General features: G+C 55.7%; 60 protein-coding genes (1 of these 60 running past the window's edge). 5 read left to right on the top strand and 55 right to left on the bottom strand.

The genetic code is table 11. From position 1 onward, the window contains the following. The 24 genes from KXG62_RS02885 to KXG62_RS03000 form a co-directional block, all read right to left on the bottom strand. Window positions 1-1153 (bottom strand): S1 domain-containing protein (locus KXG62_RS02885; RefSeq protein WP_218090419.1); only part of this gene is annotated, 1153 nt, incomplete at its 3' end. Window positions 1154-1370: 217 nt separating this feature from the next. Then, the gene (locus tag KXG62_RS02890) at window positions 1371-1979 is read right to left on the bottom strand and encodes a ribonuclease HII (RefSeq protein ID WP_218090420.1); all 609 of its coding nucleotides are present in this window, start codon (window positions 1977-1979) and stop codon (window positions 1371-1373) included. A gap of 269 nt (window positions 1980-2248) precedes the next feature. Next, window positions 2249-2632, bottom strand: a complete 384-nt coding sequence (locus KXG62_RS02895; protein WP_218090421.1) for a RidA family protein — start codon at window positions 2630-2632, stop codon at window positions 2249-2251. 101 nt (window positions 2633-2733) lie between these two features. Beyond that, the gene (ylqF, locus tag KXG62_RS02900; protein WP_218090422.1) at window positions 2734-3597 is read right to left on the bottom strand and encodes a ribosome biogenesis GTPase YlqF; all 864 of its coding nucleotides are present in this window, start codon (window positions 3595-3597) and stop codon (window positions 2734-2736) included. Between the two features lie 37 nt (window positions 3598-3634). Beyond that, the gene (lepB, locus tag KXG62_RS02905) at window positions 3635-4216 is read right to left on the bottom strand and encodes a signal peptidase I (RefSeq protein WP_218090423.1); all 582 of its coding nucleotides are present in this window, start codon (window positions 4214-4216) and stop codon (window positions 3635-3637) included. A gap of 74 nt (window positions 4217-4290) precedes the next feature. Further along, on the bottom strand, window positions 4291-4632 hold the full coding sequence (gene rplS, locus KXG62_RS02910) for a 50S ribosomal protein L19 (protein WP_218090424.1): 342 nt from the start codon (window positions 4630-4632) through the stop codon (window positions 4291-4293). 225 nt (window positions 4633-4857) lie between these two features. Continuing rightward, window positions 4858-5592, bottom strand: a complete 735-nt coding sequence (gene trmD / locus KXG62_RS02915) for a tRNA (guanosine(37)-N1)-methyltransferase TrmD (protein ID WP_218090425.1) — start codon at window positions 5590-5592, stop codon at window positions 4858-4860. Further along, window positions 5589-6113, bottom strand: coding sequence for a ribosome maturation factor RimM (rimM, locus tag KXG62_RS02920; RefSeq protein ID WP_218090426.1), 525 nt, complete (start codon window positions 6111-6113; stop codon window positions 5589-5591). The genes trmD and rimM overlap by 4 nt, the downstream gene beginning before the upstream one ends. A gap of 73 nt (window positions 6114-6186) precedes the next feature. Continuing rightward, window positions 6187-6417, bottom strand: coding sequence for a KH domain-containing protein (locus tag KXG62_RS02925; RefSeq protein ID WP_218090427.1), 231 nt, complete (start codon window positions 6415-6417; stop codon window positions 6187-6189). Between the two features lie 64 nt (window positions 6418-6481). Then, window positions 6482-6754 carry a 30S ribosomal protein S16 gene (gene rpsP, locus KXG62_RS02930; protein WP_218090428.1) on the bottom strand — a complete coding sequence of 91 codons (273 nt, stop codon included), beginning with the start codon at window positions 6752-6754 and terminating at the stop codon, window positions 6482-6484. Between the two features lie 38 nt (window positions 6755-6792). Next, window positions 6793-8160 carry a signal recognition particle protein gene (ffh, locus tag KXG62_RS02935; protein WP_218090429.1) on the bottom strand — a complete coding sequence of 456 codons (1368 nt, stop codon included), beginning with the start codon at window positions 8158-8160 and terminating at the stop codon, window positions 6793-6795. Window positions 8161-8194: 34 nt separating this feature from the next. After that, window positions 8195-8545 (bottom strand): putative DNA-binding protein, encoded by a 351-nt coding sequence (locus KXG62_RS02940; RefSeq protein WP_218090430.1) that lies wholly within the window; start codon window positions 8543-8545, stop codon window positions 8195-8197. Window positions 8546-8849: 304 nt separating this feature from the next. After that, window positions 8850-9845, bottom strand: a complete 996-nt coding sequence (gene ftsY, locus KXG62_RS02945) for a signal recognition particle-docking protein FtsY (RefSeq protein WP_218090431.1) — start codon at window positions 9843-9845, stop codon at window positions 8850-8852. Window positions 9846-9955: 110 nt separating this feature from the next. Then, entirely contained in the window at window positions 9956-13531 is a 3576-nt protein-coding gene (gene smc / locus KXG62_RS02950; protein ID WP_218090432.1) for a chromosome segregation protein SMC, read from the bottom strand. Window positions 13532-13768: 237 nt separating this feature from the next. Beyond that, complete coding sequence (gene rnc, locus KXG62_RS02955) at window positions 13769-14473, bottom strand: ribonuclease III (RefSeq protein WP_218090433.1); 705 nt, start codon at window positions 14471-14473, stop codon at window positions 13769-13771. 92 nt (window positions 14474-14565) lie between these two features. Further along, window positions 14566-15804 carry a beta-ketoacyl-ACP synthase II gene (gene fabF / locus KXG62_RS02960; protein WP_218090434.1) on the bottom strand — a complete coding sequence of 413 codons (1239 nt, stop codon included), beginning with the start codon at window positions 15802-15804 and terminating at the stop codon, window positions 14566-14568. Between the two features lie 90 nt (window positions 15805-15894). Continuing rightward, window positions 15895-16128, bottom strand: coding sequence for an acyl carrier protein (gene acpP / locus KXG62_RS02965; RefSeq protein ID WP_218090435.1), 234 nt, complete (start codon window positions 16126-16128; stop codon window positions 15895-15897). 166 nt (window positions 16129-16294) lie between these two features. After that, entirely contained in the window at window positions 16295-17035 is a 741-nt protein-coding gene (gene fabG, locus KXG62_RS02970) for a 3-oxoacyl-[acyl-carrier-protein] reductase (RefSeq protein ID WP_218090436.1), read from the bottom strand. Between the two features lie 37 nt (window positions 17036-17072). Next, the gene (fabD, locus tag KXG62_RS02975) at window positions 17073-18014 is read right to left on the bottom strand and encodes an ACP S-malonyltransferase (protein WP_218090437.1); all 942 of its coding nucleotides are present in this window, start codon (window positions 18012-18014) and stop codon (window positions 17073-17075) included. A gap of 31 nt (window positions 18015-18045) precedes the next feature. After that, window positions 18046-19032 carry a beta-ketoacyl-ACP synthase III gene (locus tag KXG62_RS02980; RefSeq protein WP_218090438.1) on the bottom strand — a complete coding sequence of 329 codons (987 nt, stop codon included), beginning with the start codon at window positions 19030-19032 and terminating at the stop codon, window positions 18046-18048. A gap of 3 nt (window positions 19033-19035) precedes the next feature. Then, complete coding sequence (plsX, locus tag KXG62_RS02985) at window positions 19036-20034, bottom strand: phosphate acyltransferase PlsX (protein ID WP_218090439.1); 999 nt, start codon at window positions 20032-20034, stop codon at window positions 19036-19038. Further along, a complete protein-coding gene (gene fapR, locus KXG62_RS02990; protein WP_218090708.1) occupies window positions 20018-20614 on the bottom strand; it encodes a transcription factor FapR in 597 nt (198 codons plus the stop codon). The genes plsX and fapR overlap by 17 nt, the downstream gene beginning before the upstream one ends. A 189-nt stretch (window positions 20615-20803) precedes the next feature. Continuing rightward, window positions 20804-20977: a 50S ribosomal protein L32 gene (gene rpmF, locus KXG62_RS02995; protein ID WP_218090440.1), complete on the bottom strand. Its 174-nt coding sequence runs from the start codon at window positions 20975-20977 to the stop codon at window positions 20804-20806. A gap of 33 nt (window positions 20978-21010) precedes the next feature. Beyond that, entirely contained in the window at window positions 21011-21547 is a 537-nt protein-coding gene (locus tag KXG62_RS03000) for a YceD family protein (protein ID WP_218090441.1), read from the bottom strand. A gap of 135 nt (window positions 21548-21682) precedes the next feature. Between KXG62_RS03000 and KXG62_RS03005 the strand changes: the two genes are divergently transcribed. Continuing rightward, on the top strand, window positions 21683-22930 hold the full coding sequence (locus KXG62_RS03005) for a nucleotidyltransferase (RefSeq protein ID WP_218090442.1): 1248 nt from the start codon (window positions 21683-21685) through the stop codon (window positions 22928-22930). Here KXG62_RS03005 and KXG62_RS03010 read toward each other — a convergent pair. Next, window positions 22927-24009: a SepM family pheromone-processing serine protease gene (locus KXG62_RS03010; protein WP_218090443.1), complete on the bottom strand. Its 1083-nt coding sequence runs from the start codon at window positions 24007-24009 to the stop codon at window positions 22927-22929. The genes KXG62_RS03005 and KXG62_RS03010 overlap by 4 nt on opposite strands. Before the next feature lie 216 nt (window positions 24010-24225). On the opposite strand from KXG62_RS03010, the gene KXG62_RS03015 reads away from it, so the two are divergent. Beyond that, a complete protein-coding gene (locus KXG62_RS03015; RefSeq protein WP_218090444.1) occupies window positions 24226-25488 on the top strand; it encodes a nucleoside recognition domain-containing protein in 1263 nt (420 codons plus the stop codon). 22 nt (window positions 25489-25510) lie between these two features. On the opposite strand, the gene coaD is transcribed toward KXG62_RS03015, so the two are convergent. From coaD to KXG62_RS03035, 4 genes are all read right to left on the bottom strand, one after another. After that, window positions 25511-26050, bottom strand: coding sequence for a pantetheine-phosphate adenylyltransferase (gene coaD / locus KXG62_RS03020; RefSeq protein ID WP_218090445.1), 540 nt, complete (start codon window positions 26048-26050; stop codon window positions 25511-25513). Window positions 26051-26081: 31 nt separating this feature from the next. Next, window positions 26082-26651, bottom strand: a complete 570-nt coding sequence (gene rsmD / locus KXG62_RS03025) for a 16S rRNA (guanine(966)-N(2))-methyltransferase RsmD (RefSeq protein WP_218090446.1) — start codon at window positions 26649-26651, stop codon at window positions 26082-26084. Between the two features lie 320 nt (window positions 26652-26971). Beyond that, window positions 26972-27292 (bottom strand): hypothetical protein, encoded by a 321-nt coding sequence (locus tag KXG62_RS03030; RefSeq protein ID WP_218090447.1) that lies wholly within the window; start codon window positions 27290-27292, stop codon window positions 26972-26974. A 219-nt stretch (window positions 27293-27511) separates the two neighbouring features. Beyond that, on the bottom strand, window positions 27512-28156 hold the full coding sequence (locus tag KXG62_RS03035) for an ATP-dependent DNA ligase (protein WP_218090448.1): 645 nt from the start codon (window positions 28154-28156) through the stop codon (window positions 27512-27514). Between the two features lie 102 nt (window positions 28157-28258). On the opposite strand from KXG62_RS03035, the gene KXG62_RS03040 reads away from it, so the two are divergent. Beyond that, a complete protein-coding gene (locus KXG62_RS03040; RefSeq protein ID WP_218090449.1) occupies window positions 28259-28483 on the top strand; it encodes an alpha/beta-type small acid-soluble spore protein in 225 nt (74 codons plus the stop codon). A gap of 73 nt (window positions 28484-28556) precedes the next feature. Here the strand turns inward: KXG62_RS03040 and KXG62_RS03045 are convergent, their stop codons facing one another. From KXG62_RS03045 to KXG62_RS03075, 7 genes are all read right to left on the bottom strand, one after another. Further along, window positions 28557-29201 (bottom strand): glycoside hydrolase family 73 protein, encoded by a 645-nt coding sequence (locus tag KXG62_RS03045; RefSeq protein WP_218090450.1) that lies wholly within the window; start codon window positions 29199-29201, stop codon window positions 28557-28559. Between the two features lie 241 nt (window positions 29202-29442). Then, window positions 29443-29658, bottom strand: coding sequence for a DUF3973 domain-containing protein (locus KXG62_RS03050; RefSeq protein ID WP_218090451.1), 216 nt, complete (start codon window positions 29656-29658; stop codon window positions 29443-29445). Between the two features lie 216 nt (window positions 29659-29874). Further along, on the bottom strand, window positions 29875-30309 hold the full coding sequence (locus tag KXG62_RS03055; protein ID WP_218090452.1) for a DUF350 domain-containing protein: 435 nt from the start codon (window positions 30307-30309) through the stop codon (window positions 29875-29877). Between the two features lie 41 nt (window positions 30310-30350). Beyond that, on the bottom strand, window positions 30351-31643 hold the full coding sequence (locus KXG62_RS03060; RefSeq protein WP_425517328.1) for a glutathionylspermidine synthase family protein: 1293 nt from the start codon (window positions 31641-31643) through the stop codon (window positions 30351-30353). Window positions 31644-31737: 94 nt separating this feature from the next. After that, window positions 31738-31983 carry a hypothetical protein gene (locus tag KXG62_RS03065; protein ID WP_218090710.1) on the bottom strand — a complete coding sequence of 82 codons (246 nt, stop codon included), beginning with the start codon at window positions 31981-31983 and terminating at the stop codon, window positions 31738-31740. A 90-nt stretch (window positions 31984-32073) separates the two neighbouring features. Further along, window positions 32074-32523: a hypothetical protein gene (locus KXG62_RS03070; protein WP_218090453.1), complete on the bottom strand. Its 450-nt coding sequence runs from the start codon at window positions 32521-32523 to the stop codon at window positions 32074-32076. 229 nt (window positions 32524-32752) lie between these two features. Then, window positions 32753-33808, bottom strand: a complete 1056-nt coding sequence (locus KXG62_RS03075; RefSeq protein ID WP_218090454.1) for an MsnO8 family LLM class oxidoreductase — start codon at window positions 33806-33808, stop codon at window positions 32753-32755. Window positions 33809-34021: 213 nt separating this feature from the next. Between KXG62_RS03075 and KXG62_RS03080 the strand changes: the two genes are divergently transcribed. Beyond that, on the top strand, window positions 34022-34534 hold the full coding sequence (locus KXG62_RS03080; RefSeq protein WP_218090455.1) for a Crp/Fnr family transcriptional regulator: 513 nt from the start codon (window positions 34022-34024) through the stop codon (window positions 34532-34534). A gap of 92 nt (window positions 34535-34626) precedes the next feature. Here KXG62_RS03080 and hmpA read toward each other — a convergent pair whose 3' ends face one another. From hmpA to KXG62_RS03135, 11 genes are all read right to left on the bottom strand, one after another. Continuing rightward, window positions 34627-35868, bottom strand: a complete 1242-nt coding sequence (hmpA, locus tag KXG62_RS03085; protein ID WP_218090456.1) for an NO-inducible flavohemoprotein — start codon at window positions 35866-35868, stop codon at window positions 34627-34629. 248 nt (window positions 35869-36116) lie between these two features. Beyond that, a complete protein-coding gene (locus KXG62_RS03090; RefSeq protein ID WP_218090457.1) occupies window positions 36117-37925 on the bottom strand; it encodes a hypothetical protein in 1809 nt (602 codons plus the stop codon). Window positions 37926-37947: 22 nt separating this feature from the next. Beyond that, the gene (locus KXG62_RS03095; protein WP_218090458.1) at window positions 37948-39249 is read right to left on the bottom strand and encodes an efflux RND transporter periplasmic adaptor subunit; all 1302 of its coding nucleotides are present in this window, start codon (window positions 39247-39249) and stop codon (window positions 37948-37950) included. Window positions 39250-39269: 20 nt separating this feature from the next. Continuing rightward, on the bottom strand, window positions 39270-42368 hold the full coding sequence (locus tag KXG62_RS03100) for an efflux RND transporter permease subunit (RefSeq protein WP_218090459.1): 3099 nt from the start codon (window positions 42366-42368) through the stop codon (window positions 39270-39272). Between the two features lie 210 nt (window positions 42369-42578). Continuing rightward, window positions 42579-43952 carry a sensor histidine kinase gene (locus KXG62_RS03105; RefSeq protein ID WP_218090460.1) on the bottom strand — a complete coding sequence of 458 codons (1374 nt, stop codon included), beginning with the start codon at window positions 43950-43952 and terminating at the stop codon, window positions 42579-42581. After that, on the bottom strand, window positions 43949-44626 hold the full coding sequence (locus tag KXG62_RS03110) for a response regulator transcription factor (RefSeq protein ID WP_218090461.1): 678 nt from the start codon (window positions 44624-44626) through the stop codon (window positions 43949-43951). The genes KXG62_RS03105 and KXG62_RS03110 overlap by 4 nt, the downstream gene beginning before the upstream one ends. A gap of 118 nt (window positions 44627-44744) precedes the next feature. Further along, window positions 44745-45032, bottom strand: coding sequence for a stage VI sporulation protein F (locus KXG62_RS03115; protein ID WP_218090462.1), 288 nt, complete (start codon window positions 45030-45032; stop codon window positions 44745-44747). A gap of 243 nt (window positions 45033-45275) precedes the next feature. Next, window positions 45276-47330 carry an ATP-dependent DNA helicase RecG gene (gene recG, locus KXG62_RS03120; RefSeq protein ID WP_218090463.1) on the bottom strand — a complete coding sequence of 685 codons (2055 nt, stop codon included), beginning with the start codon at window positions 47328-47330 and terminating at the stop codon, window positions 45276-45278. Then, on the bottom strand, window positions 47327-48184 hold the full coding sequence (locus KXG62_RS03125) for a DegV family protein (protein ID WP_218090464.1): 858 nt from the start codon (window positions 48182-48184) through the stop codon (window positions 47327-47329). The genes recG and KXG62_RS03125 overlap by 4 nt, the downstream gene beginning before the upstream one ends. A gap of 83 nt (window positions 48185-48267) precedes the next feature. After that, window positions 48268-50040, bottom strand: a complete 1773-nt coding sequence (locus KXG62_RS03130; protein ID WP_218090465.1) for a DAK2 domain-containing protein — start codon at window positions 50038-50040, stop codon at window positions 48268-48270. 81 nt (window positions 50041-50121) lie between these two features. Next, a complete protein-coding gene (locus KXG62_RS03135) occupies window positions 50122-50484 on the bottom strand; it encodes an Asp23/Gls24 family envelope stress response protein (RefSeq protein WP_218090466.1) in 363 nt (120 codons plus the stop codon). A gap of 244 nt (window positions 50485-50728) precedes the next feature. On the opposite strand from KXG62_RS03135, the gene rpmB reads away from it, so the two are divergent. Then, a complete protein-coding gene (rpmB, locus tag KXG62_RS03140; RefSeq protein WP_218090467.1) occupies window positions 50729-50917 on the top strand; it encodes a 50S ribosomal protein L28 in 189 nt (62 codons plus the stop codon). A gap of 128 nt (window positions 50918-51045) precedes the next feature. Here rpmB and spoVM read toward each other — a convergent pair whose 3' ends face one another. From spoVM to rsmB, 8 genes are all read right to left on the bottom strand, one after another. Next, window positions 51046-51126 (bottom strand): stage V sporulation protein SpoVM, encoded by an 81-nt coding sequence (gene spoVM, locus KXG62_RS03145; protein WP_014652194.1) that lies wholly within the window; start codon window positions 51124-51126, stop codon window positions 51046-51048. 303 nt (window positions 51127-51429) lie between these two features. After that, window positions 51430-51681, bottom strand: coding sequence for a hypothetical protein (locus KXG62_RS03150; RefSeq protein WP_218090468.1), 252 nt, complete (start codon window positions 51679-51681; stop codon window positions 51430-51432). 6 nt (window positions 51682-51687) lie between these two features. Beyond that, a complete protein-coding gene (rpe, locus tag KXG62_RS03155) occupies window positions 51688-52347 on the bottom strand; it encodes a ribulose-phosphate 3-epimerase (protein WP_218090469.1) in 660 nt (219 codons plus the stop codon). Between the two features lies 1 nt (window position 52348). Then, complete coding sequence (gene rsgA, locus KXG62_RS03160) at window positions 52349-53272, bottom strand: ribosome small subunit-dependent GTPase A (protein WP_218090470.1); 924 nt, start codon at window positions 53270-53272, stop codon at window positions 52349-52351. Window positions 53273-53275: 3 nt separating this feature from the next. Continuing rightward, window positions 53276-55480, bottom strand: a complete 2205-nt coding sequence (gene pknB / locus KXG62_RS03165) for a Stk1 family PASTA domain-containing Ser/Thr kinase (protein ID WP_218090471.1) — start codon at window positions 55478-55480, stop codon at window positions 53276-53278. A 4-nt stretch (window positions 55481-55484) separates the two neighbouring features. Then, entirely contained in the window at window positions 55485-56255 is a 771-nt protein-coding gene (locus KXG62_RS03170; protein WP_218090472.1) for a Stp1/IreP family PP2C-type Ser/Thr phosphatase, read from the bottom strand. Window positions 56256-56263: 8 nt separating this feature from the next. After that, window positions 56264-57340, bottom strand: a complete 1077-nt coding sequence (rlmN, locus tag KXG62_RS03175; RefSeq protein ID WP_218090711.1) for a dual-specificity RNA methyltransferase RlmN — start codon at window positions 57338-57340, stop codon at window positions 56264-56266. Between the two features lie 101 nt (window positions 57341-57441). Then, a protein-coding gene (gene rsmB / locus KXG62_RS03180; RefSeq protein WP_281426615.1) for a 16S rRNA (cytosine(967)-C(5))-methyltransferase RsmB crosses the window boundary here: on the bottom strand, window positions 57442-57671 show its 3' portion. 1183 nt of this gene lie beyond the right edge of the window; only the last 230 of its 1413 coding nucleotides appear in the window; the start codon falls outside the window, past its right edge — the gene reads right to left on this strand; its stop codon occupies window positions 57442-57444.

Raw genomic sequence — 57671 nt, forward strand, 5'->3', positions numbered from 1 at the left:
GCGAGAGGCCCGTGCCAGCCGCTTGCGGCGCGCCTGTGCTGGCGGGGCCCTGCTGCCCCGCCGCGGGCAAGCCCGCCTGCGACGCTGGCGTCCCTGCGGCGGCGGCCAGCTTCGGCGCCGCGGGCAAGCCCGCCTGCGACGCTGGCGTCCCTGCGGCGGCGGCCAGCTTCGGCGCCGCACCTGCAGCCGCGCTCTCCGGCTGCGCCGGAGACGCGCTCGGCGTCAGGCTCGCAGCCTTGTTGCCGGCCGGCGGCCCCTCAGCCGGCATCCCTTCCGCTGCAGCGGGTATGGCACCGGCTCTCGGCGGCACGGAGGCAAGCTGACCGCCTGCGGCGGGCAGACCCGCACCCTGCCTAACCATCTGTCCATCCGCCGGTTCAGCGGATGCCGCAGCGCCTTGCTGCGGCTGGCCTCCGGAAATGACGGTTTCCGCATCCCCTGCGGAGGCAGCCGTTGCGGACGATTCCGCTTTCAACAGCTGCCCTGCCGTTTGCCGCACTTGGTCCACAAGCTGACGCACGCTGCGAAGCAGCTCTTTCGTTTGCGGAGACAGCTCTGTCGAATCACCCAGCTCCTGTTCGGCGAGCGCGGCAAGCTGGGACAGCGTCTCATGCAGCGGAGGCCCTTGAACCGCCTGCTTGACGGACGTCACCGTCTCCGGTGTGAGCGGCAGCCCTTTTTGAAACGCAACCACCGCAGACGGCAGCCATTCATCCAGAGATACGTCCGCAGGCAGTTGAGCAGCCAATCCGGCAAAGGCCTGAACATTTTCCTTCGTTAGCGCAATCCCTGCCTGATGCAGCAATTGTACGAGCTGTCGTTGTGCCGGAGAGTCGCTGAGTCCTACCGCTTTTAGTACATCGCCAAGCGATACCTCGGCAATTTGAACATTGGAGGAATTCAGCGGTTTCAGCACCACCTGGCCGGAATCCGACGGCGGCTGCACTTGCAGCATCGTCACTTCTCCTTGCTTCATTGGCGCTTCCAGCCGCGCGCGAACTTGAACGCCGCCGATATTCACCAGCGCCTCTTGTTCCGAAATCGATTGAACGACCGTGCCTTTGACGACCTCGCCCGTTTTCAGCTCCAGCGTTTTGGGGGCACCCGCCTTCATATCGCCCATGACACCGCGAAGCAAGCCGCTTATGTTCATCTGATCCGCCCCTCCTTTAAACCGGAAATCATTGTCCTCATTAACAATCTAATCTATCAATCTAATCTATTAAACATCCATCCATTACAATTAACTTCTCAAGCCTCCGAAAGCCGAAAACCGGCCCAGGCTCCGCACAATCGGAAGTCCTTGCCGGTTGTCATCTCCGGATATGATATATATCGGCAAATGAACGACATCCTTGAAGACGCGCCCATCAAAACAGCACCTGTTGCTCCGCTTCCAAATTGCGTAAAAACGTTTTACGATGCATAGGCGTCGCCCCGAATTCCATAATGCGAGCCCGATGCATTTTTGTCGCGTAACCTTTATGTATCGCAATGCCGTATTCCGGAAACTGCTGGTCCCATTGCAGGCACATCCGGTCACGCGTCACCTTCGCAATGATCGACGCTGCCGCAATCGATTGGCTGAGGGCGTCTCCATGAATGACCGCCAGCTGTTCCGTATCCGAATCCACCTTTTCCGCATCGACGAGCAAAAAGTCCGGATCCGGATCGAGCCGGCCGACCGCTGTCTTCATCGCTAAGCGCGCCGCCTGCTTAATATTGATCCGTTCGATCGTCCGCACATCTACAATGCCGATGCCGATCGCAAGCGCCTCCGCCATGATAACTTCATATAAAGCGTCGCGTTTTTTTTCACTCAGCTTTTTCGAGTCGTTCACGTCCTCCAGCACGAGCCCTCTCGGCAAAATAACCGCCGCCGCGACCACGTCTCCGAACAAACAGCCCCGGCCCACCTCATCGACGCCGGCAATGAGCTGCTTGCCTTGCTGCCATAAATTTTGTTCATACTCCAGCACTTTGAATCACCGCCGCATTATCAAGTTCGCATGAACCTCATTATACCGCGCATCGGAGGGCTTGCCTATCCCCTTTTTCCCATCCCCAAGCTCTGCTGCGCGAAGTCTGCGATTTCATCTCCGCATTCGTTCGGGTCAAGAACGCTGCCGCACGTTTGTCTTTGCTTTGCCCATGCTTTGATTAAAGCGCCTCATTTTTTTCGCAAAAGTAAACAAAAAAACACCTCGGTCCAATCCGTCCGACGTGTCCTGCTGCTTCTATCGATGCATCATTCTGCAATGGCTTCAACTTCGATTTCGACCAATAACCGCGGATCAATGAGCGCCTTGACTTCGACCATTGTCGCCACCGGCTGTACGTCCTTAAACCATTCGCCATGCGCTCTACCGATTTCTTCCCACTTCGATATGTCGGTGACGAACATTCTCGTCCGTACAACATGCGTCATGGACGCTCCCAATTCATGCAGCGCCTTCTCAATCGTTGCCAAGATGTGCTTGGTTTGCTCATACGCATTCCCGACGCCGATCACTTCACCGTCTTTCATGGCGGTCGTTCCCGCCACTTCAATCCGGTTTCCGACGCGAATGGCCCGGCAGTATCCGACGACCGGCTCCCACGGCGAACCGGTAAACACCCGCTGTCTATCCAACCCGAACGCCCCGCTTTCTCCCTAGTTTCTCCAATTCATCATAACAAAACAAAAACCTTCAGTATATACTGAAGGCTCCAATTGTCATGCTTGTTCTTTATCTACTCCGGCAGTTCCAGGCTGATCCGGCCCAGCTTTCCGGCACGCAGCTCTCGCAGGATGAGCAACGACGCCTTTTCCAGATCAACACGTCCGCCGCTCACAATAGCGCCTCGCTTGCGTCCGATCGCTTCCATGACCTCGACGATGGCATTCGCATCCTCCGTATCCTGTGGAAGCTCCTCCACGCCGTACCGTTCCTGCAGCGCGTCCGCATAATGGACCGCCATATACCTTACCGCGAAAAAGGCGATTTCCTCCGGATGCAAAATCTCTTCCTTAATGGCACCAGTCGCGGCCAGCCTCAGACCCACCTGCTGATCCTCGAACTTGGGCCATAATATCCCTGGCGTATCAAGCAGCTCCATTTCCGTGCCGACCTTGATCCATTGCTGCCCTTTGGTCACGCCGGGTCTATCTCCCGTCGCTGCGATTTTGCGTCCCGCCATCCTGTTAATGAGCGTTGACTTGCCCACGTTCGGAATACCGACGATCAACGCACGGATCGCCCGGGGATTCATGCCTTTGCGGATTTGCGCTTCAATCTTGTCGGCGAGCAGCTCCTTGCTGCGGTTCATAATTTCTTTGACCGGATTGCCGCCTACCGCATCGATCGGCAGCGCCCGAAGCCCCTGCTCGGCAAAATATGCGATCCAAGCTTTGGTCGCTTCCGGATCGGCCAAATCGCTTTTATTCAGCAGCACCAGCCGCGGTTTATTCATTAAAATTTCGTCGATCATCGGATTTCGGCTGGACAAAGGAACTCTCGCATCAAGCAGCTCGATCGCCATGTCGATCAGCTTGAGCTTCTCCTGAATTTGCCGCCGCGCCCGTGTCATGTGACCCGGAAACCATTGGATTGTCAACGAAGGTCACCTCTGCTTCCCATTGCAGCCCGCTCGTCTATTTAAAATGAACGAGGCTGATTTTATCGAACGGCCAGAAGATCAAGTCGGCGCGTCCGACGATTTTATCATATTTAACGAAGCCAACGGACGGATCCCGGCTGTCTGAGCTGTTCGATCGGTTGTCGCCCATGACGAAGATACTGCCTTCCGGTACGGTTTGCTCCGAGAAATCTCTGTTGTTATAAGGTATCCCTCTTTTGGCCGCTTCATCCAGCGCAACTTTGAGATACGTCTCGTTCACTTGCTGACCATTCACAAATACTTTGTCGCCTTCGACGCGAACCTTTTCACCGGGCACCGCGACGACGCGCTTTATGTAATCTTTATCTTTCGTTGCATGGAATACGACGACTTCGCCATGCTTCGGTTCACCGAACCGATATATGAATTTGTTAACGATCAAGCGTTCACCCGTATAAAAATTGGGCTCCATGGAGGGACCTTCCACAATGAACGGGGCGAAAATGAGCCAGCGTATAAAAAACACCAGAGCCGCCGCGATGAGCAGCGCTTTGATCCACTCCCAGGCTTCGTTTTTGACAGGATTCGCTTTTTGTACGGTTTGATCTTGCTCCATCAGCTTCTGCCCTTTCGTTATCGTGGATTAAAAAAACGAAAAGGAGCTTGGTACTCAAGCCCCCGTTGTTCGTCTTATCGAATTTCTTGAATTCTAGCTGCTTTACCGCGAAGACCACGCAGATAGTAGAGCTTCGCGCGACGGACTTTACCACGGCGAGCCACTTCAATCTTGTCGATCTTCGGAGTATGAATCGGGAACGTTCTTTCAACGCCGACACCGTAAGAAATTTTTCTTACCGTGAACGTTTCGCTGATTCCGCCGCCGCGGCGCTTGATAACAACGCCTTCGAACAGCTGGATCCGCTCGCGAGAACCCTCGATAACCTTAACGTACACTTTCAACGTGTCGCCAGAACGAAATCTTGGAATATCACTGCGAAGTTGTTCCTTCGTAATCTCCTGAATCAAATTCATGGATGACTCCCTCCTTCCACACAGGTGTTCTTGCCGCCCCTAAGTTGCTTGCAGCTGCGGCTTACACCGCGCTGTTACAACAAGATGTTATGTTCTATCGATGTCACGTGCAGAGGACCACCGTTTTCCGTGGCGAAATCGCCACAACGTTACATATCATATCACAATTGAATATGAAACTCAACTGCTGCCTATATAAAAGTTTTTGCCCTGCAAGAGCAGCTATCATTCGCTTCGCTTGATCTCCTCAAGCCACTTTTGCTCTTTCGGCGTCAGCTCGATGCGATCCAGCAGCTCCGGCCGTTTCTTCCATGTCCGCAGCAGCGACTGCTTGCGGCGCCACTGCTCGATATTGCCGTGATGACCGGAGACGAGCACATCAGGCACTTCCCAATCGCGAAATTTCGGCGGGCGCGTGTAATGAGGATATTCGAGCAATCCCGTGCTGAACGAATCGGTCACTGCGGACGTCTCGTTGCCGAGTACGCCGGGAAGCAGCCTGACCACGCTGTCGACGACGACCATCGCAGGGAGCTCTCCGCCGGTCAGCACATAATCGCCGATCGACAGCTCGTCCGTCACCAAATGCTCCCGAATCCGCTCGTCATAGCCCTCGTAATGGCCGCAGATGAAAATCAAATGCTCTTCCCGGGAAAGCTCCTCCGCTTTTTTTTGCGTAAACGTCTCCCCTTGAGGACACATCAAAATGATGCGCGGTTTGTGCTCCAGTCCGCTCGTTACATCCTCGACCGCGGCAAAAATCGGCTCCGGCTTCAGCACCATGCCCCCGCCTCCGCCATAAGGATAATCGTCTACCGTATTATGCTTATTGTTGGAATAATCGCGGAAATTGACCGTGTTCATCGTGACAAGCCGCTTCTCTTTCGCTTTGCCGAGAATGCTCGATGAGAACACGCCTTCGAACATCTCAGGAAATAGCGTCAGCACATCGATTCTCATAGGTCGAGCAGACCTTCCATCAGGCGGACGACCACTTTCTTCTGCTCCGCATCGATGCTGAGCACAACGTCGTCTATGTATGGAATCAGGAGCGGCTTGCCTTTCGGACGCTCGATGACCCATACGTCGTTCGCGCCAGGCGATAAAATTTCGGAGATGGTACCGAGCACTTCGCCTTCTTCCGTTTCGACGGCGCAGCCGATAATTTCGTGATAGTAAAACTCATCGTCGTCCAGATCCGACAAATATTGCTCCTCGACCTTGAGCAGCCACCCTTTATACTTTTCCACTTCATTAATGTCCGCGTACTGCTGGAACTTCACGATAATCATATTTTTGTGCACGCGGGCGGAATCGACTTCAACCGGAATCATCGTCTGCTTCTCCGGATCGAAGAACAACAGCTTGCTGCCCTTGGAGAACCGTTCTTCCGGAAAATCGGTTTGCGGCACGATCTTGAGCTCCCCGCGTAACCCGTGCGTATTGACGATTTTTCCTACCGTAAACAATTGTTCGCTCATGCGTTACCCTCCGGAACTGCAAACTAAACGAAAAGAGCTAGGATTATCTCCTAACTCTCAGCTTTTCCAAAAATCACGATAAAATATCAACGGAAACACGTTTCGTTTCCTTTACTGCAGCGGATGCGACTACGGTTCGGAGCGCCTTCGCAATACGTCCCTGCTTGCCGATCACTTTGCCGATATCCTCGGGATGAACGGAAACTTCGTACGTAATGCTGCGGTCGTCTTCTTTGGCAGTCACGCGTACTTCTTCGGGATGATCTACCAGCGCCTTGGCGATAACGGTTATAAGATCCTTCATCGTACCCTCCGAATAGCAACGGGCATCGGCGAAACCGCCGAAGCCGTTGCAACGTTATCCAGCCTTACTTCTGCAGCTTAGATTCGTGAAACTTCTTCATAATGCCGGCTTTGCTGAACAGACTGCGAACGGTATCGGAAGCTTGAGCACCAGTTTGAAGCCATTTCAGTGCTTTTTCCTCGTCAATATTCACAACGGCTGGCTGAGCAACCGGGTTATAAGTACCGATCTCTTCGATGAAGCGGCCGTCACGCGGGGAACGGGAATCCGAAACCACCACACGGTAAAATGGAGCTTTGTGAGCGCCCATGCGCTTAAGACGAATGCGAGTTGCCATGTAATATCACCTCCCTAGTAGAATAAACAACCAGCGGCCTAGAACGGGAACTTCATCCCGCGGCCGAGCTTTTTCAAGTTTTTCATCTGCTTCTGGCCTTTCGGCCCCATCATGCCGGAGAACTGCTTCATCATCTTGCGCATATCCTCGAACTGCTTGATGAAGCGGTTGACGTCCTGCACCGAGTTGCCGCTGCCTGCCGCCAGGCGCTTGCGCCGGCTCGGGCTGAGCAAATCGGGATTTTGACGTTCTTCCTTCGTCATCGACCTGACGATCGCGGCGACGCGAGCCATCTGCTTGTCGTCGACCTTCATATCCTTCATGCCCTTGATTTTCCCCGCACCCGGGAGCATATCGAGCAGTTGGTCGAGCGGACCGAGCTTCTTCACCTGCTCCATCTGGTCGAGGAAATCGTCGAACGTGAATTCGGCGGTCCGGAGCTTGCGCTCCATCTCTTTCGCTTTGTCGGCATCGATGCTTGCCTGTGCCTTCTCGATCAGCGTAAGCATATCGCCCATGCCGAGAATCCGGGAAGCCATCCGTTCCGGATGGAACGGCTCCAGCGCATCCATCTTCTCGCCCATCCCGACGAACTTGATCGGGCAGCCTGTGACTGCTTTGACGGATAACGCCGCGCCGCCGCGCGTGTCGCCGTCCATCTTGGACAGCACGACGCCGGTAAGCGCCAGCTGCTTGTGGAAGCTCTCCGCCACATTGACGGCGTCTTGACCAGTCATGGCGTCGACGACGAGCAGAATTTCGTCCGGGTGAACCGTCTCGACGATTTGCTTCAGCTCGTCCATCAAATTCTCATCGATATGTAGGCGGCCTGCCGTATCAATAATCAAATAATCGTTGTTATGGTCTTTTGCATGCTGCAAAGCTTGCTTCGCAATCTCGACCGGACTCACTTTATCGCCCAGCGAGAATACGGGAACCTTCAGCTGTTCGCCGAGCACCTGCAGTTGCTTGATCGCGGCCGGACGGTAAATGTCGGCTGCGGCCAGAAGCGGCCGATGGTTTTGCTGCAGCAGCATCTTGCCGAGCTTGCCGGTCATCGTCGTCTTGCCGGCGCCTTGCAGTCCCGCCATCATGATGACGGTAGGCGGCTTGTTCGCACGGGCCAGCTTGCTTTGGGCCCCGCCCATCAGCTCCGTCAATTCCTTGTTTACGATGTCGATTACGATCATCGCCGGGGTAAAGCTTTGCAGCACTTCCTGGCCGATGGCGCGTTCCTTCACCTTCGCAATGAATTCTTTGACGACCTTGAAGTTAACATCCGCTTCCAGAAGCGCCAGTCTAACTTCGCGCAGCGCCTCGCTGACATCGTCCTCCGTAAGCTTGCCTTTTCCCCGCAGCTTACTGAACACGTTCTGCAACCGGCTCGCCAATCCTTCAAATGCCATGGGTCGTCACCTCTTTTCTTGCGGAAATAGAGTTTTAATCCAGTTCGGACAACTGGTCCGTGATCGCCCGGAACGAATCCGCGCTTCCTGCCGGAAGCTCCGTTTCGAACCGGCCGAGCCGCCCCAGCAGCTCCTGCCGCTGTTCATGCTTGGCCAGCAGCCGAAGCTTGGCTTCGTATTCTTCGAGCACAGACTCGGCTCGTTTAATATGTTCATATACCGCCTGGCGGCTGATTTGAAACTCGGAAGCAATTTCGCCGAGCGAGTAATCGTCGTGAAAATAATGCTTGAGAAACATTTGCTGCTTCTCCGTAAGCAATTGCTGATAAAAATCAAACAGCAAGTTAATCCGATTCGTCTTCTGAAGAACTTCTTCTTCCGTCATTCGTGCCTCACCCCCGTTAAGGTAAAACACTTTACAGTGAAACAACAAAACCTATGATACTGAAATCCGGGACCGATGTCAAGCATTTCTCCTTGTCAGGCAAAATCCTTGCTGCAGCCTGCGATTTCACGGCTGTATGACAAGTTGTCAAGCAGCCCGCCATCTATCGGGATTTCGCATCGGCAGTGCCGTCACCGGGAAAGAAGCCGCCCCGCAGCAGGTCGTTCAAGCGTTAATCGCAAGAGCACCCGGCGTCGGTATAGCTCGGATGCGTACGCATCCCTATGGAGCGCGATGAAACGGATCAGCTCTCGACGCGTTCTGCGTCTGCACCGATCCACTTGCTGAACAGCGCATGCACGAATTGATCGGAATCGAATTGCTGCAGATCGTCCATTTTCTCGCCAAGCCCGACGAATTTGACCGGCAGCTTCAGCTCCTGGCGGATCGCTATGACGATCCCCCCTTTGGCCGTCCCGTCCAGCTTCGTGAGGACAAGTCCTGTCAGGCCGGACTTCTCGTCGAACAGCTTCGCCTGCATGAGCGCGTTCTGCCCTGTCGTCGCGTCGAGCACCAGCAGCACCTCGTGCGGCGCTTCCGGCACTTCGCGGCGGATGACGCGGTAAATTTTATTCAGCTCTTCCATCAGGTTCACTTTATTTTGCAGCCGGCCTGCCGTATCGCACAGCAGCACATCGACCCCGCGCGACTTGGCCGCCTGCAGCGCGTCGAACATGACCGCCGCCGGATCGGAGCCCGCCTGCTGCTTGATCACGTCGACGCCGGCGCGGCGACCCCATTCCTCGAGCTGCTCGATGGCGCCCGCGCGGAATGTATCTCCTGCGGCCAGCATGACTTTCTTGCCCTCAGACTTCAACTTATGCGCCAGCTTGCCGATCGTCGTCGTCTTGCCGACACCGTTAACGCCGACGAACAAAATGACCGTAAGACCCTCGTCCGCCATCTTCAGCCCGGTATTTTCGTCGCCCTTGAGCAGCCCGATCAGCATCTCCGACAAGATCGGCTGCAGCTCGCTCGGGCTTTCGATTTTGCGCTTTTTGACTTCGCCGCGCAAATCTTCGATCAGCTTCATGACCGTGTTGACGCCGACGTCGGCGCCGATCAAAATCTCTTCCAATTCCTCGTAAAATTCTTCATCGATTTTTTTGCGGGTGGAAAACAAATTGTCCATCTGCTCAACGAACACGTCGCGCGTCTTGGAAAGCCCTTCTTTGAACTTGTTCGTCACCGCTTCGGTCTTTGCGGAAATCGTTTCTCTTAATTTTTTAAAAAAGCTCATGGACTCTCCACCTTTAGTTCTAATTCATTGTCCTCGTGTCAAAGCTTAAAATGAAATTTTTATCGATGATGTGGCCGGCCAACGGTCCGCGGACCGACCGGTTACTAGGCCTACCCGGCTTCCATGATCGCCTCATCCTCTTCGAGCCGGACGGAGACCAGCTTGGATACGCCGCCTTCCTCCATCGTTACGCCGTACAGCACGTCCGCTTCTTCCATCGTGCCTTTGCGGTGCGTCACGACGATAAACTGCGTCTGCTGTGAGAACTCGCGCAAATATTCGGCGAACCGGGCTACATTCGCTTCGTCGAGCGCGGCTTCCACCTCGTCGAGCACGCAGAATGGCACCGGCTTGACGCGAATAATCGAGAACAGCAGCGCAATGGCCGTCAGCGCCCGCTCGCCGCCGGAGAGCAGCTGCAAATTTTGCAGCTTTTTGCCTGGCGGCTGCGCTACGATCTCAATGCCGGTATCGAGCAAGTTTTCCGGTTCGGACAAGATCAGATCGGCGCGGCCACCTCCGAACAGCTTGGCGAATACGATGACGAAATGCTCGCGAATCGCATCGAATGTGCTGCGGAATCGTTTGGCCATCTCTTCGTCCATCTCGCGGATCACCGTATAAAGCGCGGTCTTGGCTTCCACCAGATCGTTTTTCTGATCGGATAGGAACGTATACCGCTCATTGACCCGCTGGTATTCTTCGACCGCTCCCAGATTCACCTCGCCCAGAATGGCGATTTCCCGCTTCAGGTCGCGCACCTTGTTCTGCGTGCCGAGTACGTCTTCCGGAACCGGGTAGCGCACCTTGGCCAGCTCGAAGCTCAGCTCATAGTCTTCGGACAGTTTTTTGAGCAGGTTTTCCAGTTCGACGTCGAGCCGGTTCACGCGCACTTCTGTCTGATGCAGCTGCTCTTCCACTTGCTTGAGCTGTGTCCGCTGCTCCCGGGTTTTGTTCTCCTCGGCCTCCAGCTTCGCCGTCCGCCGTGCGCGTTCCGCCCGTTTCATGTCGAGCTGCTCGGCGCATGTTTGCTTGCGCAGCTTCAGCTCGTTCAGCAGCTCGATCTGACGGGCGGTCTCGCTCTCATGATTTTCCATCTCCAGCACAAGGTCTTGCTCCGCTTTACGGTTCGCCTCGAGTTCGGCTTTCAGGAGCGCCTGCTCCGTCTTGAACCGGCGGTCCTGCTCCTCCAGCGACTGCAGCTCCGACGATTGCGAAGCAACCTTCACCTTCAGATCGGTCAGCTGCGTCTGCAGCTCCTCCTTGGCGAATTCGCTCGCTTTGCGGCGCACTTCCGCATCGCGGATCGCCTGCTGCAGCTCCGCTTCTTCGCGCTGCAGCCGCGTGATCGCTTCTTCCGCCGCCGCGCCTCTCGCGGCAAGCTCGCCCTTCTCCTGCGACAGCGATTCGCCGTCGGCACCATAGAGCGCAAGCTGCTCCGTCACCTGCTTCGCCTCGTTCTCGAGCGGCTCCAGCGAGGCGCGGATCTGCTGCTCCTCGATGCGCTTGCTTTCGCCGACGGCTCGCAGCTCGTCCAGCTCGCCGTTCGCTTCGGCGATTTCACGCTTGAGCAGCTCCGCTTTTTGTCCGAGCTCGCGCAGCTGGGTCGTGGACAAGGCGATCTCCTTGTCCATTTCTTCGATTTGCCGCTGACGGCTTAAGAGACTTGTCGTCTTCTTCTGCTGGCTCCCGCCGGTCATCGAGCCGCCTGCATTGACAACATCGCCCTCCAGCGTGACGACGCGGTAGCGGTACTGCACCCGCGCCGCGATGCGGTTGGCGAACTCGAGCGACTCGGCAATGATGACGTTGCCGAGCAAGCTTCCGACGATTTGGCGGTACGTATCGTCGTATTCGACCAGCTCGGCCGCAATCCCGACGAAGCCCTCCATCCCCTGCACTTGTCTGTATTCGCTCTCCGGGACGGACCGGCCGCGAATGACGTCAAGCGGCAAAAAGGTCGCCCGTCCCATTTGTCTGCGCTTCAGAAAGGCAATCGCCTCGCGTCCGGACGCTTCATTCTCCACGACAACATGCTGCAGCGCGCCGCCCAGCGCCGTTTCCATCGCGACCTCGACATGAGCCGGCACTTTCACCAGCTCCGCGACTGCCCCGCGAATGCCGCGCAAATCACCGCGGTCTTTCGCCTTCAGCACTTCTTTGACGCCGTGCATGAAGCCGTCGTAATCGCTGGCCATCTCATGCATCGTATCGCGCCTCGACACCATCGCGTCCAGCTTCTGCTCCCACTTGCGCACGGTTGCCAGCGCTTCGTCCGCGAGCCGCTGCTTTTCTTTGATCCCAACGCTCAGATCCAAGTACTTGCTGCGCACGTCGGCGATCGCTTTAACCGTCTCCTCCAGCCGCTTTTCCAGCTTGGCCTTGCGGTCCGCAATGCTCTCTTGCTGCTCCCGCCATTTGCGATGCTCGTCGCCGAGCCGCTCCATCCGGCGGCTCAACGCCTCAAGCTGCTGCTGCGCGTATCGCGATTCGTTGCGCGCATTGGCCAGTTCACCCAGCTTCTCCAGCAGCTCGGCTTTGAGCCGGTCTTCCTCTTCGCTGCTGATCCCGCCGGCTACGCCAAGCAGCCGGTCTTCTTCCTCTTTCAGCTTGGTCTGGTACGTGGCGAGCTCCGCAGCAATCGCTTCGATTTTTTGACGATGCCCCGCCATCTCCGTTTCCTTGTCCAGCAGCCGCTGGGTATGCTGGGCTGCCGCCGATTGAAGCTGGCTGCGGCTGGCGGCAAAGTTCTTTTTGCGCTCCTTCAGCACTTCGCCCTGGCCTTCGCACTTCTCAAAATCTTCGCTGAGCTGCAGCAGCTCCTGCTGCAATCGCTCAATGACCTGTTCGAGCTGCCTTGCTTCCCAACGGTCTTTCTCCAGCTGCGCATCATGCTGGGCTACGAAGCCCGAAAGCTCCAGCTGATCACGGCGCAGCTGCTCTAGCTTCTGGTTCGTATCCGCCCAAGATTCGTAGATTTGTTCGATTTGATACACATACATGGCAATCTCGCCGGATTTCAGCTCTTCTTTGAGCTCTTTGAAGCGGATCGCTTTCTCCGATTGGTTGCGAAGCGGTTCGAGCGAATCTTCCAGCTCGGACACGAGATCGTGAATACGCAGCAGGTTTTGCTCCGTTTCCTGCAGCTTCTTCTCGGTTTCTTTTTTTCTCGATTTGTATTTGACGATGCCGGAAGCTTCTTCAAAAATGCCTCGACGCTCCTCGGACTTCGTGCTTAAAATTTCCTCGATCCGGCCTTGTCCGATAATCGAGTACGCTTCTTTCCCGATTCCCGTATCCATGAACAGCTCGGTTATATCTTTCAGCCGGCACGCCTGCCGGTTAATCATATATTCGCTTTCGCCGCTGCGATGCACGCGACGGGTGACCGTCACTTCGGCATAATCGAGCGGCAGCGATTGGCTCGCGTTATCCAGCGTTAACGAAACTTCGCCAAAGTTGACGGCCTTCCGGGCGTCGCTTCCGGCGAAGATGATGTCCTCCATTTTGCCCCCGCGCAAAGAACGGGCGCTTTGCTCTCCGAGCACCCAGCGGATGCCGTCGGAAATATTGCTCTTGCCGCTGCCGTTCGGGCCGACAACCGCCGTAATGCCCTGGACAAACTCCAACTCGGTTTTATCCGCAAACGATTTAAACCCCGACAGCTCGATACGCTTCAAAAACAAATGCCTCACCCCTAATGCGACTGTTATAACGTTGAAGCTACGCTATCAGTCGTCAAGCCTATTGCGATTGTAATAACGTTGAGACTGCGTTATCCGTCGTCAAGACTCGTGCGACTGCTATAACGTCCAATCCTTCCGCTATTGTACCATATTCCTTGAAAATTAGCAGAAACACGCATATCCCGAAAAAAAAGCGGCAGACCCGCTTCCGGATACCGCCGCCGCTACATTCGATTGCTATAACTGCTGCACCTTGATCTTCAGTGTGGAAAGCGCTTCGGCCGCAGCTTGCTGCTCCGCTTCTTTCTTCGAGCGTCCGGCTCCCCGGCCAAGCATCCGGTCGTGAATGTACACTTCGGCAATAAATTCGCGCTCGTGGGCCGGGCCTCGTTCATCCACAATTTTGTATTCCAGCGTCCCCATCCCGTGCTGTTGGGTATGTTCCTGCAGGAACGTTTTATAGTCCGTGCTGAGCAGCTTGCCCTGCTGCGGCAAAAACGGGAACATGTGCTTTTGCAAAAATTCGCGCACGATCTCGAGTCCCTGGTCCAGATAGAGGGCTCCGACGAACGATTCGAATACGTCCGCCAGAAGCGCGGGACGGGTGCGTCCCCCGGTCAGCTCTTCTCCTTTGCCGAGCAGCACATACGAACCGAAATCGAGCTGCTCGGCGAAGCCGACGAGCGAAGGTTCGCAAACGATCGAAGCCCGCAGCTTCGTCAGTTCGCCTTCGGAGCGGTCTGGGTACTTGTCGAACAAATATTCCGATACCGTCAGTTCCAGTACGGCATCGCCCAGAAACTCCAACCTTTCGTTATCCCGGTATTGACCGATACGGTGTTCGTTCACATACGAGGAGTGTGTAAACGCCTGTCGCAGCAGCTCAGCATTGCGGAACGGCAGGCGCAGCTCCGTCTGAAGCTGCTTCAGGTTACGATGCATGATATCACCTACATGTAAGCAGTTGGCTTGATTCACGGAGGCTATTCCCCATGAATCAAGCAATAGTTTAGTATAAACGCACGGCTGGGCCGTTATTCCTCGAACTTCTTGAGCACAAGCGTCGCATTATGTCCGCCGAAGCCGAAGGAGTTGGACATGACGATGCGAAGGTCCGCTTGGCGCGGCGTATTCGGCACGTAATCCAAATCGCATTCCGGGTCCTGGTTGTCCAGGTTAATCGTCGGCGGAATGATGCCGTTCTTCAAAGCCAGCGCGCAGATGAGCGCTTCCACGCCGCCGGCGGCGCCGAGCAGGTGACCTGTCATCGACTTTGTGGACGAGACAGCCACCTTGTAAGCGTGGTCGCCGAACGCCTTCTTGATCGCCGTCGTCTCCGACTTGTCGCCGATCGGCGTCGACGTGCCATGCGCATTGATATAATCGATGTCCTCGAAGGCAATGCCGGCGTCTTTGATCGCTTTCACCATGCAGCGCGCTGCTCCGTCCGGATCCGGATCGGTCATATGATGCGCGTCACCGCTCATGCCGTAGCCAATCACTTCGCCATATATTTTCGCGCCTCTATTGCGCGCATGCTCCAGCGATTCAAGAATAAGCACGCCTGCGCCTTCGCCCATTACAAAACCGTCGCGATCCGTATCGAACGGCCGGCTTGCCTTCTCCGGCTCGTCGTTGCGGGTCGACATGGCGCGAAGCGCACAGAAGCCGGCTACGCCCGTCGGGGAGATCGTCGCTTCCGCGCCGCCGCAGATCATAACGTCGGCATCGCCGTGCATGATCGTCTTGAACGCGTCCCCAATCGAATGCGTGCCGGTCGCGCAAGCGGTCACCGCTGTGCTGTTCGGGCCTTTGGCGCCGGTTAGCATGGAGATTTGCCCGGAAGCCATGTTTGCGATCATCATTGGGATAAAAAACGGGCTGACGCGCTTAGGACCTTTTTCAAGCAAAATTTTATGCTGCTCCTCCCACGTCGACAAACCGCCGATCCCGGAGCCTACGTATACGCCAACCCGTTCCGGGTCGGTATCTTCTTTCACGTTCAATCCGGCGTCTTTAAGCGCCATCAGGGTGGAAGCTACGGCAAATTGGACGAAACGGTCCATTCGGCGGGCTTCCTTTTTATCGAAGTAATCCTCGGGTTTGAAATCTTTAACCTCCGCAGCGATCCGCGTAGGATATTCGCTGACGTCGAAAGCCTCGATCGGGCTGACGCCGGAACGGCCTTCCATCAAGCTGCTCCAGAACGTGTCAAGGTCGCGTCCGAGTGCAGACATGACGCCAAGCCCCGTAATAACGACTCTTTGCTTCACTTTAGCCCACCTCTATCAAAATTAAACGATTTTTCCGCTTACGAATGGAGATAAGTCCCGTTTTTTTGAAGAAACGGGACTTAGCCAACTTTACGTATGAGATTTTATGTACTCAACTACTTGACCTACAGTAGCGATTTTCTCTGCGTCTTCGTCAGAGATTTCCATATCAAACTCATCTTCCAGTTCCATAACCAACTCGACTACATCGAGAGAATCGGCACCTAAGTCATCCTTAAAATTAGCCTCAAGGGTCACTTCCGCCTCGTCAACGCCTAAGCGGTCAACGACGATTCGTTTTACGCGATCCAAAATATCGGACATCCGGTTCACCTCCTCTTTGGTATTATACTTAACTTATGGACAAATTGCCATAGCCATCCGCAGACCGGCGCAAAAAAACAATGATTGGGAATATTCGGGCATTTTTCGCATTTCAAGATGGGTAGAAACGAGCACCGACTCCTCGCCATTGTTGCCTGTGCCGGACTTACATATACATGCCGCCGTCAACATGAATCGTTTGGCCGGTCATATAGGAGGCGTCGTCGGACGCCAGGAAGCGGACCGCCTTGGCGATATCTTCCGGCTGCCCGAGACGGGCCAGCGGGATTTGCTGCTGCAGCTGCGCCCGCAGCTCCTCCGACAGCTTGTCGGTCATGTCGGTTTCAATAAATCCCGGCGCGACGCAGTTGACGGTAACGCCGCGGGAAGCCAGCTCCTTGGCCACCGCCTTCGTCATGCCGATGACGCCGGCTTTGGCCGCCACGTAATTCGCCTGCCCCGGGTTGCCAAGCGCCCCGACGACGGAAGAAATATTGATGATGCGGCCGGATCGCTGCTTCATCATCGGGCGCGTCGCCGCCTTGACGCAGTTGAATACGCCCTTCAGGTTCGTATCGATCACCTGGTCGAACTCTTCTTCCTTCATGCGCATGATCAGATTGTCACGCGTAATCCCGGCGTTATTGACCAGTATATCGATCCGGCCGAACGTTTCCAGCACATGCTTGAACATGTCCTCCACTTCCTGCGTGGAACCGACGTTCGCCTTCACTTTGAACGATTTGCGTCCAAGCGCTTCAATCGTCTGCACGACTTCCGCCGCCGCCGCTTCGCTGCCTGCGTAATTCACGACGACATCGGCTCCGGCTTCAGCCAGCGTTAGCGCGATCGATCGGCCAATGCCTCTGGAAGCGCCGGTGACCAGCGCCACTTTTCCGGTTAGCATAAGTGGATCTACCTCCCCATGAGTTATGAGCTTTGCCTTACACGGCTGTTTCGCTTTGGAATTTGTCCAGAGCTTCCAGACTGTTCACGGAGTATACTTTCACGCTGCGGTCGATTTTCTTGATCAAACCTGCGAGCACCGTTCCCGAACCGAACTCGACGAACGTATCCACGCCCTGCTCAATGAGCCAGGCAACGCTGTCTTCCCACAGCACGGACGAGCTTACCTGCTCGACGAGCAGCCGGCGAATCTCGCCCGGCTCCTGCACCGGGCGGGCCGTCACGTTCGCCACGACCGGCACGGCTGCCGGCTCCATCCCCAGCTCCGCGAGCACGCCGTCGAGCTTGTCGGAAGCGGGCTTCATCAGCGAGGAATGGAACGGTCCGCTGACCTCCAGCGGAATGACCCGCTTGGCTCCCGCTTCTTTCCCCCGCTCGACGATCGCCTGCACCCCTTCCTTGCTTCCGGAAACGACGATTTGTCCCGGGCAGTTCAGGTTCGCAAGCTCCACCACCGCGCCTTCCGCTGAAACCGCTGCGCACAGCGCTTGCAGCGCCTCGCGCTCCGCGCCGAGCACGGCCGCCATCGCGCCTTGTCCGCCCGGTACCGCCTGCTCCATAAATTCGCCGCGGGCGCGTACGGTGCGCACCGCATCCTCGAAGCGGAGCACGCCCGCTGCGACCAGCGCGCTGTACTCACCCAAGCTGTGGCCCGCCACATAGTCCGGCGTGATGCCGAATCGCGTACGGAACAGCTCCAAGTAAGCCACGCTTGCCGTCAGCAGCGCCGGCTGCGTGTTGAACGTTCTTTTCAGCTCGTCGTCAGGACCGTCAAATATAATGCGGCTGAGCTCGAATCCGAGCGCCGCGTCCGCGGATTCAAAAATCTCCTTGGCGCGTTGGTCCGCGTCATAAATGTCTTTGCCCATGCCGACAGCTTGAGCCCCTTGACCGGGGAACACAAATGCCGTTTTTCCCATGAAGGTTTCGCTCCTTCTACCTAAAGTAATGTTACCAAACGAGCACGGATGCGCCCCAAGTCAGTCCGCCGCCGAAGCCGACCAGCACAACGCAGTCGCCTTCTTTCAGCCGTCCCTCTTCGTCGGCTTCCGCCAACGCAATCGGAATCGATGCCGCCGATACGTTGCCGTATTTATGCAAATTAATCATGCATTTGTCTTCGCTCAAAGCAAGCCGCTGCAGCGCCGATTGAATAATGCGAATGTTCGCCTGATGCGGAACGAGCAAATCGACATCCGACTTGTCGATTCCGGCTTTTCGAAGCGCGTCCTCCGCTGCGCTGCCCATAATGCGCACGGCAAACTTGAACACTTCCGCGCCAGCCATATAAATGAAATGCTGCTTGCCTTCCAAGCTTTGCGGAGATGCAGGGCAGCGGGACCCCCCGGCTTCCACCTTAAGCAGCGGGCCGCCGGTCCCGTCGGCTCCGAGCTCGAACGATTTGAAGCCCCGGCCTTCCGCAACCGGACCCAGTACCACTGCGCCGGCCCCGTCGCCGAACAAGATGCAAGTATTGCGGTCGGTATAATCTGTAATCTTGGACAAACATTCCGCGCCAACAACCAGTGCGTATTTATAAGTGCCGGTAGCTATGAAATTCGACGCGTTCGCCAAACTGTAGATGAACCCGGAGCAGGCCGCCGACAGGTCGAACGCCGCCGCTTTTTTTGCGCCGAGCTTGTCCTGCAGGATGCAAGCCGTCGACGGAAACGACATATCCGGCGTGATCGTGGCCACGATGATCAAGTCGATCTCTTCCGGGGAAATCCCCGCCTTGTCGAGCGCAATTTTCGAAGCTTCGTATGCCAGATCGGACGACGCTTGCTCCGGCGCCGCGATCCGTCTTTCGCGAATGCCCGTCCGGGTGACGATCCACTCGTCGTTCGTGTCTACCATTTTCTCCAGCTCATGATTGGTCAGCACCCGTTCCGGCACATATCTGCCGGTTCCAAGAACGCCTACCGCTTGTAAACTCATAAGTCACATCTCGCTTCCGTTACTGATTTCGGAGGACATGCTGCGAACCAGATCGTTTTGGATCGCGATCCTCGCCTGCCTAACCGCATTTTTGAAAGCATAGCTGTTCGACGAACCGTGGCCTTTCAGCACCAAGCCGCTTACGCCGAGCAGCGGGGCGGCGCCATGCTCCGTATAGTCCATCTTTTTGCGCATTTGCAGCATGCCTTTCTTGACAATGGCTGCGGCCAGCTTGGTCAGAAAATTGCGCATAAATTCCTTTTTCAGCTCGGACATGATGACGGAAGCCGCGCCTTCCACCGACTTCAGCATAATGTTGCCGGCGAATCCGTCGCAAACGATCACATCGCACGGCTTCCGCAGAACGTCTCTCGACTCTACGTTGCCGACGAAATGAATCGGCGCTTGTTCCAGCAGCGGAAAAGCCGCTTTCGTCAGTTCGTTGCCCTTCATCGCCTCGGTACCGATATTCAACAAGCCTACTGAAGGCTTTGTCAACCCGTGAAATTTGCTGCGGTACAAGCTGCCCAAGACCGCATACTGGACGAGCTGCTCCGGCGATGCATCCACGTTCGCCCCCAGGTCGAGCACGAGTACGCCGGCGCCGTCTATCGTAGGGAACATCTGCGCAAGCGCCGCCCGTTCGATTCCTTTGATCCGTCCGACCACAAGCGTCCCGATCGTCATGAGCGCCCCGGTGTTGCCCGCCGAGATCATGGCGTCGGCCTCCTGCTCCTTGACCATCCGTCCGGCAACCACCATTGACGCATCCTTCTTGCGTCTGACCGCCTTGACGGGCTCGTCATCGGGCTCAATGACCTCGCTGGCGTGGCGAAGCTCGATATTGCTCAGCTTCTTCCCTTGAAGCAGCGGCTCGATCACCGCCGTATCGCCGACAAGAATAATCTTCGTGTCCGGCCACTCCTCGGCAGCGGCGATCGCCCCCTCCACTACCGCATAGGGAGCGTGGTCTCCGCCCATGGCATCAATCGCTATCCGCATGAAGCTCTCCTCCGTCGCTACGGTCTTTGCTGGCATGATAAATAATAAAGTTCCCTTGGAAAACCATCTCATCCCCGACGTACGTAAATACTTCCACTTTCGCTTTTCCTTTCGATATCGAGCGTACGTATGCTTTGGCGATACATTTTTCCTGAAGCCGAACCGGCCTTACGAATCGGATGTCCGCCGCGGCCGTTAACGCTACCTGATCGTTGATCAGCGCAACCGCCAGCGAGTTCGCTTGCGAGAAAATATGATGTCCGCGCGCAATCTTCGTTCTGGAGAACACGTGCTCTTCTTTGATTTCAAACATCGATATGCCGCTCTTGTCCAGCTGTAGGTCGATCACATCGCCGATCACTTCGTGCAGCGGCAAAGAACGCACCTGATCATACGACTGCTCGGCCATCAGTTTCATCCGTTCCCGGAGCTCGGGAATGCCGAGCTCGAGCCGGTCCAGACGAATCGTCTGGATGCTGACTTGAAACAGCCGCGTCAATTCCTCGTCCGTAATAAAAGGATTCTCTTCAATCGCTCTGGTTAGCTGCTGCTGGCGCTGTCTTTTGGGAAGGCGTTCGATGACGTAAGCACCACCTTTGTTGGATCATAGCGCAAGTTCCTCGGTTGGGTATGTACCTGACACTACATCTTATGACCAAGTAATATGAGATAGTATAATGGATTGCCGTCCAAAATGGAAGCTTTCCTACGGCAAAAAAAATAGCACCTCACCTGTTGGATGAAGGTACTATCTCTTTGGCCGGTATAATTACTGAGTGATGATCTCTCTCTTTTTGTAGTGACCGCAAACCTTGCAAACACGGTGAGCCAATTTCGGTTCTCCGCAGTTGTCACATTTTACCATGCCTGGTACTACCAATTTAAAGTGAGTCCGGCGCTTGTCGCGGCGCGTCTTGGATGTTCTCCTTTGAGGTACTGCCATATTCCCACCTCCTTAAGCGAATTCACGATACGGTTACGATTGATTGTTAAAAAAATCCGCCAGTCCCGCCAGACGCGGATCGACCTTGTCCTGTTTACAGCCGCAAGCCTGCTCGTTGCGGTTCGTTCCACAGACGGGGCACAGGCCCTGGCAATTACTGCTGCAAAGCGGTATGAACGGGAGCGCCAGCATGACGCTTTCCGCCAAGTAGGGCAAGAGATCAAACCGGTCTTCCTGAACGTAAAGGAAATCGTCGCCTGCCTCGTCCTCGTCCGCTTCCAAATCGAAAGCTTCCGGATCCGGTTCTTCCCCTTTAACGAATGTTTCGTGAAACGGAATGGTCAGCTTCTGCCGCACCGGCGCCAAGCAACGCGAGCATGCTTGCTCCACATCGATTTCCAGCTGGCCGGTTACTTCCGCCATCCCCTCTTGATTCCGCGCTTCCAGCTGCACCTGCAGCGGGCCGAAATCGAGCAAGCTGCCCTTCTTCGGTAAAACGCCGTTCAAGTCTTCCGTTCCGTTCAATCGGATTGCCCCTTTGGAGGCTACATCCTTCAAATGTATAAGCATGTCGTATCACCCCAAACAAACAAATTTTATTATAGCGACTATCTCTTTGTTTTGTCAACATTTTCAGTTCATGCTATAGTAATTCATAGATGCTGCCAGCGATTCCGCTGGATTTTGTCGTACGGAGGAACCTCTATGCGCACGGTCGGTTTAATTGTCGAATACAATCCGCTGCATAACGGTCACTACTATCATTTCCAACAATCGAAGAACGCAACAAATTGCGACGCCGCCGTCTGCGTTATGAGCGGACATTTTTTGCAGCGCGGCGAACCCGCCGTCGTGAACAAATGGGCCCGCGCCGAGATGGCGCTGCGCATGGGCGCCGATCTGGTGCTGGAGCTGCCTGTGGCCTTCTCCGCGCAGCCTGCCGAATGGTTCGCCTACGGCGCGGTATCGGCGCTCGACGCAAGCGGCGTCGTCGATACGCTCTGCTTCGGCAGCGAGAGCGGCGATATCGCCTGGCTGGAAGCGGCCGCGGAGGCGCTTGAGCAGGAGCCGGAGACGGTGCGCCAGAGCCTGCAGGACGAGCTGAAGCGCGGCGCAGCCTACCCGGCCGCCTTCAGCCGCGCAGTGTCGCAGCACGTGCCCGGCGCACGGGAGGAGGAGCTGGCCCGGCCCAACAACACGCTCGGCCTTCACTATTTGATCGCGCTGCGCCGGCTCGGCAGCGCGATCGTCCCGCATACGATTGCACGGACGAAAGCCGAGTACAATCAATCGAGCATTACGGACAAGCAGATCGCAAGCGCCACCGCCATCCGCAAGCTGCTGTTCGAAACGCGGACGCTGGAAGGCATAGGCCCGTATGTGCCCGACTACACGCGGCGCATTCTCGAACGCGAATGGCATGCAGGCCGGGCACCGATCGACTGGGAGAAGTTCGCGCGCCCGCTGCTGCTTCAGCTGCTGCATCATTCACCCGAGCAGCTTGCCGGCTTTCACGAAGTGACGGAGGGGCTGGAGCACCGCATCCGGCGGGCTGTGGCCGAGCTGCCGCCGCTTGCGGACGGCGCCGTCGTTGAAGGGCTGCTGGAACGACTGAAGACGCGCCGTTATACGCGGACCAAGCTGCAGCGCATGCTGCTGCGCATCCTGCTGAACCATTCCAAAGATCAGCTCGCCGCCGATGTGCTGCGCGCAGGCGTCCCTTATTTGCGCGTGCTCGGCTTCACGGAGAACGGGCGCACGCTGCTCAAACGGATGAAAACGGCGGCGAAGGTGCCGATCATCACCAAAGTGACGGACGGCCTCTCGCCGCTGCTGGACCTCGATATACGCGCTACTTCCATTTTCGCCTTAGGCTACGACCATCCCGGCCCCCGCGATTTGCTCCGCGATTATTACGAACAGCCGATCCAAACGGGATCGCTTCCGGATTAGCCTCCCGCCTTGGGAGGCAGCTTTTCCAAATAGCTCAGTGCGTCGCCGATCGTCCCTACGGGGACGATCTTCATTTTGGTGTGAAGCTCTTCCGCGCGTTTGAGCGCGTCGGAATAATTCGGAATTTTTTGCCCTTGAACCTCTATGTCTTTGGGGCTGAAAAATATTTCGGCGCCTGCCTTATCCGCCGCGACAATTTTGTGCTGAATGCCGCCGATGACGCCGACGTTCCCTTTCGGATCGATCTCGCCGGTCCCGGCGATGATGTAGCCTTTGGAAATGTCCCCCTCCGTGAGCCGGTTGTAAATTTCAAGCGAGAACATCAGCCCGGCGGAAGGGCCGCCGATATCCCCCGCCTTGATCGTCACCTGCTTCTCCTCGGCATCCGCCTTAATGCTTTGCAGCTCGGCCGGAACGACGCCCAGTCCAACGCGCTGCGGCTGCGTCCCGCCTTCGCTCGGCAGCACGCCCAGCCCAATTTCCTTCGTCTGGACGGTTCCCTTGCGCTTAAAGGTGACAGCCACCGTATCTCCCGCCTTTTTGGAAGCAAGATACGTTTGCAGCTCCTTCAGCGCAGTGACCTCCATCTCGTCCACCTTGAGAAGGTAGTCGCCAGCCCGCAGTTCTTCATGCGCCGGAAACTCGGGATACACTTGCTGAATGACGAGACCTTCTTTTTGAATATGGTACGGAATGTTCAGCTTGTTGTAAGCCGCCTGAATCGCATTGGCCTGCGAGGAAAGCATAACGACTTCCTGCCGCTGTGTGTATTCCGACTCGGTCTCCCCTTTGCGCAGCAGTTCCTGCTTCATCCGCAGCTCCTCGTACGGTCTGACAAACGACATCAAATAGCCGAAAACGGTCGCATCCGCGACGCGAACCGTCGTCAGCATGAATTTGCCTTTATCCCCGGCATCGGCTGCTTTGGTGTGCACCATCGGGGCTAGCGCCTCCGCGGTACCCGGTTTAAAAATATACAGAGGCAGCGGCAAAAAATAAACCAGATAGATGATGGCGATCGCGGTAAAAACGGAAAATACAATGCGTGAAGCGCGTTTGAGGTGCCCCGCATCTCCCATGTTGTAATCCCCCCTGGTTCTTTTCGCAAAATGTATGTTGAGCAGCGTGTAACCGTTGCATATTGTTGACAACTGACACCGGTTCGCGGGTGTAACCGTTGCAATCCGTTGCAAATGGTCACCGGTTGTTCCTCGATGATCATTTGCAACATAGGTCTAAACAATTCGGACAAAGCGTAAACATGTACCAATCTATATGCGCTTGGAGTGATTCGGATGCAACGAAGGCATGCTCTCTTCTCCCCCCGCCTGGCCACGCTGCTGCTCGGCGTTTCCGCGCTGGCGCTCGTATTCGGCATAATCCGCTTTCCCGCTCAAGCCTTCCAAGCCTCCATCCAGGGGCTGCACTTATGGTGGAAGCTGGTGTTCCCCACGTTGCTGCCGTTTTTAATATTAACGGAGCTGCTGCGCGGGCTCGGGCTGCTTCATGGCCTCGGCGGGCTGCTTGAACCGCTGCTGCGGCTGCTGTTCAGGCTTCCGGGCATCGGCGGATGGGTTTTGGCACTCGGGTATACAACCGGGCCGCAATCGGGCGCAGCCGCGATCGGCGCGCTGAGAAAGGACGGCACGATTACGCGCGAGGAAGGCGAACGCCTCCTGTCGGCTTCGCATGTGTTTAACCCGATATTCATCATCGGCGTCGTCGGTGTGGGCTTTCTGCACAATGCTACGGCAGGCTTAGCACTGGCCTTCATTCATTACGCTTCGGCCCTATTGCTCATGCTGCTGCACCGCATAGGCGCCCGTTCTGCAAGCCTGACTCCGTCTTCAAGACATGCCGTAAGCGGGGCCGGACCAGGCTGGCTGCCAAGAAGCGCGCATATGATGCGAACGGCAAAAAACCGCGACGGGCGAACGTTCGGCAAGCTGTTAGGAGACTCCGTCACAGCCGGCATCGAACAGCTTTTTATTATCGGCGGCTGTATGATGATTTTTTCCGTCGTGATGCAAATGATTTCCTTGACGCACATTTCCGCAGCCGTCGCTGCCGTCTGTTCCTTGTTCGGCTTTCGCACGGAAGACTCTGCATCGTTGTTTACGGCGCTGCTGACCGGGTCGCTGGAGCCGAATCTGGGCGCATATGCCGTTGCCAGCTTCCGAACGCTGCCCGAATCCGCCCAATCGGCGCTGCTGAGCCTGCTCATCGCCTGGGGCGGCTTGTCCACGCATGCACAAGTCAAAAGCTTCGTCGCCGGGACGGATTTGCGATTTTCGCGGTTCATGCTCTCGCGCTTGCAGCACAGCGTGATCGCTTTCGCGCTGTCATTCATATCCTGGAAGCCGTTGATGGCTGCCCTGTCGCAAGACAACCACCAGCCGGTGCTGGCCGGCTATACCGCGGCGAACGCGGCCTGGTCCATCGAAAAGGACAGCCTCTGGCCGCTCATTAGTCCGATGATGCTTCAATTCGGCACGACAATTTTGATCCTGCTCTTATTGTCCGTTTTCGCCGCTTTTTTAATGAGCCGGAAGCATTAAAAAAGCTTAAACGCCCCTTACTTCATTCGGTCCCGCTGCCGTATTTGACGCGAAGCGCCTGCTCCACCTCGGCCGGAACGAGATCCGACACCGGGCCGTGGAAGCGGGCCACCTCTTTTACGATGCTCGAGCTCAAATACGAATATTTCGGCGTAGACGTCATAAAGAACGTCTCGATATCTTCACTGAGCTTTTGGTTCGTCGAAGCCATTTGCAGCTCATATTCGAAATCGGAAACAGCGCGCAATCCTCTGACGATCAGATGCGCGTTTTTTTGTTTCATATAGTTGATTAATAAGTCCCGGAAACTGTCAATTTCGACATTCGGCAAATCGGCTGTCACCCGGCGAAGCAGGTCCATTCGTTCCTCGACGGAAAAAAGCGGGTTTTTGCTCGAATTGTTCAACACTGCGACAACCAGCTTGTCGAACACCTTCGCGGCACGATGAATGATATCCAGATGACCGTTCGTTACCGGGTCGAAGCTCCCGGGATAAACGGCTATTTTCCAGCTTGTATCCGTTTTTTCGCCGCGATCGCGATTTTGTTCTTTAGCATCCATATGTACGGTCAGCTCCTTCTCCTGTTGCCCTTTAAATCTCGTTATTGCCGCTGCGATTGCGGAAAATGGTGATCGCGGTATCCCCGTATTCCGCGCGCCGCATCCATTCCAGCGTCCCTACCGCCGTATCGTGCCGATCTTCCGCGTCATGCTCGATGACGACGCGGGCCCCGTCCGCGAGCAGACGTCCTTCCGCCAGCACTTCCAGCAGGTCCGGAATAAGTTTGAGCTTGTATGGGGGGTCGAGAAATACGAGATCGAACTGCATGTCCCTTTTTCCAAGCGCTTTCACCGCTTTGACCGCATCGTTGCGGAACAGTTCCGCCCGGTCGGCCAGCCCCGTCGCCTGCAAATTAAGGCGTATCGTATCGATCGCCTTCTTGTCCATATCCGTCAATACCGCATGCTCCATCCCGCGGCTCAACGCCTCAATGCTAAGGCCCCCTGTGCCTGCGAATAAATCCAGCACATAACCCCCCTCAAAATACGGGCCGATCATGCTGAACACCGCTTCCTTCACCTTATCCGTAGTGGGCCGCGTCCCCATGCCCGGCACCGCTTTAAGCGGGCGCCCCTTGGCATTGCCCGAAATGACTCTCATGCTCCAAGCCTTCCTTCGCCGTAATAGTAATGCTATCGTACCACAAACGTCTTCCTGTGCACAAAAAGAAACAAATTTTTTTGCCAACACATGTATACTTTGGCTAAAAAATGCCCAACCTTATATCATCGACATCCGAAAATGTCGTAGACAACCGCGGAGAAGACTTACGTTCCCCATAAGCTCTTCGTCCGGTTTCTCCTCTCCCATGAAGGGCCTCGTCGTGAGACGGGGCCCGAATTATTTTCTCACATGATAACAAATGCCAAACAGTCCTTCCAGATCTTCTGAAAGGACTGTCTTTACGTAAGCTTCACTATTTATTCCAATCCCATTTGCGTCTTAAGCTTCAAAACGCCGCCTTTAAAACTGAATATCGCACTCGACCCGTTTGTGTTCCCATGATATAAATACATGATTGATGATTGCTGACCACCACCATCATTTTTTTCTGATATGACTTCACCGGGCCCGCCGATCATCCCCGTCACTTGCTCATAAGTCATCCCATAATAAATGTTGTCAAACACTTCTTTTGAAATCGTGATTTTCTCTTCTTCTCTTTCAAATGACGGGACACCGCCTATACCGCCTAAGGAAATCCCGGATCCAGCGGCATTGATTTGCCCGGGTGCGGCCAACTCTGGACCGGAAGCCGCGCTTTCACCGGAACTGGCTGCCTCGTTAACGTTAGATGTTGGCGCTTCGCCAGCCGTTTGAGATGGTTGAACGGATTCTGAAATGGACTCCGACCAAGTGTTATTTCTGGTCTCTCCTCACTCTATGTCTATGAAACAATTTTGACTATGTCATACGATTCGAGTTAACGTTTCAATTTATAAGGGCACCTTGCAATATATTTATGACAATGGGGATGCAGGCACATTGTCACCAGCATCCGGTTCCGAAGTTTGATCATCCATCGCAATCCTCAACCAATCGTGGGAGCGCCTTGATACGTAAGGGCTGTCCATTTTTTTGGCGACGATGCCATTTACCGTTTTATGTTTCCATTCACTCAAAAGGCCACTTGCGCTGCCCTCCGTCTGCGGTACAATGACGAAACGATCGTTTGCGTCCAGTACAGACTCCAGAATCGAACGTCTTTTGACAAGCGGAAGGGTGCGAAGATCTCGTTCTTTATAAAACAATATATCCCAGACGGCAAAATGAACCGGCCTCCGGGCAGCATACGCATCGATACGTCTAGTGTTGTTTAATTTCAATCTCTCTATCACCCAGCCCGGCTCCAGTTGGCCGGTATCGGGATTAACGCAGCATACTTCGCCGTCGAGAACGACATCGCCGCTCTCGATCGGGACGCGGTGCAGTTCCGGATATTGCCGCGTGCACTCTTCCTTATGACGCGTCCACAGCCTGGTTTCTCTCGCGTTCCGCGACAAAATCAGCCGGTGGCCGGCCATCTTCGGTTCGAATAAATAAGAATCGTCCGTGAACGGCTTGGATGCAGGTTCCGGGAGCATAGGGGAAATAAACATTGTCATCACCAAATTCATCATATCACGACGAATGGGATGAATAATTAGGGAATGGATGGGGGACATATAAGATTACTGGTATGAAACCAAACAAATGGAGGTATATCGATGGCTAGAGGTCAATCCAGAAGCAGCAATCAATTGGTGGTGCAGCAAGCGTCCCAGGCGTTGGAGCAATTGAAATACGAAGTCGCGCAGGAGCTCGGCATTCAAATTCCGCAGGACGGTTACTACGGTTATATGGCTACGCGCGACACCGGCGCAATCGGCGGACATATGGTGCGCCGACTGGTGCAAATCGCGGAACAGCAGCTGTCCGGTTTCCGCCGATAATGTTTTGAGCAACACCGCATCTGACGATACTTCGGCATCCCCTCGGTTAGCTAAACCGGCGGGATGCTTTTATTTATACGTCGATCCCGCTCTGCCTTGCGAAGATGACGGTATTCAGCCAAGCCAGCTCTGCACCGGTCAGCTGCCGCTGATACGCTTTTTCCGCCCAAGTATAATCCGACAGCAGCCCCTTATGGTAGAAGCCGTCCAGCGCGTCGCCAAGCATTTTCCACTGCCAGTCGTGTTCGAATTTCATCGGGAAGTCCTCCTCCTCCATCGTATCGTATTGTTCTAAACGGTACGTTCGTATGATCGAAATCAGTTTATTCGCATACTGCGGATCGGTTGCGTAGCCGGCGCTTTGCAGCGCATAAGCGGCCCCGGCATAGTCTAACGCCCGGCTCCGCTCAAAAAATCCCGCGGCAGCGTAACGGCCGTTCTGCAGCAAAAAGTCGCTATGATCCCTCATGCTGTCCTCCCAGCTGTCGTATACGCGAAAGCCGTCGCGAATGGTAATATAGCGTCCGTTCACGTACTCCTGTGTGACAAGATCGTTACCCGTGCCTTTAATGCCAAACAGGTTGTTACCCGGGGCAGCCGTCCCCCAGCCGGTTTCGAGCGCCGCTTGGGCCATCTTAACGGAAGCTAGCACGCCGGTACGCTGCTGCTCGGACACAGCAACAGGCGCGATGGTACGAATGAATTCCTGCGGTGTCATCCTTTCTCCCCCCTTGTATCCGGATGCTGTATTATACGCAGCCAACGGCTTGCCCGACCTTTGCAGATGCGCATGTTTCCCGCCCAATCTGCCGCTTCACCCGAACCGCTCATGCTAAAGGAGGGATAAGGCTTGTCCGTGCTGTGGGATCCACTCCGCGCCATATCGCCGCTGTGGTACCCGTAACATCCGGCTGGCGGCGCGGTCCAATCCTTGCGCAGCGCCGCCGGCGATCGACGTTCTATTGCGACAGCGCAAACGGCTCCAGCCATTCGGCACTTCGGCTGCCTGCGGGAGGGGGACTGTTGTGCTTATCAGCTTTCCCGCAGTACCCTGCCGGATACAGCACACCGTTGTAATAATGAAAGCCTGTCCGGAATGTTACGTCTTTAATTTCCGTTTCCTTGCTGCTCCGCTCAAGCGGATGAATCCCTTGGCAAGCGATACAATAAAACATACTTCGACCTCTTTTCGTATTCAGCCTCAATGATAGACAATATATACGCCCGAATCCGGTACGTTATGACAGGCTCGGCGATTTTTTCACAAATTCGCCTTTCGTGTCGAGTGCTGAAGGAACGAACAGGGCCGTTTACTGCCAAACGCAAAAAAACCGCCGGCGCCATGCGGCCGACGGTTACAATCCAACAGAATCGGAGGCTTCTAAGCTTGATCAGTAACTGATCAGCGAAGCCATCAAAAGCCCGGAGGCCACGCTTAGACAAAAAGTAAATATGCCTACCGAAATATTTCCTTTCGGAATTTCGGCCACGACTTTAAACGGCGTCAACAGCTCGAACAAATAAAATACGGCTATCTGAAATACGATGCCAAGCAGTCCCCATACGATCAAATCGACGATGCCGACAGAGTGGTATACCGCGGAAGCCAGCACCAGCACCTGCCCGATGATTTTCCCACCTAGATCGTAGGCGGCCGCTTTGCCCGCCGCCGCTTTCGCCGGGTTGCCGACATCGCCGCCGTCCCGGATCAAGCGAAACTCGTTGTACGGTGTCGTCCAATTAAAAAATAAAATGCCTAAGCCCATCAGCGGGACCGAAACTCCCAAATAAATTAAAAAATTAACGATCGACTCCCAAAGCGCCAATGCTGTAACCCTCCCGGCCTATGTATTCTCTTTCCTGTCCTTCACCCGCTGAACGCTGACGGCAAATAAAACGATAAATTATCGGTAATGCGTCCGCCTACTCTGGCGACAACGGCGGAGCCTTTTCCGTCGATAAGAAAGCAGCCCCACAGCAGACGTCCGCGGTATGGCCCCGTGAGCGTCTCGACCTCGATCGGCGGCAGCTCCGCATACTGCTGGTATATCATCGGCTGATGCAAATACTCGTCTTCCCCGTTCTCTTCGGGAGCGGTCCCGCTTCCGTCGTAAATCGTAACGCCGCTGCCTTCTCTCCCAAGAATCGGCTTGCGGACATACGCCATTCCTTCCGGGAAACGAGGCTCCAAATACGTCGGCAGCATATAACGTTCAATGACCTCATGCTCTCCCGGCGTATAAAACCGCCCCGTCTCATGCAAGTTCCAGATGAGCGCCTGCAGCGCTTTCGTCTGCGCCGCAAATCCGGACGGCGGGTTGATCACGGCCAGCTCCCGGTCGGCAATAAGCTTTAGCACATGCTCTCCGGTCGGATAACCGTCATCGTCGCGGTCTTGCGCCAATTTCTCGATGGCGTGCAGACGATAGAGCAAATCTACAGGTGTCAGCTCCGCAGCATCGCTCTCGTCGGCAGGCGACCATAACCGCTCGCCAAGCACGCGCAGCGCTGACAGCGGTGCAAAGCCCGCCCCCACCAGTCCTGATTGCGCAAGCAAGTACCGCGTCGTTCCCGCGTCTTCCTCATGCCAATCCAGCGCGCTGAACACGATACGCTCCGTCCTGCAGCCGGCCTGCCGGTACAGCTCCCTCATCCGGGTGAAAGCCGCCCCCAGCATTGCGCTGCAGCCGCGATTCGGGTCCTCAGCGCCGTACGCCTCGCATACGGCCCCGTTCACGTGAAACGCTTCGACAATGCCGGTCGGCGTATCACTGTTGAACTCGAGCATCTTCAAGCCGCCCGGAGTATCTGCAAAGTCAAATCTCCCGATCAACGTCGGGATCGTTTCGTCGAACCGCAGAGCGATAGCCCCGAACGACGCCTCGGGCAACCCCAGCTCCGCCCAAAGCGCCGGCTCTCCCTGCTGAACGACGGAAACCGTCTTGGCATAGATCCGGCCGAGCGCTTCCGCTGCCGAGCGCATTTCCTGATGCTTATCCCGGCTCATACGGTAAAGTCCGGCGAGGGCGTACTCTTGCCCGTACAGGCAATCCCACGTAAAGACGCCTTCGCTGCGAAGCGGTTCGTAGATCGCGTTTCGCCGGTCAGCGTAGCGGTCCGTCAATCGAACGGTTCCCTTGGTCATCCTTCTACGCTCCATTCTCATGATCCATTCCTTCTATCCCTGCAGGCACCCGGTCTTGACGCCGCGTGCACGCTGCACAATAAATATTCACCCCAGCGTTCCCCTCGTCTCAGGAACTGGAAATACCGCTGCTGCCAATGCCTCCGTGAGAGCCTGAGCTGACACCGCTAGAGGACCCCGATTTGCTCGACCCGCCGCCTGAGCCGTAATAGCCTGCGCTGGACCCGGACCGGCCGCTGCCGTTGTCGCAGTAGCCGTCCTGATTTTGATCGACGCAATCTTTATTGCTGGAGCAGCCTGCGCTGCTACCCAGAATGAGCGCCGACGCCAAAAACAGCTTTACCGCTTTTCGCATCGACAGCGGACGCTGGACCGGCTGACTGATCATCCCGCTGCTATCGTTTCGTTCCAATGCTGCTTCTCTCCCTCCGCTAAGTATCCGGCTTTACACGGGAACCGCGTAATACACGTACGTTTCCCGATCCTCGTCAATTTCCGTGGAAGTTCGGTACCACTCCCTGTCGTTGACGTACAAATAGTTCGCTTGCAGATGAAGCATCGCCTCTAACGTATCGGCAAAGCTGAACGTATGAATCAATGGGTAATCGGCCGTTCCCTCCGCATACTCTCTCAGCTCCATAACAACGCCTCGGCGCCCCGCTGCCAGCGGCTTGCCCCAAGGCATGGTCCGTTCATCCTCCGCTTCCTTCACATAAACGACATAGCAGGAGGACTCGACGGCAGCGGACGTTTTCTCGTACACGGTACCGTCCTTCACAAAGTAATCGCAAGCAAACCGCAAGGCGGTTTCATCACGGCCGACCCGCTCGTAATAATATAGCAGCGGAAATGTGTCGCCCTGCTCCGAGTACAGCCGGTATTCCAATCGTGCCACAGTCCAATCACACTCCTTTCTCTCTATGAATGTAAAACTAATACGCACGGCCGTCAAAAAGGATGCGTAGGCCGATCCTCCCATTTTTCCATGACAAAGGCCGCGCAACGCAAAAAAGAGCACCTCCTCTTAACGCAAAGGTGCTCCGAAATGTTGCAATGATGTAAGCTTCCTGCAGGCTTAAACCATTCGTTCTGCAGGGAGTCCAGCTTGTCAAAAGTGAGGACGTCTAGCCGAGCACCGCTTTCGCCAATAGCTCATAGGAGCGGAGCCGGCATGCGTAATCCGGCACAAGCGTGACGATTAAAAATTCATCCGTCCCACAGGCGCTGGACAGCTCCTCCAGTCGCGATCGGATGTCATCGGGTCGACCGACAAGCAGTCTGCCAGATCCGGAAGCCGCTGCAGGCGAAGAAGCCGGGCCCGCACTCACAGGCGCAGACGCCTGCTCCTGCCGGTGTCGACTGTCCGGGAATGTCGCCGTCGCATTCGCGGGCGCTTCCATCGAAGGCGCATTCGCGGAGAACGCCGCGTCCGGCGAATCCGGCTCCGGCTGGAACCAGCGGCGAGCTTCCGCCGCCCAGCGCTGCGCTTCCTCTTCCGAATCGGCGCATATGACGCCGATGGCAACGATGGCGCGCGGCTCTCGGCACAGGCGGGACGGCCGGAAATTTTCGCGATACGACGCCAGCACTTGCGATCCATCCAGGTTGCTCATGAACTGCCCGAATACATAACCGGTTCCGAATTCCGCAGCGTAAGCGGCGCTTTTCCGGTTGGTGCCAAGCATCCAAACTTCCGGCGCGACCGGCGGCAGCGGCCTAGCGGTAACAGGCTCGCCCTCATGTACGTATTCGTTTGCAAGCAGCGCAGTCAAATCGCGGATCGATTGCGGCAGCACGCGCACGTTTTCCAAAAAATTGCCGCTGAGCGCCATCATGACATGAGCGGAGCCGCCAGGCGCCCGTCCGATCCCCAAGTCGACGCGGCCGGGATATAGCGAAGAAAGCATATGGAAAGATTCCGCCACTTTGATCGGCTTGTAGTGCGGCAGCAGCGTGGCACCGGAGCCAATCCTGATCGTCTTGGTGCGCGCACCGATATGGGAGAGCAGCACCTCTGGCGACGTACAGGCCAGCCGCGGCATATCGTGATGCTCGGCGACCCAATACCGGTGGTATCCCGCGCGCTCGGCCGCCTGCGCAAGCGATGATGCTTGTGCCAATGCGCCCGCGGCGTCCGCGCCGTCAAATACGGGAGCAAGATCCAGTACACTCAGTTTCAATAAGCTCGACCCTCCTTTCTATATCCATTAATAAACGTTTTGGCCTTCGCTTGCAATCTCATTCGAAACGAATCGTTTTATGATATAATTTGACAAAAGAAAAAAGCTTCGTCACGAAGCTTTTTCAAGGTTCATTCATTTATTTAAATATTTATTCAAACATGCCGGGTCTGGTCGAATAAGGCCAGACACGATAGCCGAGGAGAGTACGCCATGCTGCTGCATAAAGGCGAAACCTTGTTCCGTCAAGGAGAATCAGGACCGTTATATCATCTCAAAAGCGGTCTGCTAAAAATCGTTCGCGTTCACGAGGATGGAAGCCCGATCTTATTCAATATTATCGTTCCCAGCGAAATCATACCCCATCATTCGCTCATCAGCCCGAAAGATTATCACGGCACGGCGATTGCGCTCGTGACCAGCGAAGTGGAGACGCTGCCCGCCGCGCAGTGGTACGCCAGCCTGAAGCAGCATCCGGAGAAGGGGCTTGAGATCGCGCTCCAGCTGCAAAGCAAGCTGCGCATGATGCAGCAGCGAATCGACCAGCTGACCCAGACGTCCCCGTCAGACAAGCTGCACAAACTGCAAGAATGGTTCGGAACGTATATCGGTTCGGCCGCGCTGACCGATGTGCTCACCCAAGAAGAGATCGGCCAGTTGATCGGCGTTAGGCGCGAGACGGTCAACCGGCTGCTGCGCGCGCAGTCCGCCGGCAGCGGCAGATAGCGCTCTAACGCCGCCGCGACCGGAATCAGGCGCATGCACGCACAGGAGAAGCTGCCGGCCGCCGATCCTCCCGACGGTACTCGCTCGTTAGATTACTTGCCGGATGCGACTGCCGGTTCATCCAAACTGCCGGCCGGACCAAAAAATTCGTAATGCACGTCAGCGGCGGGAACTCCCCACTCCTTCAGCGCATGATTGATCGAGCGCATAAACGGAACGGGACCGCAGAAGTAAAAGCTGGCGTCTTTGTTCGGTACAACGGACTTCAAGTACGGCAAATCGATATACCCTTCCTTGTCAAATGCCTGCAGCAGCCGATCGCCATCCGTCGGTTGTTGATAACAGAAGTGTACGCTCAGCTGCGCATGCTTTTGCGCCAGTCCGGTCACATGCTCCCGCATCGCATGGACTTCACCATTGAGGGCCGCGTGAATGAATATCACTTGCCGGTCGGGAGCTGTCTCCGCCAGTGTATTCAGCATGCTTACCATCGGCGTCAGTCCGACGCCGCCGCTGATCAGCACGACCGGCCTCCGGTCGGTGCGGTTCAGTACGAAATCTCCGGCCGGAGCGGTCAGCCATAGGATGTCCCCCTCTTCGGTATGGCGATGCAAGTAAGACGAAACTTTGCCCTCCGGGCGACCGTCCAGTGCATCCTCGCGCTTTACCGAAATGCGGTAGTACGGCTTACCCGGCGCGTCCGAAAGGCTGTATTGACGAATATGGGTATATGTCTCGCCCGGTATTTCCGGTTTGACGCTCACATACTGCCCCGGTTCAAAATCCGCAATCGCCCCGCCGTCGACCGGCACAAGGTAAAAGGACGTAATGACTTCGCTTTCCTTCTGCTTGCGATCCACGCGGAACATGCGAAACCCTTTCCAGCCGCCTTGCTGTCGTTCAGCCTCATCGTACATTTCAGCTTCTACCGATATAAAGACATCGGCGATGACGCCGTAAGCCTCCGCCCACGCCGCCAAAATCGGCTCCGTCGCCGCATCGCCCAGCACGTCTTTGATGGCAGTCAGGAGGGTGTTCCCGACGATCGGATATTGCTCCGCTTGAATGCCGAGGCTTCGATGCTTATGGGCAATCTGCTTCACGACAGGAAGGATTGACTCCAGCTTGTCAATGTGCAGCGCAGCCGCATAGATGGCGTTCGCCAGCGCTTCCGGCTGACGGCCCTGCTTCTGATTCGCATGGTTGAACACGTTCAACAGTTGAGGATGATTGGTGAACAAGAGATGATAAAACCGCTTCGTTATTTCCGTCCCGTGGAGTTCGAGGACAGGCACCGTTGATTTAATAATTTGGATTGTTGATTCACGCAGCATAACAAAATCACTCGCTTTCGATTAGCTTTTTGACTCGATACAACGAGTATACGCGACTGCCCAATCCGGGCGTGTGATTAAGATCACACCAATTCGGAACGAACTGTGACCTTCTTACAGTGAGCGTTCCTAGCCATGCGGCCAAAGAAAAAGCGCCTCTTGCCCGAAACGGGAAGAAGCGCTGCTGGGAATAAATGAATTACGAAAAAGACATGTCACCGCATAATACGGCTTTACAATGGCACGGCTTAACCGTTTTGCTGCTTGAGGCTCGTGATGAAACGCTTCGCCTGTCCGTTCGGCGTATCGAAGCTTTCATAAACGTTAAGCGTCAGCGGGTAGTCCAGCTGTTCGGATTTGGCGTTGAACGTAACCGTCTGCTTGCCGTTGACCAGCTTGTTCGGTCCGGTAAGCTCGGAATCCGCCGTACCGACGATGCGGCCCAAGTTATCGACCAGTTCAAAGCGAAGCTTGGAGAAATTGTTGTCAAGTAGCACGTCGTCCGCCTGCTTGATATCCAAATTCAGCGACAGCTTGTAGTTATATACGAACGACGAACCGGTAGGCGTCGTCAGCGTCGCAATAATCCAATCGTTCAGCGTAATATCGAACGGATACAGCTTGAACGCGGTCCCGCCCGCTTCCGGATCGGTAGCCGCCGTCTGGATCGCCGCAATCGTACTCTTGTACGGAGCGGCCGTTTGCGCATCCAGCAGCTTCAGCTTCAACTGCTCGCCGGTCTCCGCCTTCGGCACATTAAACGAATAGTTGATGACATAGCCCATATTGGGGTTCAACGTCGCCGCCGCATTCGACTGACGCGTACCGGCGAACGTTACCCCGCCGCTGCCGACGAGTTCGGTCTGGAATGCCGGGAGCGGAACAGGGATGTCGTTCCGGTTCGTCAGCTTGAACTTGCCGACGACGGTCTTATAACCAGTGTCGCCATTATCGTGAATGTGCATTTCCATCAGCGACACTTCCGTTTTTCCATCGATCAGCTTGTTCACCGGGTCCATGGCGATCAAATTCCCCATCGTATACGGATCCGCCTGCACCGTATCGGTCTGACTTCCGGCAGGAACCGCCACGCTAAGGCGGCCGACGTCAAAGTTCGTGCTTGCCGAAGCTGCGCCTTGCGAGCCCGCCTGAACATACGTTTCAGTCGTCGTGACGATGAGCGACTTCAGCGTCTCGCTGTTATTGTCCATCGGGATGGCGAAATGCACATATTTTTTCTCGCCCACGTCAACGGTAATCGGACCTTGCTCCGCGCGTTTGCCCGTGTAATTTTTTTGCTCCGTTTGTCCGTCCAAGCGGAATTCCGGCATCGTTTCGCGACCGACGCCCGGGTTCTCCACCAGCATGGTGACTAGCGCTACGCGGCCGGTCGAGGAAGCAGCGCTGGCGGAAGTGCCAGCAGCAGCGGAAGCGCCGGCAGCCTGAGCGGCCGTCGAGACGTACTGCACGTCGATTGCCGTCGGCGTATAGCGGAGAGAGGAGTTCAGGCCCGGAATCGTAAACGATTCGCCCCATTCTCTCGACTCGGCGGCCTGCGAGCCGACAGCCGATGCATACCATACTTGCTTGTCGATCGGAATGTTCAGCAGCGGCGTTTCTGTCTTCGGATATACATATTCATCTACATAAACGAACGAAAGCTGGGAAATCGTAATCGGCGTCCCGCTGTCGATCACGTTCATATAGACAAGCTCGCCGATTTCATTCGGCTGAAGCGCACCTTTGTTGGCCGCGCTGGCATTCAGCGTATATTCGTTCCCGTCGGTTGAACGGATGCGCAGCTGGTGATCCGGTATACGCGTTTTTTGCGTGCCTCCGTTATACAATCGAACGGTCGCTGCAATGCGCGTGCCGCTTGGCGTCGTTTCGACCGCCAGACTCTTCACTGCGGCGCGAATCGTATCGGTCAGCCCGTAGTTGCTCGGTGCGGCTACAGCCGCTTGAGGGTTGTCCGCGGCCAAAACCGGGACGCCGACTTGAATGATGGTCGAACCGATCAAGACGGCGGTCATCGCTGTTTTCCAATGCTTGTTCATCGAAATGCCTCCTAATGCGGTATTATTTTTTGGACGAATCTGCTGCAGGCTGCCCTGACGCCGAAGGAGCGACAGCCGCCCCGGCCGAGTTGACTTTTTGTCCGTCCTTCAACTGGTGCTGGCCTGATGTGACAAGCTTCTCTCCCTCTTTCACGCCATCGAGCACTTCCTGATACGTGTCGCCGAGACGTCCCAGCTTAACTTTGCGTCGTTCCACATGATCTCCCTGAAGGACGAATACGTAAGAGTCCGCCCCTTCCCGGACAATGCTGAGCGTAGGAACGGCAATCACCTGCTCCTCGTCCTCCGTCGTCAGCTGCAGCAGCACCCGGGAACCGGGCTTCAGCTTCTGATCGGCGTTGGCGACTTCCAACTCCAGCGAGTACGTCTTCGTCTGCGCGCTCATCACGTTCGACAGGAATGTTATGTCGGCCGTCGCCTTCTCTGACGACCGGTCGGTGCTAAAGAATGTCAGCTGCTTCTTGTTCTTGACCAGTTGATAAGACGCTTCGGTGAGCTCCGCCTTGATTTTGATCGGATCGATTTGCTGCACCTGTCCGACCTTCGCGGTTTGTGAAACGGAGCCTCCGGCTTCCACGCTGAAATCGGTAAGAACGCCGCTGACCGGAGCCTTCACGTCGTAATTTTCCAAGGCGCGCTGTGCATCCTCATAGGCGACCTGCGAAGAAGAAGCCTGCGCTTGCTGCGCCGCAAGCGGGTCTGTTTTGTCCATGGCCGCCAGCTTGTTCTGCTGCGACTCCAAATCAAGCCGCGCGTTGTTGTACGCCGTCTCCGCTTGCTCCACCTGACGCAGCGTCGCTTGACCCTCATCATAATCATTTCGAATCTTACTGTACTCTTTCTGGGCGTTGCTCACCTGTTCTTCCGCTTTGGCTATGGCGCTTTGCAGATCACGCCGGGTATTCACCGTATCTTCGCGTGACTTTTCAAGCGACTGCCGTGCGCTTTCCAGCGAAATCCGGCTCTTCTGCGAGGCAGATTCCGCATCCCTGCTGTCGATATGGAACAGCGCTTCGCCCGCCTGCACCACATCGCCGCGTTTTTTGTACACCGATGTAACTTGGCCGCTTGCTTTCGGCATAATATCTACCGTCGTGATGGCGGCGACATCGGCAATCTGCTCGCGAGGCTCGCTAATTTTTTTCTTCGCGATCGTCTCGGTTTTGAGCGGTTTGTTCTCCAAATCCATATTAACCGTGGCCTGGCCTTTTGACGCGGAGCAGCCGGCGGCAAGCGCCGTAACGGCTGCCAGCAATGCCAGCGTCCAGACCCGTTTCTTCGCCTTTTTCGCTCTCTCTGACATCGATGGGGTGCCTCCTCTTCTTACATTTCGAGCGAAGTCGGCTTGCCGCCGCTGCGCTTCTCTCTATGAATCCATCCCGATACCCGGCTCTTGAACGCTTCGATCATTTCGTACACGATCGGCACAACGACCAGCGTGAGCACGGTGGACGTTGTCAATCCGCCGATTACGACAACCGCAAGGCCTTTGGAAATAAGCGTTCCTTTCGTAAAGCCCAGCGCCAGCGGCAGCAGGGCGACAATCGTCGCGCCGGCCGTCATAATGATCGGGCGCAAGCGTACGCGGCCGGCTTCGATCAAGGCATGCCGCACCGTATACCCTTCGTGGCGAAGCTGCTGCGCCCTGTCGATGAGCACGATCGCGTTCGTCACGACAATCCCGATCAGCATCATAAAGCCGATCATCGAGGTGACGTTGAGCGATTCCTTCGTAATTAATAGAGCGAGCAAGCCTCCGATCGCTGCCAGCGGCAGCGAGAATAGAATGGCCAGAGGGGCCCCAGCATTCCCGAACGCAAGCACCATGACGAGATACACGACAGCCACGGCCACCGCCATGGCGGCAAACAGCTGGGTAAAGCTTTCGTTAATATCTTCACTTACCCCTTTGATCTGACGGCCAACACCGTCGGGCAGCTCCATCGCCTCGAGTGCTGCCGATATTTTCCGGCTCACGCCGCTTTTATCCGCAGAATCGATTTTTGCGGTAATGTTGACCACTTGCTTCTGATTATCCCGCCGAATCGATGCGGGCGCGTCAACTTCCTTGATCTTAGCGATTTCGTCCAAGTAGACCGTTCCGGCATTCGTTTTGATCGGCATCCGTCCAAGCTTCTCCAGCGAATCCTTGTCCGTCTTGGAGAGCGACACGGTAGTCGTATACGTAATGTCGTCGAGCTTGATATCGCCAAGCTCCTGCTTCGCGATCCAGTTGCGCGCCGTTTCTCGGACTGCAGCGACATCCAGCCCGTAAGCCCGTGCTTTCTTCTGATCCACGACGATGTCCACCTGCGTTTTCGCGTCGCTCAGGCTGTCCTCGATTTCGCTGAGCTCCGGAAATTCAGTCAGCTTTTGCTTGATGGCTGTGGCTGCTGTCTCAAGCTGCTTCTGATCTTCGCCGATCAAGGAATACGAGAAGTCGGTGGTCGATACCCCGCCCCCTCCACCAAGCGACCGGGGCTCTACTTCCGAACCTTTTGGCAGCTCGGCCAGAATCACCTGCTTGAACTGGTCCTTGACTTGATCGGGGTTCACGTTCTTGTTCGCTTCCACGTAAATTTGCATCGCATAAGCAACACGATCGTCCCCGTCGCTGTAGCCGACCAGTGCTTCCACATAGTTGAATACCGGATCTCCGTTGGAGTCCTTTGTTTCAAGCATCATTTTCTCAAGCTCTTTGGATTTCAAATCCGTCGAGTTAAACGACGTTTCGTAAGGCAGCTTGATCTGGTAGTACATCGTCCGCGGAGATTCCCCATTCGGCATGAAGGCCACCGCCAGATTCGGGACGGTTACCGCGATCGATACAACGAACAATAAGCCGGATATGAGCATCGTCTTGACCCGGTGGGTCAAACACCACGCCAATATTCTTTCGTAGAACACTGTAAGTTTGTCAGGATTGTGCTCGTCATGCGCCTTGATCGATTTGCCGCCCAGCACGAGCAGCTTGGCGAGCATCGGAATGACCGTAAGCGCAACGAGTAGCGAAGCGAGAAGTGCACATCCTATTGTTATGGCGAACGGCCTGAAGATTTCGCCGACGATACCGCTGACCAGACCGATCGGCGCGAATACGCCAACCGTCGCAATCGTTGAAGATGTTATCGCCATCGCCACTTGCTTGGTCGCATAGGCGATAACCGATTCGTTACGCTCCTGCGCCTTGGCCAAATTCGTATAAATGTTCTCGATGACGACGATCGAGTCGTCCACGACCCGGCCGACCGCGATAAACATGCCGCCCAGCGTCATAATGTTCAGCGTGATGTCCATCTGCTTCAGCATGAGCAGAGTGATCAGGATGGAAAGCGGAATGGATACGAGCACGATCAGCGTCATTCTTACGTTTCGCAGGAATAGCAGAATCATGATGGAAGCGAGCAGTGCTCCGGCAATCCCTTCCCGCAGCATGCCGTGAATCGATTCTTTTACTTCATCCGCGCTGTTATAGATCGACTTGAACGTGACGTTCGGCATCGTCGTCTTCCAATCCGCCATCAGCTTATCCGCTGCATCGGAGAATTCCACCGCGTTGGCGTCTTTCGTTTTGAATAAATGAATGCCAAGCGCAGGCTTGCCGTCCAGCCGCGCGTTAAATTCGGATTCGGCGATCGCGGACACTTGCGACACTTGAGACAGCGTTACGGTACCGCCGGTAGGCAGCCCGATCTCCATTTGCTCCAGGCTGTACAAGCTGTCCAAATCGCCCGTGACGCGGGCCATCTTCGCGTTGCCGCTCAGTTCGACCGTGCCGATCGGTCCCTTGGAAAGCGACGAGTTGATCGCCGCGGTCACCTGGGACGGCGTCAATCCGAATGCGCTGAGCGCGTCGGCATTAAGCTGAATGTCCATCGAAGTCTCTCGATTGCCGATGGCGTTGACATGGTCGATACCGCCAAGCCCTTCGAAGCCCGGCTTGATTTTATCTTTATACAGCTTATCAAGCTCGGTCTGGCTCATCCCCTCGTCCGCATACGCCACCAAGTAGTATGCAGGGATGGAAGCGAAGCCGAATGTCGCAGCCTTCGGCCTGCCTGCCGCGTTAGGCAGTTTGACTTCCTGCAGCAGGCTGTCGATGTCTTGCTTTTTCTTGTCAATGTCGACGCCCTGCTTGAACTGCACGAGCACCGAAGAAATGTTGTCGCTGGATGTGGAGGTCAGCGAGTCGATGCCTTCCACATTCGCAAGCTTCTCCTCGATCGGCTTCGTAATGTTCTCCATCACGTCCTGCGGCGAGCCGGTGTACGTGGTGGATACCATGACGACAGGGAATGAAATATCCGGAAAGTTCTCCTCCTTGATGTTGAGGGCCGAATAAATCCCGCTGCCGAGCAGGAGAACGATCATAATCATGAGCGCCGAAACGTTTTTCATTGAAAATTGAATCAGCCGGTTCATTCTCGAGCTCCTTCCGTTCTATCTCTATGAATCCAATAACATGCGGTCTATGAGTTACATTACAACGCCAATATGAACTGAACATGAACGAAGTTTGAACAAAAAGAAAACCCGGCTCAACCATTGAGCCAGGTTTAACTATAAAACGATCCGACCTATAAAACGATAGGAGTTTAAGGGGAACTAAGGGAATTTAAGGAGAGCGGCCCGCTAGCCGCGTTTCACCGATACGCTCGGCAGCGTTACCGTGAAGACGGTCGACACGCCGGGCCGGCTGCTCACTTCGATGGTGCCGCGGTGCAATTCGACAATGCGTTTGGCGATAGCCAGACCGAGGCCGCTCCCCCCTTGCGCCCGGTTATGCGAACGGTCGGCTTTGTAAAACCGGTCGAAAATGCGTGCCTGTTCCTCTGGCGTAATGCCGATTCCATTGTCTTCGATCCGGACGCGGACCCGGTCGGTCAAAGGCTGGAGCGTGATCCGGATCGTTCCTTCCTCGGGTGTGAATTTGCTTGCATTACCCAGCAGATTGATCCATACCTGGTTCAGCTGGTCTTCATCCGCAGCCACTTTCACGGACGGCAGCTTCAATTCGAGCTTTTGCTTCTTGGCCGTCCATTGCGGCTCGAGCGATACGATTACCCGCCGGAGCTGCTCGTCCAGCCCGTACGTGCGCGGATGGAACGGATGATGCTCCGAATCCAGCGAAGCGAGCTTGAGCAAATTATCGCTCAGCCGTGACAGCCTTTCCGACTCCGTCGTAATAATATCCAAATATCGATTCCGTTCCTCTTCAGGCATCGGTCGGCTGCGCAGCACCTTCGAAAATCCGGCAATCGACGTCAGCGGCGACTGAATTTCATGGGAGACATTGGAGACGAAATCTCGGCGCATTTGCTCCATCTGCCCGAGCTCCGATGCCATATGGCTGAAGCTTTGAGCCAGTTCGCCAAGCTCGTCCTTTCGCGGCTTCCACTCCAAATTGACATTGAAATCGCCCTTGGCAAGCCGCTGGGTCGCCCAGGTCATCCGTTTCAGCGGCTGAACGAGATATCGCGCAGCCACCGCCAGCAGCAGGCTGCCGACGATGAGCACAATAGCCAGCGACGTCAGCACCATGCGCCGAATCAAGTAAGCCATGTGCAGCTCCCCCGGCTGCACGAACAGCGCATACTTGCGGTCTTCTGCCGAGAGCGGATAGCCCGCAAGCAAACTCTCCGGCTCCTCCTCGTTGCTCTGATACGGTTGTCCGTCCAGCACCCGGCGAATCGCCTCCTCCGGGATTGGCTTAACGTTCTCGGAGAGCTGGTCGTCAAATCGGTACCGCTGCCCGGACGCGTCGATCAGCGTGACGACGTTGCCGCGCACCGAATAATGGGCGCGCAAAAACTTGTCCACTTCCACCCCGCGGGTCATCCCGTACGTCTCGACTAGATCCTTGGCGTTTTGCAGCAGCTCATCGTTTATCGTATGGATCACTTGATCGCGAAAAAACCAATTGGTCAAATAAAATGCGGAGATCAGCCCGACGATCACGGCACCCATAAACGTAAGGATGACTCGCGAATATAGCGAACGGATCATGCCAGCACCTCCAGCTTATAGCCAAGGCCGCGGATTGTGCGAATGGCAAATCCCGCGAGCGGCTCCGGAAACCGTTCGCGCAGCCGTTTGATATGCACGTCGACCGTCCGGTCGTCTCCCTCGTAGTCGATTCCCCATATTTGTTCAATCAACTGATTGCGCGTGAAAATTTGGTTCGGGTGCGCAGCCAGCTTGAACAGCAGCTCGAATTCCTTCAGCGGAAGCGACATCCGTTCCCCGCCGCGGCATACTTCAAAGCTGCTGCGGTTCAGCTCCACTTCGCCAAGCCGAATCACTTGCGAGGAAGCGATCCGGTATCGCTTGAGCAGCGCCCTCACTCGCGCGACAAGCTCCGGCGGATCGAACGGCTTGACCAAATAATCGTCCGTGCCGAGCTCGAAGCCCTTCACCTTATCGATCGTCTCCGTCCGGGCGGTCACCATCAGCATCGGCAGCTCGGGATATATACGGCGCAGCTCGCGGCATAGCTCCCAGCCGTCCATGAGCGGCATCATAACGTCGAGAATGACCAAATCCGCGGGGCTTCGCTCCAACAAGGCCAGCGCCTCCCGTCCGTTTTCGGCTTCCCAGAGCGTAAACCCTTCGCCGTGCAATGATGCTTTCATCAGTTCTCGGATGTAGTTGTCGTCGTCCACCAAGAGGATTTTGGCCATTTGTTATGCTCCTTCATCGCTTGAAACGTTATTCTCATCATACGGGAAAGCGTCACGTCAATTCAACCCGGGGCAGCGGCGGCTAAAAGATTCTGATATGCAAAAAAACATGCTCCGCTCAGCGGAACATGCTCCACAATTTAATCAGATGAAACGTATTGTTCGGGTCGATTTTTTGCGAAATGACGAATTGGACCAAATGCTCCGTCTGCTGCTCCGTCACTTTCTCGCCCAATGCCTTGGTCAGCATGCCGACAAACCGCCGCACTTTGACGCGATCCTGAAGATCGTACTTCGTCACGCCTTGCAGAATCATTCTTACCCGTTCCTTGATTTGGGGATTTTTCATCTTCAGCTTGATCCGTTCCACCTGTGCGGGATCAAACCCGTATTTCGTATAGCTCATGCCGCACCCTCCCACATTGCAACGGATTTCGGCGGCGCCCGTATCCGTTCCCGCGTCCCGGCCGCGATACCGATAGCGCGGCGTAACGTGCTCGGGAGGATGAAGCGGATACCTGCGGCAAGCGCACGCGATCCGCGTGCTTGCGGGGCGCTCCCTTGATCGTGACCGTTGTCAATCATTATTGGACTTACATCCTACACAGTAAGTCTATGACGGAGGGCTCGGCCATGTGTACCTAATTATTTAATCCAGCAGATCGCCGCTCAAGATGTGCTCCCGCCGCAAATATTCCCGCAGCGAGTCGAAGGCGGCCTCGGTCCAGAAATCCGACCGGCGCACAAGCTCGGCCGCATCGTCGCGCGCCTGCTCCATCGTTTCGAAATCGGTCACCATGTCCGCCAGTCGGAACTCCGGCAAGCCGCTCTGCTTCGTACCGAAGAAGTCCCCCGGCCCGCGAAGCTCCAAGTCCCGGCGAGCGATCTCGAAGCCGTCGTTCGTATCCGTCATCGCCTTCAGCCGTTCCTTGCCGACTTCGTTCTTCGGATCGGCGATCAGAACACAGTACGACTGGTGCTCGCCGCGGCCGACCCGGCCGCGAAGCTGATGCAGCTGCGACAAGCCGAAGCGGTCCGCATCGTAAATGATCATGAGCGTGGCGTTCGGCACATCGACACCTACCTCGATGACGGTCGTGGAGACGAGCACATGAACCCGACCCTCGCTGAATTCGCGCATCGTATCGTCTTTCTCGGCAGGGGTCATCCGCCCGTGCAGCAAGCCGACCTTATACTGCGGGAATGCGTGCTGCAGCTGCGCATGCACGTCGATCGCATTTTGCACGTCGAGCTTTTCCGATTCTTCAATAAGCGGGCAAATGACGTACGCCTGCCGCCCTTCGGCCACCTCTCGGCCGATAAAGCCCATCACCCGCTCCATCATGCTGTGCGTCACGGCATACGTTTTGATCGGCTTGCGGCCTTTGGGCAGCTCGCGCAGCGTGGAGACGTCCATATCGCCGAATGCGGTAATGGCGAGCGTACGCGGGATCGGCGTCGCGGTCATCGTCATGATGTCCGGGTTCATGCCTTTGTGCCGCAGAATGCTGCGCTGCTGAACGCCGAAGCGATGCTGCTCGTCGGTCACGACCAGACCGAGCCGCCTGAAGAATACATCCTCTTGGATCAGCGCATGCGTGCCGACGACGACGTCAATCATGCCCATTTGCAGCGAGGCTAGCAGATCGCGGCGCTGCCGGTCCGTTAGACTACCGGTCAGCAGCGCCGTCTGAATTCCATACGGCTCGAAGAGCCGGTCCAGCGACCGCTTGTGCTGCTCGGCGAGTATTTCCGTCGGCACCATAAGCGCCCCTTGATAGCCCGCCTTTACGACCGCAAACAATGCCGCAGCGGCGACGACCGTCTTCCCGGCGCCTACATCCCCCTGCAGCAGCCGATTCATGCTGTGCGGCTGCTGCAAATCCTGCAATATTTCAGCCAAGACGTTCTTCTGCGATTCCGTGAGCGTAAAAGGGAGCGATCGTACAAACGCGCGAACGCCGGGCAAATCCAGAGGGTGCGCAACCCCGTCCGCCCGGGAATGGTTCAACGCGCGATACGCCTGCATTTTCAGCTGAAACAGAAACAGCTCCTCATACACCATCCGCTTTCGCGCCCGCTGGCCCTGTTCCATATTACCGGGAAGATGCAGCAGGACGATCGCCTGCTTGCGCGGCAGCATGTCGTATTTGCGCAGCAGCAACGCCGGCAGCACCTCGGGGATCATCTCGCCGAACTGCAGAACGGCCTGCTTCATCACTTGCCTCAACCACTTCTGGGTCATCGACCCGCTGACCGAGTAGACCGGCTGGAGCGTTCCCGTCTGCGAAGTGCGCGCGCCGGGAAACTCCGATTCCGAAACGGTCAGATGCAGCCGCTTCTGGTCCCATTTTCCCGTCAGGATGATGTCCGTTCCCGCCGTCAGCTTGTCCTTCAAAAAATGCCGGTTAAACCAGACGGCGGTGACGAACAAGTTATCGACCACGATTTTAAGCAGCATCCGCGATTTGGTACGTCCATACATTTGCACTTGCGGCACGCCTGCAATCGTTCCCTGCACCGTAATCCGGTCTCCGTCCTTCGCTTGCGTCAAGTCTCGAAGCGTGTAATCCTCGTAGCGGAAAGGATAATAGTCGAGGAGCTGGCCCACGCTCGAGATGCCGAGCGCAAGAAGCTCCTCCGCCTTCTTGCCTTTGACGCCGGACACATGGGTGACCGGAAGTGCGTACAAGTCGAGTGTCATGACCGGGGAACCGGCGCCGCAAATGCCGCTACGGTACCGGGACCGACATGCGTCCCGATCACAGGTCCGATGTGCGTATAATGCACGCTGACCACTTCAAATTGCTCACGGATCAACGAGCACAGTTCTTCCGCCGTTTCCCGGCCTGTCGTATAGGCGACGACCAGTTGGATCGGCTTGCCGGCCAAATCCTGCTTCAACAGCTCGATGATCCGGTTCATCGCTTTCTTTTGCCCGCGCACCTTTTCTACCGAATACACTTCGCCCTCATCGTTCAGCGATAGAATCGGCTTAATATTGAGCAGCGAACCGACGAGCGCCGCCGCTTTGCCGATTCTGCCGCCCTTTTGCAAATATTCGAGCGTATCGACAAGGAAGTACAGGCGCATCTCCTTGCGCAGCCAGGCAATTCTCTCCAAAATCTCTTCTTTGCTTTTTCCTTCGCGGGCCGCAACCGCCGCTTCGACAGCGAGCAATCCGATTCCGTATGAGGCGGATTTGGTATCCACCACCGTCAAATCGAGATCGTCAATCATCGACTTGGCGAGCAGCGCCGACTGATAGGTGCCGCTCACCGCAGACGATAGCTGAAGCGAAATGACCGGGCCGTCGCCGGCTTCCGCAAGCCGTTTGAATACATCCATAAACTCAGCGGGCGAAGGCTGCGACGTCGTCGGCAGCGCGCTGGAGAGGACCAGCTTCTCGTAAAACGCATCCGGCCCGATATCTACGCCGTCGCGGTAAGACTCCGATCCGAACATCACTTTGAGCGGCACCATCTCGATGCCGTACTTCTCTCTTATATCCTGCGGAATATCCGCCGTACTGTCCGTTACAATTCGAACCTGGCTCAATAAGGTTCACCCCGTTCAATCAACTTCATCATGCATTTTACGTCTTGATTTCATCGGTCCGCAAGGAAAGCGGAACACGCCGGTCATTCCGCCGAAATAATATAATAATACAGCGGCTGTCCGCCTTCGTGTACCTCTACCTCGACATCCCCGAATTCCTCTTGTACATAACTCACCAACTGCTCCGTCAACTTGGCGTCGGCATCCGCACCGGTGTACAGCGTGACGATCTCCGCGCCGCTTTCCAGCAAGCTTGCGATCAACTGCTGGCAGGAAACGAGAATGTCCGGATCGGCGGACACAATTTTATTGTTATGAATGCCGATATAATCGCCATGCTTGATATCGATGCCGTCCATTTGCGTATCGCGCACGGCATACGTGACTTGCCCGGCTTGCACTTGATGCAGCGCTTGCTGCATTTCGTCCGCGTTATCGTCGGGAGCGGCCGTTTCCTGGAAAGCGAGCACCGCGGCGATGCCTTGCGGGATCGATTTGCTCGGAATGACGATGACCTGTCTGTCCTCCACAAGCTCTACCGCCTGCTCCGCGGCAAGAATAATATTCGAGTTGTTCGGCAATACGAATACGGTTCTCGCATCGACGTCCATTACCGCTTTCACAATATCCTCCGTGCTCGGATTCATCGTTTGTCCGCCGTGCATGACCTGGTCGACGCCCAGGCTCTGGAATATGCCGCTGATCCCGTCGCCTGCCGATACCGCGACAAAGCCATATGGCTTGGCGGGGGCCGAAGAAGCCGCGTGCATTCCATTATCCGCGATCGCGGAAATGCCCGCTTCCTCCGTCAGCAAATGCGTGTGCTGGTCTCTCATGTTTTCGATCTTGATACGGCTTAAATCTCCATACTTCTGGGCCAAGTTCATGACGGTCCCAGGGTATTCGGCATGGATGTGCACCTTCACCAGATCGTCGTCGGCCACCACAAGAAGGGAATCACCATGCTCGGTCAGCTCATGCCTGAACCGGCTTTCGTCAAATGCACAGGCTGCAGTTTTTTGCCCGTTCAACGTCACGATAAACTCGGTACAGTACCCGAACACGATGTCTTCCGTAGCGAGCTTCGATTGGGCGCTCGTTGGATGCGGTTGCATATGCGCGCCGCTTGGAATGGCCGGAACTGCTCGTGCGTCCTGCTCTTCGAGCGATTCGACGGCGCCGAATGCGGCATAAGGCAGCGGCTGTGCCGGCGGCTTCTCCTCCAGCATTTCCAGCTCCGAGACGAACCCTTCGTAAATATAGACAAGACCTTGTCCGCCGGAGTCCACAACGCCGACCTGCTTGAGAACAGGCAGCATGTCCTGTGTCTTGGCCAATGTTTCTTTGGCCTGCTTGAGCAAATCGGTCATCACCGCTTCCACGCTGTGATGCCGTTTGGCCGACACTGTGCCCTGTTTCGCCGCTTCCCGCGCAACGGTCAGGATCGTTCCTTCGACCGGCTTGACGACAGCTTTATAAGCCATATCCACGCCGCTCTGGAAAGCTGCGGCCAGCTGCGCCGCATCGGCCGAAGCCAGATCGCTCACCGCCTTCGCAAACCCGCGGAACAGCTGCGACAAGATGACGCCGGAATTGCCCCGCGCACCCATCAGCAGCCCTTTCGCGAGCGCTTCGGCCGCTTTGCCCAAATGGTCCGAAGGCTTGCGCCGCAGCTCCTCCACACCCGAGGTTAGCGTCAGATTCATATTCGTTCCGGTATCCCCGTCCGGCACCGGAAACACGTTAAGCGCGTTTACCTTATCCGCGTTCGTCTTGAGAACATGGGCGCCGGCTTCAACCATCCGTATAAAATCATGACCGTTAATCTCATTTAAGCGCTTACTCAAAAAAACCATTCCCCTTCCTGCAATAAACCGTGTCCGTCTTCGGTGGTTCCGATTCGGGCAATCCGCTGCTTCATCTGTGAATGCTCTGCATTATTGGACAATTCTGACGCCTTGGACAAATATGTTGACGTCGTTCACCAGTAAACCGGCTACATCTTTCAGCGCGTATTTCACCTTGGTCTGCACGTTATGCGCAACCACGGAAATTTTCGTACCGTAGCTTACGACAATATATAAATCGATGGTCAGCGCGCCGTGCTCATCGCGATGCATCTCGACGCCCCGGCTCAAATTGTCCCGCCGCAGCAGTTCCGCAATGCCGTCCTTCAATTGGTTGCGCGAGGCCATTCCTACCAGTCCGTAGCAATCTAGCGCCGCAGAGCCGGCAAGCACGGAGATCACTTCATCCGCCACAACCACTTTGCCATATTCCGTCGACAGTTCAATAGCCATCTCCATACAGCTCCTTCGATATTGATTAGGATGGACTATTACTCATTGTACTATATATAAAATAAGAAATAAACCAAACGCCCCAAAACTTGGCTAGAAATTCGGGCTTCCGCGTTGACGCGGTTAAATCAGCTGTGATATGATGATTAAGTGTGTTTTCAAAAGCCAAGCATCATATGTAAGTTAACGCATGAACCGCTTTTAGGACTTCACGGTCTTCGGAGCTTTTTAAGGAGGTGTAACAATGTCCCGCAAATGTTTCATTACTGGTAAAGGACCGGGTACCGGCAACCACGTATCGCACGCAAACAACAAAGCGAAGCGCACTTGGGGTGTAAACGTGCAAAAAGTCCGCATTCTGGTGGACGGCAAGCCAAAGCGCGTTTGGGTAAGCACAAGAGCGCTGAAATCCGGCAAAGTCACTCGCGTATAATCGGGTTTTACCCGCGATCGCAGACAAAAAGCACCTGTTCCAGGTGCTTTTTTTAGTTTATCGCCGCCAGCGCAGTCTGAGTTTAGGGCGCAGCCAGTGAGACAGTATAAGTATGAGTTCGCATACCTTCAGTTTTTACTGAATGTATTAAGTACCGCCTTGACAAAACCACCCAAAAATTTCGGAAGCTTGATCGTGTAAAATTTCATCAGTAGTTCTCCTCCTTCCGGTCCTGCCCTAAAGCATAACTCACCCCGACAGCGTAAGCCTTACAGCAAAACCTGTTTCGTAACCGCATAGTTCATTGTATTCCGCTACTGCCAAAAACGTGCAGCCAAGTGCTTCCGGCAATCCGTTAACAGGTCAACGCCCGGTCGCCGGATGAAAACCGCAGTATGCTCATAGGTTTTCCAAATCGTTGTTACAATGTATGTACGACGGCGGGTCAATATTCCTGACCATCCGTTCCGAAAACAAAAAAGACCGCGGATGAACCCGCAGTCTTTCGAACGTCATGCACCCGTCGGGTGCTGCTGGACGAACAAATACATGGCATAAATGATCGTAAACACGAAATAAAGCACAACGGAGGTCGCTACGAAGGCAATGCGCATCCCCCGAGACTCGTACCGTCTGAAAAAATGGATGCCGAGATATAATGCCCCGAGCGAAAAAACATACTTGAGGAAATCTTGAATTTGCGAAAACAAGAGGAGCAGCGCAGCGCATATGACGCTATAGCCGATGACCGTCCATGCCCGCATTCGCTGCTAGCTCCCCGCGCCTTTAAGGCTGGCGATCGCTGCGGCGCGATCCGGCTGATTGAACACCGCATTGCCGGCTACAAGCACGTTCGCTCCGGCCGCGATCACCTGCGGCGCCGTAGCCGCATTAATGCCGCCGTCGACTTCGATATCGACATGGCGAAGGCCGCGATCGTTCAGTTGATGCCGCAGCGCGGTAATTTTCGGCAGTACGCCGGGAATGAACGCCTGTCCGCCGAAGCCCGGATTGACGGTCATGAGCAGCACCAGGTCGAGCGCCTCGTCCATCACGTGTTCGATCGCGGAAATCGGCGTAGCCGGATTCAGAACAACGCCGGCTTTGACACCTTGTTCTTTAATGTAATGAAGCGTACGGTGCAGATGCACGCATGCCTCCGCATGTACGGAGATCAGGTCCGCGCCGGCTTTGGCGAACGCGGTAATGTACCGGTCCGGCTGTTCGATCATGAGATGAACGTCGAGCGGCAGCTTCGTCTTTGGCCGGATCGACTCGACGACAAGCGGTCCGATCGTGATGTTCGGAACGAAGTGACCGTCCATGACGTCGACATGAATCCAGTCTGCGCCGCCGCGCTCCACGTCGGCAATTTCTTGCCCCAATATGGAAAAGTCTGCGGATAAAATAGAAGGAGCGATTCGGAGCATCTTAATACCTCCTCTTCTTGTCTTTGATTTCTTCCAAAAAATGCAAATAGTGTTCATAGCGCGTAGCCGCGATGTCGCCGTTCGCTCGGGCCTCCTGCACTTTGCACCCTGGTTCGTGCTGGTGAAGGCATCCGCGAAAACGGCAATCCCCCGCATAGTCCGCGAACTCCCGGAAGCATGCGCCGAGGCCCTCGGCGTCGACATGCAAAAAATCGAGCGAGCTGAAGCCGGGGGTATCGGCGACGATCCCCCCGTTGCTCAGCCGAATGAGCTCCACATGACGCGTCGTATGCTTGCCTCGTCCAAGCTTCATGCTGATCTGATTCGTCTCCAGTTCCAGACCGGGAACCATCGCATTCAGCAGCGAAGATTTCCCGACGCCGGATTGTCCAGCGAAGACGCTGATACGGCCGGCCAATCGTTCGATTACGGCGTCGACGCCGATCTGCTCTTTGGCGCTGGTCAAGGATACGCTGTAGCCGATCGATTCGTATAGACGAATGACTTCCGACAATGGCATATGTACGCCGGCTTCGGCGTCCTGCACTTCGGGAGCTTCCGCGGCCAAATCCTGCTTGGTAAGGCAAATATGCGTATCCAGACCTACGCTCTCGGTATGGACGAGAAACTTGTCGAGCAGCGGCAAATTGAGCTGCGGCTCGTCAATGGAAAAGACGAGGACGACCAGATCCACGTTCGCTACAGGCGGGCGAACGAGCTCGGAGGAACGCGGCAGTACTTCGTCTACCGTACCCTCGCCGTTCTCCGTCAGCGCAAACTGCACCCGATCCCCTACGAGCGGCGAAATGCCCCTCTTCTTGAAGATCCCTCTGGCGCGGCACTGAATCGGATCGCCGCCCTGCGCCGCATCCGGCATGACATAATAATATCCGCTTAACGCCTTAACGATTAATCCCGTTGGCATGGATCAGTTTCGGCCTCCTGTGTTCGTCGTGCCGCCGGTTGAGCCGGCGGCAGGCGGATTCGTTCCCGTACCGCCATTCACCGGCGCATTGGCAGGCTTATTCGGCGTCCCTCCGGCAGGGGGCGTCGTTCCCCCGGCAGGCGGAGACGGCGTACCGTTAACGGGCTGCGTGCCGTTGCTTGTTCCCTGTGTGCCGGTGCTCGTACTCGACGCCTTGGAGGGAACGGTAAACGGCTTGCCGGATTTTTGGTCCAAGTAATTTTTATAGGTTACGGTGATCAGATCGGCATTCTTCTCGTCGACCTTCACCGTGATGACGGCGTCCTTGTCGGGAGAGACAATAAGGCTCACATCGACGCTTTCCGCCTTCGTGACATTGGACAGCTTCTGAACTTCCTTATTGTCGTTCACCGCATCGCTCAAGATGATTCGGACGGTGGACGCAATGCCTTCCCTGGCCGGCATGACCGGCACGCTGACTTTCATCTGCCCGGCATCCTCCGGCAAACCGGAGCTGATGACCAGCTTGATTTCCGACCCCGGTGCTACAGGCTCGTCCGGTTCATAAGGGAACTGCTTGATCACACGGCCTTTGGCCGCCTTATAGCTGGCTTCTACGGAAATGCCCTCTTTGGCCAGCTTCAGATTGCTTTTCTCCAGCGTCGATTTGGCTTCAGCCTCGCTTTTGCCGATCAAATTCGGCATCGGAATCGTTTCCGGTCCTTTGCTTACCGTCAAGCTCACTTTCACCGTAGCCGGATCGATATCTTCGTCCACTTTCGGCGTCTGCTTCGTAACCGTATCCGGGTCGGCGTCGCTATTTTCCGAAGCTACCGTAATATTTTCGGGCTTGATCCCCAAATTCGTCAGCTGCTGCTTCGCGTCCGCGACACTTTTCTTCGTGACCTCTGGCATCTTCTTCAGCTCGACGCCTTGGCTGACATACAGTTTAATCTTGTTCGGCAGCCTGACCTTGATATCGGCCTGGCTCTGACGGATGACGACATCCTTCGGCACGTCTTTGGACTGCTGATACTCGACGTCGTTCTCCAGTCCAGCTTCCGTAAGAATTTGCTGCGCTTCGGCCAGCGGCTTGTTGACAACGTTAGGCACCAGCGTTTGAGGCACTTCGAGCATTTTTTTGGCGTAGCCTACCGCATACCACATGCCGCCGAGCAGCCCTATCAGCACGATAAACCATACCAGAGGCTTGACCCAGCGTCTTTTCCTTTTTCCAGGAGGCTTCGTGTCCTCCGGCGTTTCGTCTTCCTCGTCCTCATCGTCATCCGCCGCAATATATTGCCCGGGCCGCAGCGCAGGCATCACGCGCGTCCGCTCCTCGTCCAGCTCGTCCTCGTCCTCGAAATTCAGCTTCGGTTCGTTGCGCCGATGCGGAAGCAGGCAGGTATCGAGATCGCCCATCATATCTTTGGCCGAACGATACCGCTCGGACGTGCTTTTGCGCATCGCGCGCAAAATGATGTTCTCTACGCTTTGCGGGATGAGCGGATTGACCTTGCGCGGTTCCTCCACGTCTTCCTGCAAATGCTTCAGCGCGACGCTAATCGGGCTTTCGCCGAGAAACGGAAGGCGGCCGGTCAGCATCTGATACATGACGATGCCAAGTGAATACAGGTCGGACTGCTCGCCGGTCGGCGTCCCTTTCGCATGCTCCGGCGAAAAATAGTGCACCGAGCCGACAACTGATCCTGTCTGCGTGATCGTCGAGGACGTGACGGCGCGGGCGATTCCGAAGTCCGTCACCTTGACGCGTCCGTTTTTACCGATCAGAATATTATGTGGCTTGATATCGCGATGAATGATTTGATTATGATGGGCATGATCGAGCGCATCGCAGATTTGACTGGCGATATGAATCGCTTCTTCCACTTGAAGCGGCGCTTTTTCCTTAATGAGCTCGTTGAGCGTCGTGCCTTCCACATACTCCATGACGATGTAATGTACGTCGTCCTCTTGACCTACGTCATAGATGCTGACCACGTTCGGATGCGATAAGGAGGCTGCGGCTTGTGCTTCGCGGCGAAAGCGGTGGATGAACTCCTCGTCGTGCACGTACTGCTGCCGCAGCACCTTCACGGCGATATGACGATGCAATAAAATATCAAGACCTTTGTAAACGATTGCCATTCCGCCGCCGCCGACCCGCTCGAGAATTTCGTAACGTCCTCCAAGCTGCTTTCCGATCATGCCATCACCCCGTTTCCCCATCGTTATGTACTGCAGCGGCATCGCCGTTGGCAAGGAGAATAACCGTAATATTGTCGTCTCCTCCGGCTTCGAGTGCTTCGTCCACCAGCTTCCTCACCTTGGCGTCCAGCGTATCCTCGCCGGAAGCAAGCCGGAGAATCTGCTCCGGCTCGACCCGGCTGCTGAGTCCATCGCTGCACAGCAGCAGCAGATCGCCTTCCTGCCAGTCAACCTGCAGCACGTCGACTTCGATCGTCGGCTCGGTGCCGAGTGCGCGCGTCAGCACGTTGCGACGCGGATGATGGTTCGCTTCCTCGCGCGAAATTTGACCGCTGCGCACCAGCTCGTTGACCAGGGAATGATCTTCCGTCACCTGGTCAATCCGTTCACCGCGAATCCAATACACGCGGCTGTCGCCGATATGGCCGATCACCGCATGCCGGTCGTCCGCGGCGACAATGATCGCCGTCGTTCCCATGCCATGGTAATTTTCCCGCGCGGAAGCGAATTCGAAAATTTTCGCGTTGGCGCTTTCCAGCGTCGCTTTGACCACCGCGTGACGCGCCTCCACCGGCACTTCCTGATGAAGGCTCTGCAAGCCTTGCTGAATAAGCTCCACCGCCATCGCGCTGGCCACATCGCCCGCTTGGTGGCCGCCCATGCCATCGGCCACGATCGCAAGGGTAAGGCCGTTCAGGTTGTCCTGAACCGCAAGACAGTCCTCGTTAATTTTTCGTACGCGTCCGATATCGGATAAATACGCCATTTTCCGCATTCGTGATCTCACCTCGCACCCGATTCCATATGCTTCGCTCTCAACTGGCCGCAAGCCGCTGCAATATCGCTCCCCTGCTCGCGCCGAATCGTCGCGTTCACTTTATTTCTCTCCAAGATGCGCTGAAACGTAAATATATCGTCGCGCGGCGTGCGCACGAAATTGCGTTCGGAAACGAAGTTGACCGGGATCAGATTGACATGTGCGTGAGGGAACGTCTTCAGCACCTGCGCAAGCTCCTCCGCATGCTCCGGCTGATCGTTGACCCCGCCCATCAGCGCGTATTCGAACGTGATCCGTCTTCCGGTTTTGGCAATGTAGTATTGGCACGCATCGATCAAATCTTTGAACGGAAATCTGCGGTTCACCGGCATCAGCTTGGAACGCAGCGTGTCGTTGGGCGCATGGATCGAAATAGCCAAGTTAATTTGCGTATCCTCATCGGCGAACCGGTAAATATTCGGCACGATGCCGCTGGTCGATACGGTAATATGGCGCTGGCCGATATTCAGTCCTTTCGGGTGAATCATCACCTTCAAAAACTTCATAACCGCGTCGTAGTTTTCGAACGGCTCGCCGATGCCCATGATGACGATGCTGCTGATCCGCTCTTGCGTTTGATCGAGCAGTTGCTGCGCCTTGACCACCTGCGCGATAATTTCGCCCGGCGTCAAATTGCGCTTTAGCCCGCCGAGCGTCGAAGCGCAAAACGTACAGCCGACGCGACAGCCGACCTGGGTCGTCACGCAGATGCTATTGCCGTAGCTATGCTTCATGATGACGGTTTCGATCGCGTTTTTGTCGTTCAGCTCAAACAAAAACTTCACGGTCCCGTCCTGGGAGCGGTAATGTGCCACCTCGTTTAACGTGACGAAATCGAACTGCTGCACCAGCTTTTCACGCAGCGCTTTCGGCAAGTTCGTCATTTCGTCAAAGCTTGAAACTCTTTTCACATATAGCCAGTCGAAAATTTGGCCCGCACGAAAGCCGGCCTCTCCGTTCGCTTTCACCCAATCCTGCCATTCTTCGAGTATAAGGTCGTACACGTAAGGCTTGTTGTTCTCCGTTAGGACCGGGCTTTCCATTGACTCCATCGTATGATCACAACCTGTTTTTCTAAAGTGAAGGTGCTTCCGGGCAGTCCGCTCCGAAAAAACCACATTTTATTGTACCACAAACGGCAAGCCTATGCTCGTTTCCGTAGTCTGGCGATGAAAAAACCGTCCGAACCGAAGTCATACGGCATGATTTGCACCGCGCCTTCCCGGCTGCGGTCCGTCAAGGGACCAGCGTCTCCCGGCGGCAGCTCCGGCTCGAATTCGGGATGCGCCGCTAAAAAGCCGCGGACCATCTCTTCATTCTCGGCGGCCTCGATCGTGCACGTGCTGTACACGAGTACGCCGCCCGGCTTCAGCA

It is taken from the genome of Paenibacillus solanacearum, from assembly GCF_910593845.1.
Classification (GTDB): domain Bacteria; phylum Bacillota; class Bacilli; order Paenibacillales; family NBRC-103111; genus Paenibacillus_G; species Paenibacillus_G solanacearum.

Coding starts and splice junctions, on each gene's coding strand:
- lepB (WP_218090423.1), bottom strand. CDS start 4,216: ATGGAGCAAGATCAAACCGTACAAAAAGCGAATCCTGTCAAAAACGAA.
- rplS (WP_218090424.1), bottom strand. CDS start 4,632: ATGAATTTGATTCAGGAGATTACGAAGGAACAACTTCGCAGTGATATT.
- trmD (WP_218090425.1), bottom strand. CDS start 5,592: ATGAGAATCGATGTGCTGACGCTATTTCCTGAGATGTTCGAAGGCGTG.
- rimM (WP_218090426.1), bottom strand. CDS start 6,113: ATGAGCGAACAATTGTTTACGGTAGGAAAAATCGTCAATACGCACGGG.
- KXG62_RS02925 (WP_218090427.1), bottom strand. CDS start 6,417: ATGAAGGATCTTATAACCGTTATCGCCAAGGCGCTGGTAGATCATCCC.
- rpsP (WP_218090428.1), bottom strand. CDS start 6,754: ATGGCAACTCGCATTCGTCTTAAGCGCATGGGCGCTCACAAAGCTCCA.
- ffh (WP_218090429.1), bottom strand. CDS start 8,160: ATGGCATTTGAAGGATTGGCGAGCCGGTTGCAGAACGTGTTCAGTAAG.
- KXG62_RS02940 (WP_218090430.1), bottom strand. CDS start 8,545: ATGACGGAAGAAGAAGTTCTTCAGAAGACGAATCGGATTAACTTGCTG.
- ftsY (WP_218090431.1), bottom strand. CDS start 9,845: ATGAGCTTTTTTAAAAAATTAAGAGAAACGATTTCCGCAAAGACCGAA.
- rnc (WP_218090433.1), bottom strand. CDS start 14,473: ATGCATCGTAACCTGAAGCAGCTTCAGACGGAGCTGCGCCTGCCGTTC.
- acpP (WP_218090435.1), bottom strand. CDS start 16,128: ATGTCCGATATTTTGGATCGCGTAAAACGAATCGTCGTTGACCGCTTA.
- fabG (WP_218090436.1), bottom strand. CDS start 17,035: ATGCTAACCGGAAAAGTGGCGCTGGTCACCGGCGCTTCCAGAGGCATT.
- fabD (WP_218090437.1), bottom strand. CDS start 18,014: ATGGGAAAAACGGCATTTGTGTTCCCCGGTCAAGGGGCTCAAGCTGTC.
- KXG62_RS02980 (WP_218090438.1), bottom strand. CDS start 19,032: ATGAGTTTACAAGCGGTAGGCGTTCTTGGAACCGGCAGATATGTGCCG.
- plsX (WP_218090439.1), bottom strand. CDS start 20,034: ATGCGGATAGCGATTGATGCCATGGGCGGAGACCACGCTCCCTATGCG.
- rpmF (WP_218090440.1), bottom strand. CDS start 20,977: ATGGCAGTACCTCAAAGGAGAACATCCAAGACGCGCCGCGACAAGCGC.
- KXG62_RS03000 (WP_218090441.1), bottom strand. CDS start 21,547: ATGCTTATACATTTGAAGGATGTAGCCTCCAAAGGGGCAATCCGATTG.
- KXG62_RS03005 (WP_218090442.1), top strand. CDS start 21,683: ATGCGCACGGTCGGTTTAATTGTCGAATACAATCCGCTGCATAACGGT.
- KXG62_RS03010 (WP_218090443.1), bottom strand. CDS start 24,009: ATGGGAGATGCGGGGCACCTCAAACGCGCTTCACGCATTGTATTTTCC.
- KXG62_RS03015 (WP_218090444.1), top strand. CDS start 24,226: ATGCAACGAAGGCATGCTCTCTTCTCCCCCCGCCTGGCCACGCTGCTG.
- coaD (WP_218090445.1), bottom strand. CDS start 26,050: ATGGATGCTAAAGAACAAAATCGCGATCGCGGCGAAAAAACGGATACA.
- rsmD (WP_218090446.1), bottom strand. CDS start 26,651: ATGAGAGTCATTTCGGGCAATGCCAAGGGGCGCCCGCTTAAAGCGGTG.
- KXG62_RS03035 (WP_218090448.1), bottom strand. CDS start 28,156: ATGACAATGTTTATTTCCCCTATGCTCCCGGAACCTGCATCCAAGCCG.
- KXG62_RS03040 (WP_218090449.1), top strand. CDS start 28,259: ATGGCTAGAGGTCAATCCAGAAGCAGCAATCAATTGGTGGTGCAGCAA.
- KXG62_RS03045 (WP_218090450.1), bottom strand. CDS start 29,201: ATGACACCGCAGGAATTCATTCGTACCATCGCGCCTGTTGCTGTGTCC.
- KXG62_RS03050 (WP_218090451.1), bottom strand. CDS start 29,658: ATGTTTTATTGTATCGCTTGCCAAGGGATTCATCCGCTTGAGCGGAGC.
- KXG62_RS03060 (WP_425517328.1), bottom strand. CDS start 31,643: ATGGAGCGTAGAAGGATGACCAAGGGAACCGTTCGATTGACGGACCGC.
- KXG62_RS03065 (WP_218090710.1), bottom strand. CDS start 31,983: ATGCGAAAAGCGGTAAAGCTGTTTTTGGCGTCGGCGCTCATTCTGGGT.
- KXG62_RS03080 (WP_218090455.1), top strand. CDS start 34,022: ATGCTGCTGCATAAAGGCGAAACCTTGTTCCGTCAAGGAGAATCAGGA.
- hmpA (WP_218090456.1), bottom strand. CDS start 35,868: ATGCTGCGTGAATCAACAATCCAAATTATTAAATCAACGGTGCCTGTC.
- KXG62_RS03090 (WP_218090457.1), bottom strand. CDS start 37,925: ATGAACAAGCATTGGAAAACAGCGATGACCGCCGTCTTGATCGGTTCG.
- KXG62_RS03095 (WP_218090458.1), bottom strand. CDS start 39,249: ATGTCAGAGAGAGCGAAAAAGGCGAAGAAACGGGTCTGGACGCTGGCA.
- KXG62_RS03100 (WP_218090459.1), bottom strand. CDS start 42,368: ATGAACCGGCTGATTCAATTTTCAATGAAAAACGTTTCGGCGCTCATG.
- KXG62_RS03105 (WP_218090460.1), bottom strand. CDS start 43,952: ATGATCCGTTCGCTATATTCGCGAGTCATCCTTACGTTTATGGGTGCC.
- KXG62_RS03110 (WP_218090461.1), bottom strand. CDS start 44,626: ATGGCCAAAATCCTCTTGGTGGACGACGACAACTACATCCGAGAACTG.
- KXG62_RS03115 (WP_218090462.1), bottom strand. CDS start 45,032: ATGAGCTATACGAAATACGGGTTTGATCCCGCACAGGTGGAACGGATC.
- recG (WP_218090463.1), bottom strand. CDS start 47,330: ATGACACTCGACTTGTACGCACTTCCGGTCACCCATGTGTCCGGCGTC.
- KXG62_RS03130 (WP_218090465.1), bottom strand. CDS start 50,040: ATGGTTTTTTTGAGTAAGCGCTTAAATGAGATTAACGGTCATGATTTT.
- KXG62_RS03135 (WP_218090466.1), bottom strand. CDS start 50,484: ATGGCTATTGAACTGTCGACGGAATATGGCAAAGTGGTTGTGGCGGAT.
- rpmB (WP_218090467.1), top strand. CDS start 50,729: ATGTCCCGCAAATGTTTCATTACTGGTAAAGGACCGGGTACCGGCAAC.
- spoVM (WP_014652194.1), bottom strand. CDS start 51,126: ATGAAATTTTACACGATCAAGCTTCCGAAATTTTTGGGTGGTTTTGTC.
- KXG62_RS03150 (WP_218090468.1), bottom strand. CDS start 51,681: ATGCGGGCATGGACGGTCATCGGCTATAGCGTCATATGCGCTGCGCTG.
- rpe (WP_218090469.1), bottom strand. CDS start 52,347: ATGCTCCGAATCGCTCCTTCTATTTTATCCGCAGACTTTTCCATATTG.
- rsgA (WP_218090470.1), bottom strand. CDS start 53,272: ATGCCAACGGGATTAATCGTTAAGGCGTTAAGCGGATATTATTATGTC.
- pknB (WP_218090471.1), bottom strand. CDS start 55,480: ATGATCGGAAAGCAGCTTGGAGGACGTTACGAAATTCTCGAGCGGGTC.
- KXG62_RS03170 (WP_218090472.1), bottom strand. CDS start 56,255: ATGCGGAAAATGGCGTATTTATCCGATATCGGACGCGTACGAAAAATT.
- rlmN (WP_218090711.1), bottom strand. CDS start 57,340: ATGGAAAGCCCGGTCCTAACGGAGAACAACAAGCCTTACGTGTACGAC.